This window comes from Alloacidobacterium dinghuense (assembly GCF_014274465.1).
Lineage (GTDB): Bacteria > Acidobacteriota > Terriglobia > Terriglobales > Acidobacteriaceae > Alloacidobacterium > Alloacidobacterium dinghuense.
The window spans coordinates 2,249,183-2,306,853 of sequence record NZ_CP060394.1 but is presented as its reverse complement, the minus strand read 5'-3'; the positions used below and the strand labels follow the sequence as shown (position 1 = coordinate 2,306,853).

Below are 57,671 nucleotides of genomic sequence, written 5' to 3'. Positions count from 1 at the left end.
TCAAATATTCCGCGAGAGGTGCGCGGGATCTACGCCTTGCTTCAAAAGCAACCTGAAGTGAACAAGTATGATGTGGTTTACATTGGAATGTCGAGAACCGGCATTCGCGGAAGGCTTGCAGCGCATGCGCGGAAGGCTTGCAGCGCATGCGCGGAGCTCCAAAAAGAAAGAGCTTTGGAGCCATTTTTCACTATATTCCGTATGGCCGAACATAACCGATGACGAGATTATTGAGCTGGAGGGATTGTTCAGAGCGATCTACCGACGAGATTCAAGAGCGAACAGCATTGCCGTGCAGAAGAGTTTCAAGCAATTGAGAAGAGTTCGTGATAACAAATTTGATTGGAAGCCTAAATAGATAGACACTCCTTTGAAATCAAGATTTGATGATTTCACTCCAAGGTCTCCGTTCTACTGGCTGAGCGGAGTCCTCGCCGTTGGCATCTTCCTCGTCGGCCTGTTCGCGATGCTCGCGCCCGCAACCGGATCGATCATGTTCGGCATGCCAGCAGCCACCGACGACGCGCTTCCATGGATACGCCTCGCTGGCGTTCGTGATATTGCCCTCGGTCTCGTACTCTTCGCCACGATTGCCCTGAAGGAAGGCCGCACTACCGGCCTGCTGATTCTGCTCATTATTGTGGTCCCCATCGCCGATGTAATGACTGTCTTTTTGCGAACAGGGGTCAGCTACCACATCCTCATCCACGGAGGAGCGATCGTCTACATGGCTGCCCTCGGAACATTGCTGCTGCGCCGCAGGTAATTGCTTAGCTACGTTCCGAGCTCCACCCCGTAACTGGCGCAGTCGTCGTGATCTCGTCGCTGCGCTTTTTCCAGCTTCCGCGAATGTAGTCGCGGTTCATGATGGCGATCACTTCCAGCGGAATCTCCTTGGGGCAAACCGCAGTGCATTCGCCGATATTTGTGCAGCCGCCAAAGTCCTCAGCGTTCATCTGCGCCACCATGTTTACGGCACGATGATCGCGCTCCGGTGCTCCCTGCGGCAGCACGCTCAGGTGCGAAATCTTGGCTCCGGTGAACAATGCCGCAGCCGCATTCGGACAAGCAGCGACACAAGCGCCGCAGCCAATGCACGCCGCAGCATCCATCGAGCGGTCGGCAATCTCCTTGCCGACGGGAATTACGTTTCCATCCGGAGCATTTCCGGTTGAGACCGAGATATATCCACCCGCAGCAATGATGCGATCGAAAGCTCGGCGGTCGACAACCAGGTCCTTGATCTGCGGAAACGCTCCCGCGCGCCACGGCTCGATGATCAACTCTTCGCCGTCTTTGAAATGCCGCATCGTAAGCTGGCAGACAGTCGTCGCACGTTGAGGACCATGTGCGACACCGTTGATCATGAAGCCGCATGACCCGCAGATGCCTTCGCGGCAGTCGTGCTCAAACGCAACCGGCTCCTCGCCGCGTTCAATCAGTGTTTCGTTGAGCACGTCGAGGCATTCGAGCATCGACATCTCCGAACTGACATTGTCCATCGGATAGCTGGCAAAAGCGCCCTTGTCCTTCGCGCTCTTCTGTCGCCAGATCTTCAGCGTTAATTTCATTACTTGTAGCTCCTCTGGCTGGGATGAACGTAGTTGAAGGTCAACGGTTCCTTGTGCAGCTCTTCAGGGGCACCCGACCCGCGATACTCCCATGCGGCGACGTAGGAGAAGTGCTCGTCGTCGCGCTGAGCCTCGCCGTCCGGCGTCTGGTACTCCTCGCGGAAGTGTCCGCCGCATGACTCGTTGCGGTCGAGCGCGTCGATGCACATCAACTCTCCCAGTTCGAAGAAGTCCGCTACGCGCCCGGCTTTTTCAAGGCTTTGATTCAGGTCATCGCCCGATCCGGGAACGTTGACGTTCTGCCAATATTCTTCGTGGAGGGCACGAATCTGACCGATGGCCTTCTCAAGACCCTGCGCGGTGCGCGACATGCCGCACTCGTCCCACATGATCTTGCCCAGCTCGCGATGGAAGGAATCCACCGTGCGCTTGCCCTTGATCGAAAGCAGCTTCTGGGTCACCTGCTGCACGTTGGCAACCGCGCTGCGCGACTCCTCGCTCGAAGCATCCACCTTGCCGAATTTGTTCGAGGCCAGATAATTGCCAATCGTGTAAGGAATAACGAAGTATCCGTCCGACAACCCCTGCATGAGTGCGCTCGCGCCGAGCCGGTTCGCGCCGTGATCGGAGAAGTTCGCCTCACCGAGAACGAACAGTCCGGGGATCGTGCTCTGCAGGTGATAATCCACCCAAAGGCCGCCCATGGTGTAGTGGATGGCGGGATAGATGCGCATCGGGACCTTGTATGGGTCCTCATCCGTGATGCGCTGGTACATGTCGAAGAGGTTGCCATAGCGCTCGCTGATGGTATGTTCGCCCAGCCGCTTGATCGCATCGGCAAAGTCGAGATACACGCCCAAACCGCTTTCCCCAACGCCGCGTCCCTCATCGCAAACAGCTTTCGCGTTGCGTGAAGCCACATCACGAGGAACCAAGTTGCCGAAGCTGGGATAGCGCCGCTCCAGGTAGTAATCGCGCTCGGCCTCTGGAATTTGATCCGGCTTCCGCTTGTCGCCCTTGTTCAGAGGCACCCAGATGCGGCCATCGTTGCGCAGCGATTCGGACATGAGCGTCAGTTTCGACTGATAGTCGCCAGAGACGGGAATGCATGTCGGATGGATCTGCGTGTAGCAGGGATTGGCGAAGAGCGCTCCGCGCTTGTGCGCGCGCCAGCTTGCGGTGACGTTCGATCCCTTGGCGTTGGTGGACAGGTAGTAGACATTCCCGTACCCGCCAGTGCCGAGAATCACCGCGTCGGCAATGTGTGTATCGATCTCACCCGTTACCAGATTGCGCGTCACAATGCCGCGAGCCTTGCCGTCGACAACGATGAGGTCTAACATCTCCGTGCGCGGAAACATCTTGACCGTTCCGGCATGCACCTGCCGCTCCAGCGCCTGATACGCGCCCAGCAGAAGCTGCTGGCCTGTCTGGCCGCGCGCGTAGAAGGTACGCGAAACCTGCGCGCCGCCGAATGAACGATTCGTCAGCGCGCCGCCGTACTCACGCGCAAAGGGAACACCCTGTGCCACGCACTGATCGATGATGTTGACGCTGACCTGCGCCAGCCGGTAGACATTCGCCTCACGCGCGCGGAAATCGCCACCTTTAACCGTGTCATAGAAGAGCCGGTAGACGCTGTCGCCGTCGTTCTGGTAGTTCTTTGCTGCGTTGATGCCGCCCTGCGCGGCAATCGAGTGCGCGCGGCGCGGCGAATCCTGAAAGCAGAAGCATTTGATGTGATATCCCAGCTCGCCGAGCGTAGCCGCAGCGGACGCACCTGCCAGCCCCGAGCCGACAACGATCACCGTGTGCTTGCGCTTGTTCGCCGGGTTCACCAGCTTCAGCTCGAATTTCGTTTTGTCCCATGCCTGCTCGATGGGACCGGAAGGTGTTCTCGAATCGAGTGTCATTTACTTTACGATCCCCAGCAAAACGCTAATCGGAATTGAAATGTAGCCCAGCGTGATGATGACGGCGATCGCCACCGCTGCGCTTTTCAGAACCGGAGTGTGCTTCGGGTGGTTATAGCCAAGCGACTGGAACATGCTCGAGATGCCATGGCTCAAGTGGAACCCCAGCAGGCAGACTGAGAAGATGTACCACACCGAAACCCACCACACCTGAAATCCGGCGACAACGTTGTGGTACACATCGCCTTCAATAAACTGCGATTCCGGATGAATGTATCCCGCTGTGAACTGCAGCAAGTGGAAGATGACAAAAGCCAGAACGATCGGCCCGGACCAGTACATCGTCCGCGAAGCGTAAGAAGATGCGATTGCTTCCTTGCGGGAATAGCCAACTGGACGCGCACGCTTCTTCAGCAACCACAGTTGCACCGTGGCCGTGATGTGCAGCAGAACCGAAACAATCAGCACGATGCGCACCGGCCACAACAGCTCGCCGATGCTGTGGAGAAAACGCCCGTAGGCATTCAGCTTTTCGCGGCCCTCAAAAATCTGCAGATTTCCTGCCAGATGCCCAATGATGAAACCGAACAGGATCGCGCCCGTCACCGCCATCACCGCCTTCTTGCCATTCGTCGAACCCCAGAAGGTGGCTGCCGGATTCCGCCTTAAACCAACCGCAGCTGTGCTCATATGCGCTGTCCAACCTTACGATTCTTTGCCATTGGTCTTCCTCATCAACTTTAAAAGCTCATCCGTGCGGCACGATCCATCCCATCCAACCGAAGTCGGCGAATCAAAAGGGGAAATGCTCAGCCTGGAACTGGTACCGCTGTAAGGGCTCCGTCGCAACTGACAGGAGACGCTGAAATACTGTTGAAGCTTGAGTGAAGTCACCTTCTATTATTGGTGTCCGAAACGGCGACCGTCAAGAAACCACGCCGCTTCCGCCATCGGGAGACCGAAAACTGCCCCGCATCTTTTCCAGCAAGGCTGCAAACGCCTTTCCGCGATGACTCAGCAATTGCTTGTGATCGATGTCAATCTCGGCCATCGTCTTTCCCAGCGCTGGAAGATAAAACAAGGGATCATACCCAAACCCGCTGCTCCCGCGAGGCTCCTGAAGAATCTCACCCTCGACTGAACCTTCGGCGGTTGTCAGAATCTCTCCGTCACGGGCCGCAGCAATCACGCAGCGATAGCGGCCAGACTTCGGTCCCGCGTCCTGAGCCAACCTCTGTGTCAGGTACAAATTGTTGCGCTCATCTGCATCAGCGATCTGCTCAGGAACAAACCGCGCATCCTCGGCAAAACGAGCCGATCGCACCCCAGGCTCACCGCACAATGCGTCTACTTCCAGCCCTGAGTCGTCAGCTATAACGATATGTCCCGGTGCAAAACCGCTATAGTAAGCTGCCTTGAGACGCGCATTTTCCTCGAACGTAAGCCCATCCTCAATCGGAGCTGGAATGTCCCGCAGCCCCGGCAACGGAACCACATTGAACTGAAAGACCTGAGCGGCCGCGGCAAAATCACGCAGTTTCCCAGGGTTGCTGGTGGCTATATACAGAATCAGAGGCATAAATTACAGACTAAGGTACAAACCGTGACCTGAAAAACTGCGCCTGCTTTTGACAACTTCTCCACGCGTGTCAACTCTGCAACCTGTTTTCGCTGTGATACGGTGTTTCCAATCCAGAAAAGGCGGTGGAACAACTAATGTTCTGGAACGATACGAAATACGCGCTGCGCCAGCTCATCAAGACCCCAGGATTCACCCTGACCGCGGTTTTCACGCTGGCCCTCGGCATCGGCGTGAACGCGGCCATGTTCTCCGTCATCGATCAGGTGTTCCTCCGCCCGCTGCCGTATCCCAACGCCGGCAGGCTGGTACGGATGGGTGGCCTTCCACAAAACGGCACGGATTTCAACACGGTTTCCGTCCCTGATCTTCGGGATTGGCAGGCGCGCGCGCATTCATTTCAGGGAATCGGATTTTTTGGAATGCAGCCCGTCACTTTCGAGGGAACGGATGGCGCGCATCTCATGACGCAGATCATGAGCAGCACGAACCTCTTTGATCTGGTGGGAGTCCGTCCCCAGATGGGACGAGGTTTTGTTCCCGGCGACTCCAAAGAGGGAACGAACCGTGTGCTGATCATCAGTCACGAGATCTGGAAGAAATATCTCCACAGCGATCCTGACATTATTGGTCGCACAGTGAAGGTTAACACCGACCCCTATGCCGTCATCGGCGTCCTTCCTGAGGGGATCGGATTCCCGGGCAACGTAGATGAAGCAATCTATGCGCCGGTAAACATGGACGACAAGGGATTGGAGGGACGCGACAGTTCCACCCTGATGCCATTCGGATTATTGCGCGCCGGTGTTTCCATTGAGCAGGCGCGCAACGAACTGAACTCGATTCATGAGCAACTGCTCAAGGAATATCCAAAAGAAGAATCGAAAGAGCGCATACGCGTCGTCGACTATCGCGAGTCGCTCACCGAAAGCGCAAGGCCCGCCCTCTTAGCGCTCAATGGCGCCATCATTGCTGTCTGGCTCATCGCTTGTGCCAACGTTGCCGGGCTGATGCTGACGCGCACCAACGGGCGCAGGCGCGAAATTGCCATTCGCGGGGCCCTCGGCGCGGGCAGGCAGCGGATCATGCGGCAGTTTCTTACAGAAAGCCTTCTGCTGGCATTGGGTGGGGCAGTCGTTGGATTGGGGGTCGCATCTGCTGCCCTGCGATTACTGAAGCACTATCTCGAGGGTGCGGTTTTCAACGGCGACCGCATTCATATTGATGCGGCTGTTTGCGTGTTTCTGCTTCTGGCATCCTGCGTCTCGGCATTGCTCTTCGGCCTGGTTCCGGCATGGATGGCTTCGAATGTACCCGCACAGGAAGGTCTGCGCGAAGGCGCCGTCGCTACAGGAACGAGCAAGCGGCAGGCACACCTTCGCGATAGCATCGTTGTAGCCGAAATTACTCTGACGCTTGCACTGCTGATCGCCGCCGGGCTCATGATGCGCACCCTCATCACGCTGCGTCAGACGGAAAAGGGATTCGTCACGGAACACGTGGTAACGGCAATGCTCTTCATGCCGACGCATGGAGCATGGTGGAACGTCCAGAACCCGGAGAAGGCCGCCAACCTGGTACAGGTCTTCTATCAGCCTGTGATTGACAGGTTGATGCACACGCCTGGAATCTCGGCTGTCGGATTTACCACCGTGCGTCCGTTGGAGCCGGGCTGGAACTTCATTGATGGAATCGTTGTGAACGGCAGGCCAAAGCCGAATAAAGGCGACGAGCCGAGCGCACATTTGAGCAGCGCCAACGACGGCTACTTCAAAGTATTCGGCGTACGGTTGTTGAAGGGAAGATTCTTTGACGCTCTGGACACTCCAGACTCACCCATTGTGGCCGTCGTCAACGACTCATTCGCGAAGCAGATTTTCCCCGGCGAAGATCCTCTAGGCAAGCAAATCGAAGTTGCTGATGCGCCTGGGCCACGGCATTGGGCAACCATTGTTGGTGTTGCCGGAGACGTCCATCAACAGACGCTGGGAGAGGCGCCAAATCCTGAGATGGATCTCAACCTGATGCAGATGAATCCCCACGATGAGATGTATCCGATCCTCTCGTCGTTCATGAATATCGCAGTCCGCACCAGTCTTCCCCCGACCGTGGCGGAAAAGACAATTCACAGCGCGATACAGGCGATAGGCCCCGACATTGCCATGCAGGGATTCAAGTCCATGGACGATATCGTCGATGACTCGATGGGCAGCCAGACCCTTGCTGCGCGCCTCCTCGGCATCTTTGGATTTGCCGCCCTCGTCATTGCCATTGCCGGAATCTACGGCCTGCTCTCTTACTCTGTGAGCCAGCGTACCCGCGAATTCGGCGTGCGTATCGCTCTCGGCTCGCCGCAGAACACCGTCCTCTGGCTCGTCCTGCGTCACGCCCTCATCCTGCTCGGCATCGGGGTAGCCGCCGGAATCGCTATCGCCGTCGCCGCCAGCGGAGTGATGCGCGCCTTCATCTACGGCTTCCACGGATACGACATCTTCACCGTCTTTGCCGTCGCCGCCATCCTCGCGCTCTGCGGCCTGGCCGCCAGCTACATCCCCGCGCGCCGTGCTGCTGCTGTTAACCCCATCGAGGCCCTGCGCACAGAATGATCATCCACAAACGATTTGTAACCGTATTGCTTACAGTTTCCGCCATCAGCCTTTCGCTGTCCGCGCAGACTTCCGGTACTCCGCTGACCGCCGCTGAAGCTATCAAGCGCATCATTGCAGCCACGGGCGCAACGCCGCCGCCGGACACGGTGGACACGATCAAGGGCGGCGATCCGAACACGGTTGTCACCGGGATCGCAACGACTTTCCTCGACACCTATCAGGTTCTTGAGAAGGCAGTCGCAGACAACAAGAATTTCATCATCACGCATGAGCCGACGTTCTATAACCACCCGGACGACATGACAGTGCTGGGCGACGATGCTGTGCAGGCGCAGAAGCGCGCCTACATCAAAGAGCATCATCTCGTCGTCTGGCGCTTTCATGACACCTGGCATCTTCGCCATCCCGATGGCATCCTTGAAGGTGTTATAGACGAGTTTGGCTGGAAGCCGAATCAGAGCACCTCAGATCCGAACCTCTTTACCATTCCGCAGACAACCGTGGCACAACTTGCAGGCAGCCTGCGCGCGAAAACAGGCCTGCATATTATGCGCGTCATCGGCGACCCCAAGATGCCGGTCACGCAGGTAGCCCTGATGCCCGGAGCAGCCGGTCTTACTCGTCAAGTGAAAATGCTCGAGCGCGACGATGTACAGGTGCTTGTTGCCGGAGAGGCCGCGGAATGGGAGACTGTCGAATATGCACGCGACGCGTCCGCACAGGGAAGACACAAGGCACTGATCCTGCTCGGCCACGAAATCTCAGAGGAAGCCGGAATGCGCTACTGCGCCGAATGGCTGAAAAGCGTGCTGCCCGGAGTTCCGATCGAATATATCCGCGCTGGTGAACCCTACTGGATGCCAGGACAATAAAATAAATAAACAACGCGATGTCATCCTGAGCGAAGCGAAGAATCTGCTTTTCTAGTCTTGATCGATCTGAATCAGCCTCTACCCAAAACACGCTGCGTCCGCACCTGCAACAGCAGCATCACTATCGCAGCCACCAAGGGCACAGCCAAGCCTGTCCGCAGCGAACCGCTCAGCGAAGCCACCTGGCCAGTCATCCACGGCAACACCGCCCCACCGAGCCCGCTGATCGCAAACACCCATCGCGATTCCGAAGGACCACTCGCAATCGCCAGCACTTTCGACAGACACAAGGGAAAAATAGGAGCCAGCATCAATCCCGCCAGCGCAGCGCTCGTTATACTCATTGCGGGCGTGTAGCTGAGCAGAAGCATCACGTTGCTTACCAGCACCACACAAAGCGTAATCATCAGCAGCCCGGACTCAGAAATCCTCTTCAGCACTGCCGGCGCAACCGACCTGCCCACAAGCAGCGCGATCCAGAAGAACGACGTCGCAATCGGCGCATACAAACCGCTCGCAAGCGGCAAACGATGCACGTAGGTCATCATCCAGCCGCTAATCGACGACTCAACTCCGACGTAAAGAAATGCAAAGATCGCGAGCGGAACGAGCAAAGAGAACTTTGTATGCCGATTGCTCACAACCGTGATCTCGTCGCGCAACTGCGACACGTAGCGATATTGGAGCGCAAGCGCGAACAGAGGCAGTACGGCAGCCAGAGCAAGCCCAAGATAGATCGAATTCGCCGATTCGAATCGCTCCCAGACTGTAGCCAGCATCGGACAGACAACCGCGCCTAGTCCCCAGAACGCATTTAGCAGCGACAACGACGCGCCACGATTTGTCGTGTACATGCGCCCGAAAATCATGCTGATCGCCGTCATCGCTGAGCCAAGGCCAAGCCCGTAGCAGAAGAGAATCAGCGGAGCAAGATGACCTCGGCAAAACGCAAAAGCAATCGAGCCGAGAATGAGCAACACGTATCCCCGAACAATGCTTTTGAACAAATCAGATTGCATCAGGAGCGCGCCGGTTGACGATCCGGCAAACTGCGCTGCAAACAGAAACCCGGAATGGCTGTCGCTCAGGCCCCAGATTCCACTCAGCGCCGGCAGGATACAGCCAAGCAGATTGGTACCAATCCCGGTTAGAACAAATCCCAGATAGAGCGCCGCTACGACCTGAGCAGATGGCTTGTTTTCACCGTTCAATGAATTGACCATTCCTGCTGTGGGAGCCCACCCTGGCATCGAACCAATCAATCCTATCGCATTCAGCAATTGGGCTTAAAACACAGCGTAAAACAAGTAAAACCTGACAAAAAATTCACGCCCCGCCATGGCTCCGCCGGATATACTTCACCGTCGGGCAGCGACCCGATACAGGAGTCTTCAAAATGGAAAATGCAGTCATGGGTCTGACCCCATATCTCACCGTCAGCGATGCCAAGGCAGCCATTGAGTTCTACAAAAAGGCTTTCGGCGCATCTGAAGTCGCCCGCCACGGCGCGCCAGGCAGCGACAAACTCATGCACGTCCATCTCAACATCAACGGCAGCGCCCTCTTTTTTGCCGATGATTTTCCCGAATTCCATGACGGCAAAAGCAGTACGCCGCAGGCACTGGGCGGCACGTCCGTAACCCTCCACCTTCAGGTCGAGGACGGCCAGGCGGCCTGGGACCGTGCTGTCGCCGCCGGTGGCACCGTCGTCATGCCATTCAAGGAGCAGTTCTGGGGTGACCTCTACGGCCAGTTCACCGATCCCTTCGGACACTTGTGGTCCATTGGGCAATCCGTGAAGAACCCGACCCCAACCGAACTTGAAGAAGGCGCTGAAGCTGCTTTCGAAAGAGGCAGGGAAAAAGCTGGCAAGGTTTAACGAAGCCTGATCACCACTGGTCTAATCTCCCACTCTCACTCGTTCCGGTGAAGGGAAGGCCCTTCACCGGAGCAAACCCGCCTGCTTGACAAATACCCGCCTGCGATTAATAAATTGTTGTGTCTGGAAGATGGTAACGATTCCAAACCAGTAAAAACAACCTGTCCGATGAATGCTGTCTATTGTTGAAACCGGAGTGAGCATGTCATTTTTCGCAAAGAGCCTTGTCGCCATCCTAGGGACGGCAATCGCAGTGGGCGCGGTCGCACAGACCATGAAGGCGCCTGACATTACCAAGCAGCCTACCTTGTACGTGGTGCCATATGCCCATCTCGATACGCAGTGGCGCTGGGATTTTCAGCAATCGATTAGCGAATACCTTCTAAAAACGATGCGCGTGAACTTCGATTACATCTCGAAGTACCCGCACTATGTTTTCAACTGGACAGGCGCAAATCGATATCGGCTGATGAAGGAGTATTTCCCTGACGATTACGCGAAGATGAAGCAATACATCGCCGCAGGGAACTGGTATCCGGCAGGTTCCTCGATGGAAGAAGGCGATGTGAATCTACCCAGCGCGGAGTCTATTTTTCGGCAGGTACTGTACGGCAACACTTACTTCCGGAAGGAATTCGGCAAGGCCAGCGCCGAGTACATGCTGCCCGACTGCTTCGGATTCCCGGCATCGTTGCCCACCATCCTGGCTCATGCCGGGGTGAAGGGCTTTTCAACACAGAAACTCAGCGCAGCCTGGCAGCCAGCGCCACAAGTGGGTGGACCGGATTCTCCGGAACAGACTCCGGAAGGCATTCCCTTCAATGTCGGCGTATGGGAGGGCCCCGATGGGGAGACTGTTCTGGCTGCTCTGAATCCCGGCGGCTACGGCAGCCGAATCCACTCCGATTTGAGCAAGACTCCACCGCCATCTCCAGCCCCAGATTCTTTCCGCGGTCCCGGGCAAGGTCCACCGGAGACGGATTGGGTGAAGCGCATCGACATCGATGGCAAAGCTACGGGCGTCTTCGCCGACTATCACTACATCGGAACGGGCGACATCGGTGGGGCAGTGGATGAAGAGTCAGTGAAGCTTCTCGAAGCGATGGTGACGCAAGGCGATGCTGTCCTTCCCTCGGCCGGAAATTCTTCACAGGGAACAGATGGCCATCCAGTTCGTCTGGGCGACGGTCCGGTACGCGTTGTCTCCTCTGCCGCAGACCAGATGTTCCTCGATATTAAGCCGGACATGCAATCGAAGATGCCGAGGTACAAAGGCGACCTCGAACTGATCAACCACTCAGCCGGATCGCTGACCTCGCAGGCTTACCACAAGCGTTGGAACCGCGAAAATGAGCTTCTCGCCGATGCTGCTGAAAAAGCTTCTGTAGCGGCTGCGTGGATGGGCGGACGTCCATATCCGCAACAGCGGCTGAACGATGCCTGGACGCTCGTGATGGGCGGACAATTCCACGATACCGGCGCCGGCACGGCTACGCCCCGCGCCTATGAGTTCGCACAGAATGACGATGTCATCGCGCTCAACCAGTTTGCGACTGTGCTCACGAGCGCAACTCAGTCGATAGCATCCGGGCTAAACACGCAAGTCAGCGGAATCCCGGTTGTCGTCTACAACCCGCTGAACATCGAGCGAGAAGACATCGTTGAAGCCGCAGTCACGTTTCCCGGCTCACAGCCAAAGGCCGTCCGCGTCACCGGCCCCGATGGTAAAGACGTCCCCGCGCAACTTGAGAATGGCAAAGTGCTCTTCGTAGCGAAGACACCATCTGTCGGCTACGCCATTTACAGCGTCGCGCCTACGGGAGCGCCCAGCGGTTCATCGGATCTGCACGTAACTGAATCCTCGCTCGAGAACGCCCGCTACAAGGTCATACTCAACAGCGACGGCGACGTATCCAGCATCTTCGACAAGACCCTCAACAAGGAACTCCTCTCCGCGCCCATTCGTCTCGCCATCTCCAACGACACGCCCAGACAATGGCCTGCATGGAACATGGATTTCGATCAGGAGCAGGCTGCTCCGCGCAGGTACGTTGCCGGTCCGGCAAAAGTCCGCGTTGTCGAGAACGGTCCCGCACGCATAGCCGTCGAAGTCTCACGCGAAACCGAAGGATCGAAGTTCGTGCAGACGATTCGCCTGTCCGATGGCGATGCAGGCAATCGAGTCGAGTTCAGCAATTCCATTGACTGGAAATCTCTGTCGGCAAATCTCAAAGCCGTCTTTCCGCTCTCTGCGAGCAATAAGATGGCGACCTACAACTGGGAAGTTGGAACCATCCAGCGTCCCAATGCCTACGATCGCCAGTTTGAAGTTGCGTCGCACCACTGGATCGACCTTACTGACGACAGCGGCTCCTATGGCGCCACGATTCTCACCGGCTTCAAAAACGGCTCCGACAAGCGGGATGATCGGACCATTCGTCTTACCCTGCTCCGTTCTCCCGGATATCTCCCGGGGAACGAAAGACGCGCTTATTCCGATGAGCTAAATCAGGACTGGGGCCATCACGAGATTCTCTTCGGCATCGCCGGCCACGCTGACGACTGGAGACAGGGGCAAACCGACTGGCAGGCTTATCGCCTGAGTTCGCCACTCATCGCCTTCGAAACCGAAAAGCACACAGGCAGGCTCGGCCATAGCTTCTCACTCGTTACTGTCAGCAACCCGCGCATCCGCGTCCTCGCGCTCAAGAAAGCTGAGACGAGCGACGAAGTCATCCTGCGCATGGTGGAACTCGACGGCAAGCCCGAGCAGAACGTCCGCGTTAAGTTTGCCGGTCCCGTCACGGCTGCGCGCGAAGTCAATGGTCAAGAACTCCCGCTCGGCTCCGCAAACGTAGTCGATGGAGCGCTTGAGACTTCCTTCAAGCCTTATCAGCCGGAATCCTTCGCTCTTAAGCTCGGGACCGCGCCGGCACAACTAAACTCCGTGAAATCGCAGCCGGTCACCCTCAAGTACGATCTCGCTGCAGCCAGCGAGGACGACACGAAATCCACCGGAGGCTTCGACGCAAAAGGCGACGCGCTGCCAGCCGAGATGCTGCCCGCAGACCTCGCCCTCAACGATGTGAATTTCAGGCTCGCTCCGGGCGGCGCCTCAAAGCCTGACGCAGCCATAGCGCACGGCCAGACAATCCATCTACCTGTTGGCAATTTCAATATGGTATACATCCTCGCCGCTTCCGATGACGGCGATCAGAAGGCCACTTTCCAGGTTGGAAAAAAGCCGGTCGAACTCACCGTTGAAAACTGGGGCGGATTCGTCGGACAATGGGACACGCGCCTCTGGAAGCCTGCCCCCGATACTGTTCCCGTCCGGCAGTTTGGCAGCAACAGTCCGGCCAAGGAAGTAGCACTGCGCAAGAACTGGGCCGTATCCGCCCATCATGCTACATGGGACCTGAGCGACCGTGGTTCGCCAAACTGGTCTCCGCGATATCCGGAAGACTATTTGGGACTGCAACCTGGCTACATCAAGCCCGCCAGCCTGGCGTGGTACGCATCGCATCACCATACACCGGACGGTCTGAATGAGCCTTACGAATATAGTTATCTCTTTGCATACGGGATACCGCTCCCGCCGCACACCAGCACGCTCACGCTTCCGGCAAACGACAAGATTCGTATCCTGGCCATTTCGGTCGCCAGCGAGAACCCATCCGTCAAGCCGGCGCAACCGCTGTATGACACGTTAGGACGCACTCAACCATGACGCATGCTACTGATCGCGTAACGTCTTCATCGGCTCCAGTTGCGACGCTCGCCATGCAGGAGCAAAGCTCGCCGCAGCAGAGACTGCCAGAAGTACAACACTGACAGCGATGAAGGTGACGGGATCGAGCGGTTTCACCCCGTAGAGCATGTGGCTAAGAAAACTTGTGAGCAGGGCAGAGGCCACGAGTCCGATGGCAAGCCCTGCCACAGCTAGCCGCAACCCCCGTTGCAGAATCATGCGCAGCACATCTGTGCGCTGGGCGCCGATCGCCATACGCAGTCCGATCTCGAACGTTCGCTGAGCCACCATGTAGGAGAGCACAGCGTAAAGCCCTATAGCAGCCAGCAACAGAGCTACGGCGGCGAAACCACTGAGCAATAGCGTCTGGAATCGCGGCTGCGATGCCGCCTGGTTCATCATGTCTGCATATGTGCGAATTCGGTAGACGGTCAGCTCGCGATCGATGTCTGTAACCACCGAAGTGACAGAATTGACGTAGCTCGCCGGATCGCCGCCGACACGTAGAGCAAAGCTGGCCGGCGCGAAGGGCGCTGATTCATAGGAAACGTATATTTCCGGCTGGTCTCTTTCCGTAAGTGCAGACTGTTTGACATTCCCGGTAATGCCGACGATTTCCCGGAAGATCTTTTTGTCTTCATCAAGCCCCGTCATGATGCCCTTGCCGATGGCGTCTTCATTCGGAAAGTATTTCTTCGCGAATGCCGCGTTAATCAGTGCAACCGGCTTTGCGCTGGCAGTATTGTCGGCATCCGTAAAATCGCGTCCGCGCAGCAGCCGGATTTGCATGGTGTGCAGGTAATTGCTCTCGACGATACTCATGCGAGCGTCAGGCTCACGGCCAGAAGGGACTATGTGGCCTTGTATCTGGAAGGAGAGGTCCATGCCGCCTCCACCAAATGGCAGCGGGAAGACAGCGGTGGCGGACTTGACGCCTGGCAGGGCTGCGAACTTCGGCAGAAGTTCACGGTAAAGCTGTGCGCGCTTCTCATCGGGGTAGCGCTTCTTGGAAACTCCAACACCAAAGGTAAGAGTATTTTGCGGATTGAAACCGGGGTCGGTATGGAGCACACGCGTGAAGCTGCGGATGAGTAGCCCGGCGGCGACAAGCAACACAAGGCCCATCGCTGTTTCTGCTACTACGAGGGCCGCATGCAGGAGATAACGTTGGCGACCTGCCGACGTGCCGCGTCCTCCATCACGGAGAGCGTGCGCGGGATCGATGCGTGAGAGCTTGCGTGCCGGCAGCACGCCGAAGATGAGTCCCGTAATGACCGAGGCAGCAAAGGCAAAGGCAAGCACGCCACCATCCATCGAGACGTGATCGAACCGCGGCAGATTGGCTGGAACCACGTAGACAGATAGCTTTAGCAGAGGGAAAGCGAGAGCGACTCCGGCGACACCGCCGAGAAGCGAGAGAATCAGCGATTCACCGAGAAGCTGGCGCACGATCTCGCTGCGGTTCGCTCCCAGCGCTGTGCGGACAGCGAGCTCTGACTGGCGTCCTTCACCGCGAGCGAGCAGCAGGCCGGCAATGTTGGCGCATGCAATAAGCAGCAGCGCGGCAACAGCGGCAAAGAGAACACGCAGGGCCGGGCGGATGTCGCCGACGATGTTGTCGATTTCCGGTTCAACCTTGGTGGCGACGGTCGTCGATTCCGAGTCGGGATAGCGTACAGACAGGCCCTTCTGAATGACGTTGAGTTCGGCCTGCGCAGAGCCAATCGAGACGCCTGGCTTGAGTCGTCCGATCATCTCAAGCTGGTTCCATCCGCGCTGCTCGGTTGAAGGCGGTGTCCCACTTGTTTCGGCGTCAAAAGACGGTGTAAGCCACACGGATGCCGTTGGAGTCTCCGGGAAAGCAAAGTCTTTCATCACGCCGATTACGGTGTACGCCTGGTCATCAAGCATGATGCGCTGGCCGACAATACTGGGATCGCTGTGGAAGCTTGAAACCCACAGATCATGGCTTAAAACAACCACATGGCTGCCGGGCCGTTCTTCATCGCGAGTGAAAGTTCGGCCTATCGTCGGATTGATCCCGAGGACGCGGAAGAAATCAGATGACACAATCGCTGCGCGAAGCTGGCTGGCGGTATTCGACCCGAAAGAATTCAGCGTGACTGAGCTGCTGTGATAACTCGCCAGCGAATCGAAGGATTTGTTCTGCGCGCGCCAGTCAAAGAAATCTGGATAAGAAATGTCATTTGCTATGGCTGCCGAAATATCCTTGGCGCCCGCCACTAACCAGAGCGGCGTAGGATGCACGAGACACTCTGGCTGCGGAAACGGAAGCGGACGCAGGAGCACCGCGTAAACCAGACTGAAGATCGCTGTGGTCGCTCCAATCCCGATAGCCAGTGTAAGCACAGCAGTGATCGTGAAGCCCAGATTTTTGCGAAGTTGCCGAAGCGCAAAACGAAACCTCATAGCGATTCCCCAATCAGGAAATAGTTTTTTTTACTGGTTGCGCAATGTCTGCATCGGATCAAGGCGAGAGGCACGCCATGCGGGAGCAAAGCTTGCCGCGGCCGCAACCGCCATCAACACAATGCTCACCGTGGCAAAGGTGAGCAGATCAAGCGGTGTTACCCCATAAAGCATGTGCGCCAGGAAACGGGTGAGCAGCATAGATGCTGCGAGGCCAATCCCCAGTCCAATGGCAGCAAGCCGCAGGCCGCGACGCAAAATCATCTTCAGCATGTCTGAGCGTTGCGCGCCGATGGCCATGCGAAGGCCGATCTCGAAGGTGCGCTGCACCACCACGTACGACAACAAACCATAGAGCCCCACAGCCGAGAGCAGCAGCGCGACTCCGGCGAAACATCCAAGGAGCCACGTCTGGAAGCGTGGCTGGGCGGCCGATTTCGAAACGTAGTCCTCGAGCATAGAGACTTGATACACCGGCACTTCCGAATCCATTTGGGATACAACTCTACGAACTGTATTTGCGAGTTGTGCCGGATCACTATTGGAGCGAATCACGAGATAAGGATTTGTGATTACGGCCTGCGCGTAAGGAAGGTAATACATAGGCGCGGCGTCAGTCTTAAGGCCCAGTTGTTTGGTGTTGCCGACCACTCCAACGACTTCGCGCATGGGATGTTCGAGGACTCCGTCGCCCAGTTCTGCACGGATGTGCTTGCCGATGGGATTCTCTCCCGGAAAATACTTCGCGGCCAAAGCCTGGTTGATGATGATGACCGGTGTGCTTTTGAATCCATCCTGCCCTGTGAATGTGCGCCCGGAGAGAATCGGGATACGCATCGTTTCAAAGTAGCCTGGCATTACAGCGCCAAATGCTTCACTCGGCTCGTCGCCTTTTGCTACTGGCCTGCCCTCGATAGCAAGCGAGACACTGGCATAGCTGTTTGAGAACGGCAAAGGCCATCCTGCTGATACACCTTTCACGCCAGGCTGTGCTGCGAGCTTTGCCAGCACCTGCTCATAGAATTGATAGTGCTGATCATGGTTGTAGCGGTGATCGAAAGAGACGCCGAGCCTGGTCGTCAGCACATGTTTTGAGTCGAATCCCGGATCAACATGCATTACCCGGATAAAGCTGCGGATCAGCAGACCTGACGCTACCAGCAAGACCAGCCCGATCGCAGTCTGCGCTATTACCAGTCCGCTCTGCAGCGTGTGTCGCGCGTGACCAGAGCTCACGTTGCGAGCGCCATCGCGCAAAGCGGAGGAGGGCTCGACCTGTGACATTCGCCACGCCGGCAACAGGCCAAAAAGTATGCCCGTCAGAATGGAGACAACCACAGCGAATGCAAGCACGGTTCCATTCACGGAGACTTGCTCAATGCGAGGAATTTCAACTGGCAGCAGACTCACTGTAGCCTTGAGCAGCCCACCTGCCAGCACAATGCCAGAGATACCGCCGCACAAAGAAAGAATTACGGACTCAGACAGCATCTGCCGAATGATTTCGCCGCGGCTGGCGCCAATAGCAGTACGCAATGCAAATTCAGCGCTGCGCTGCGAACCACGCGCCAGCAGAAGACCGGCGACATTCGCGCAGGCAATCAAAAGCACGAGGGCAACTGCGCCAAAGAGCACGCGCAGCGCGGGCCGAGTGTCCCCGGTTAGATGATCGAGTTCTGGTTTGACGAGCGCCGAGGTATACCACTTGTTGCTGTCGGGATACTGTTTCGCAAGATTGTTCGCTATGACCCCAAGATCTGCCTTGGCTTGCTGAAGCGTTACGCCAGGTTTCAAACGCCCAATGATTCCCAGAGAATCGTTTCCACGCTGAGCCGTGGCCGGGTCATTGCCGGTAGGGTCGTATGCATCGGTCGCAATCGATACCCACAATTGTGGCGCAGGGGTAGCGAAAGGGAATTGAAAGCCCTTCGGCATCACGCCGGCCACCGAGTAGTCATCATCGCCGAGGCGGATCGATCGGCCCACAATATCGTTTGCTGAGCCGAAGGCCGACTGCCAGAGCCCATAGCTGAGCATCACGGCGCGATTACCCGGTTTCTCTTCGTCCCAGCGGAAATCCCGGCCGAGCATGGGGGCCACACCGAGTACCTGGAAGAAGTTCGCCGAAACAACCTGCGATTCCAGATGCTGCGTTTCCCCATTGCTAAAGAAGGTGAAATTTCCGCCGCGATACGAGGCGATGCCGCTCAAGGTGTGATTCTGTGCGCGCCAGTCGAAGTAATCCGGATAGCTCAGCGACTCCGCTACAACCCCCGGCAAGGAATGATCCTGCTGATTCAACCAGACCAGTTGATCGGCCTGGGGAAACGGCAAAGGCCGAAGCAGCACAGCATATACCAGGCTGAAAATGGCGGTCGTGGCTCCAATGCCGATCGCCAGCGTGAGGGCTGCGGTCAACGTGAAGGCGGGATTTTTGCGCAGCTGGCGCAGGGCGTAACGGAAGTTCATTGCGGCTGGTCTCCGAACGATGACAAGGAGCATATTGAGTGCCAGTTAGCGTAGTGTCCTAAATAGCTGATGTCAAAGGAAATGCAGCGGCCCATGCGATCAGAGGTGTACGGGTGGCGTTCGATTTCGAAAAACGAAGTGCCCGAAAATGGACGCTGAAGTCTGCGGCATCGAGCCTATTTTTAGATATGTAACTGTTCGCCGCAAAGCAGGACAGGTCATGCAGCCGACAGACACTAGCAGTAGGATGTTTTCGCCGTCACGGTCGACTTCGGATAGGGCTTGTGCAGCAGCAAGCCCGGCTGCCGGTCAAGGGCAATCTGTTTTGGTGACGCTGAAGCCCCCGGGAAATTGGCAGGGCAACGGCTGACAAAAAGGCGCATACTAACGTCTAATGGACAGGATGAATTGCATCCGGGCTTCATCCCCGTGTCCTTGGGAGTGTGGTATGGCCATGATTATGACCCAGAAGATGGTTATTCCAGAGCTTTTGCTGGCAGCCGGTTTGGTGCTGGCTCCTGCGGTGTTTGCTCAGAGTCCGTCGCAAACCACCTCGAATGGAACCCAACCACAGGCCCAGGCCCCAAGCCAGCCGAGTGCGGCAACTCCATCGCCGACGGCACAGGCGCCTACTACTCCATCTTCTCCGCAGGACAAGCCCACTGCCGATACTAATGCAGGTGCACAAAGCCTGCCTGATGCGACCGTTGAAAAAGCCCCTGCTCCAAATATGGAACCGCAATCGGTCCACGTAAAGACGGGCAGCGTTGAGGATGTGAATGCTGTAGGTACCCGCAATATTGGCGGGCGGGGGCTGGGGAACTGGTACTCGACCGAAGGCGAAATCAAGATGGGCAAGGGATACGCTGACGAGATCGAGAAGAGCACAAAGCTGATCAACGATCCGGTAGTGACGGAATACGTCAACCGCATCGGACAGAACATCGTAAAGAACTCTGACTGCAAAGTCCCGTTCACGATCAAGGTCATCGATACCGACGAGATCAACGCCATGGCGCTGCCCGGCGGATTCTTCTATGTCAACTCAGGCCTGATCCTCGCAGCCGATGAGGAGGCCGAACTGGCGGGAGTTATGGCGCATGAAACAGCCCATGTTTGCGCCCACCATGCCGCGCGCGAAATGACCCGTATGAACTACGTGCAACTGGGCAGCATTCCGCTCATCATGATGACGGGCTACAGTTGGACCGGTTACGGCATTTACGAAGCCGTAAATATCGCCATCCCGATGACGTTCCTCATGTTCTCGCGCGAGTTTGAGGGACAGGCCGACTATCTGGGCGTGCAGTACATGTATCGCGCCGGCTACGATCCGCAGGCCTTCGTAACCTTCTTCGAAAAGATCCAGAACCTTGAGAAGCAGAAGCCGGGAGCTGTGGCGAAGGCGTTCTCGAACCATCCGCAAACACCGGATCGAATCCAGCACACGCAGGAAGAGATAGCCAAGATTCTGCCGGCAAGGGACGAATACCTTGTCACAACGTCAGAGTTCGACGATGTGAAGGCACGGCTGGCGCGTATTGAGAACAAACGCAAGCTGATCGATCCAAAGAACGGCAAGCCGACGTTGCGGCGCGCGAGTACCAGTGATCCGAATGCTCCCTCTGCCGATCCAAACGCGCCGCAAAATGGCGATGACCGTCCAACGCTTCACAGGCGCGAAGACAATAACTAGGCAGGACTTTCCATTTTTCACACGGCTTGCTCTGACTGAGTTGGTGGGGCACCATCCAAGAGACGGCGTAACTCTGCCCTAAGGATGTCGGGTGGTACGGGCTTGTAGAGAAAGCCGGTCAGAGGATCGCCCGTCACGTCCCGGGGATCGGCGTCGATGTGGCCACTCACCAGCAGAGCCTTAAGTTCGGGACGCAGCCGACGAAGGTTGGCAATCACCTCCTGTCCGCTCATCTTTGGCATGATCGCATCGCTGATGACCGCATCGATTGCAGGCAGCATTTCTTTGGCAATGTTCAAACCTTCCAGGCCATTTTCTGCCTGCACGACGCGGTATCCGCAGGATTCCAGAGTGTGCGCGAGCAAATAGCGGATGTTGCTATCGTCTTCGATCAGCAGAATCGTCTCACAACCGCCCTTGGGGCAGTCTGGCTTTCTGGACGCGGTATCGGATGGCTGAGTCTTCCGTGCGATCGGAATGGATAGAGTGAAAACTGACCCGACGCCCTCGGCAGACTCAACGGCAATGCTGCCCCCTGCCTCGCGAACAATGCCGTAGGCCGTGGCCAGCCCGAGTCCTGTGCCCTTTCCTTCCTCTTTCGTTGTGAAGAAAGGCTCAAAGAGTCGCTCTTTCACCTCAACCGGCATTCCGCAGCCGGTATCCTGTACGCTGACAAGTACGTTGCGGCGGTTCGTAGTTGTTCTTATGGTGAGCGTACCACCCTGAGCCATGGCATCTCGGGCGTTCACCACAAGATTGAGGAGCACCTGGCTGAAGCGATGCGGGTCGATCTCAATGCATGCATCCGGGGCGCTGGGAATCATCTCTAGAAAGACCGCATCGCTGACGAGGCGACGCAACATGGTCTCGTCATCTCGAAGCAGATCGTCGACAAGGGCGATGCGCGGCTGGCTCACCTGCTTCCGACTGAAGGCGAGCAGTTGCTGCGTGAGCCGCGCCGCCCGTTCACCTGCACGGTGAATTTCCGCGGACATTTGGCCCAGACGTCCAGTTCCGTCGAGCTCTTGTTCGATGATCCGCGCATATCCATTCATGATGGAGAGAATGTTGTTAAAGTCGTGCGCGATTCCGCCCGCCAGCCTGCCGATGGCCTCCATTTTCTGCGCATGACGAAACTGATCTTCCAGAGCCCGGCGTTCCGTAATGTCATGCAACAACACGATGAAGCCAGGGATCCGTCCATCTGTATCAATATCGGGTGTATAGGTGGCTTCGATCGTGCGCTTTCGACCGTGGACGACAATGGACTTCTCGAACCGAACAGGCACGCCTTGCAAAACCTGCGACCATGCGCGCCGCACATCTGCTTCATACTGTGTCCCATCTCCGCGCAGAACAAAGTACTCAAAGTCAAGCGAGAGAATCTCTTCACGCGAAATGTTGAACCATTCCTCGAAGGCACGGTTTGCGCGACGGCACTTACCTTGAGCATCGACGTAGAGCAGTGCGACCGGCAGCTGATCTGTGAGAGCGCGCAGCCCCGCTTCGCTCATACGCAGAGCATCTTCCGCTCCGCGCTGCTCGGTAATGTCATCTGTGGTGCCGATAGAAGCAATGGGCTTACCCTCTGCGTTGCGAACCGGCGCCGAGCGGCCATGGATCCATCGAATTTCGCCTGAAGGCAGGACGATCCGAAAAACGTGTTCGTACGATTCTCCAGTTGTGTTCGTCCTGAGCCATCCCTGGGCAAGCGACTCCATATCATCCGGATGCACCCGCTTCTGCCATCCGTGGCCGAGCATTTCCTCTTCCGTCATTTGCCACGTCTTCGCAAGCACCGGGTTTACGTAAACCACATAGCCATCGATGCGAGACTTATAAACCCCGGCAGGGCTCGACGCACAGAGACCGCGAAACATCTCCTCGCTTTGCGTGAGAGCCTCGGTGGTTCGCATCAGATCGGTGACGTTGTTGACAATGACCGCCCGGGCTGGCCGTGACGCATGCTCGGCAGGGAAGGATGATATCCGGACAAAATGCTCCGAGCCATCTTTGTGCAGGTGTCGCCATGGTCCGGAGGAGCTTTGTGAGCCGCTCTGTTTCGCGCTTAGCCGCACTAATTCGAAATCGGCCTCGGGGCGGATGTCGAGAATCGTCATGCTCAGGAATTCTTCGCGGGACCAGCCGTATTGATCGATGGCAGATTGATTGACATCGAGAAAACGCAGAGTCTCCGAGTCGTAAATCCACATCGGATTTGGGTTTTTCTCGAAAAGATCCAAGTACACCTCAACTAAACCACCGGCACGGGGAGCCATTCACCGTGGGATCAACGAGACTTTGTGCGATGGTTTAAACAGAATGTAGCATAGAGCGGGTGCAACTCAGCATATTTACAAACGACGTATTTTGTGTTTCACGGAGCACGAAAGAGATCTTCCGGATCACGCATAAGTGTTGCGTACTTCGGTCGTCGAGCTTCACTCAATTCCAAGCCTGTGCTGCATTTCTTCGAGCGTGTAGCCCTTCGTTTCCGGATAGACGAAAAGCACAACAAAGAACTGTAAAACCATCATTGCGGCAAAAAAGACAAAAGGTGCGCCGGCGGAATATTTCGCAAGCAGCGGAAATGTGCCGGAGATGATCGCGTTCATGATCCAGTGAGAAGAACTGCCGAGGCTCTGGCCTTTAGCGCGGACCCGGGTCGGAAACACCTCGCTGATGTAGACCCAGATGACTGATCCCTGTGAGATGGCAAAAAAGAAAATATAACCAACCAGCAGCCAAACAAGATCTGACTGGTGTTCCTGCTTGAAGAAGATAGTCGCTACGCCCAGCAAGCAGGCTGTCGTGCCAACCGAGCCGATGAGCAGCAACGTCTTACGGCCGAGCTTGTCGATAACGCTCATCGCAAGCAGTGTGGCGACGAGGTTCATGGCTCCAACGAGAACAGCCTGCTGATCGCCTGAAATCGCACTAAAGCCGCCTGCGCGGAAAATGTCATTCAGGTAATAGAGAATGGCGTTGATTCCCGCAAGCTGGTTGAACATGCCGATGGTGACCGCCAGGAAAATCGGCAACCGGTACTTGTGTTGGAAAAGGGGCTCCGATCTTTCGCTTCGTTCAAGATGAATCGAATCGATGATTTCGCGGAGCTCTGCGTCGGAGTCCGGAGATCCCATCATCTGCAACACCGCGCGCGCCTCGTCGATTCGGTTCTGTGTGACCAGCCAGCGTGAACTGCGCGGAATGCCGTAGAGCATGATGAGAAAGAGCGCAGCCGGTAATGCCGCAATTCCGAGTTGCCAGCGCCACTGCAGCAATCCCAGCCCCAGTCGCTCGATGAAATAGTTCGAAGCATAGGCAAGAAGAATGCCGAGGACAATATTGATCTGGAATGTGCCGACCAGCCGTCCGCGCCACTTTGCCGGAGCAAGCTCGGCGATATAAACCGGACCGAGTACCGAGGAGCCACCGATCCCCAGACCCCCGATAAAGCGAAAGAAAATAAGTGAGGTCCAACTCCAGGAAAAGGCGCAGCCTAGCGAAGATATGACATAGAGCACAGCCATGATCCGGAGCGTTTCGCGACTGCCCAGCTTTTGCCCGACCGCTCCGGCTGACATGGCGCCAATCACAGTTCCCCACAATGCGATCGACACTGTGAAGCCTAGCTCGCCGGGGGTGAGATGAAAGATGTCTGTAAGCTGGTGCGTAGTCCCGGCAATGACAGCGGTGTCGAAACCAAAAAGAAGGCCACCGAGAGCACCAACGATCGTGCTCTTAAAAAGGTAAAAGTTCAGTCGCATCGATGCGTCCAGGTAAGAAGATAAACAGCCGTTTTACCGAAGAGTCGTGTCAGGCGTGCCTGCAGTTTTTTGCTCCGAAATGGTGTAGGGAAGGATGCAAGATCCCAGCAGGCCTGAATCCGCGCCAAGTTCAGCGGCAATAATACGCGTACCCGCGCTGGTCTTGCCATTTAGAACTGCACTGCCTGGCTCTGTGAGCCGGTAAACATAGCTGCGGTGGCGCACTTCCTTAAACAGAGCCGGCGAAAACAGATTCCAGGCATTGGCCAGCCCTCCACCCACGACGTAGAGAGGAAGATTCAGTGTGTTTACAAGATCGCCCAGCCCAATACCCAGGGCACGTCCCACATCATCAAAGATCTGCTGAGCGTCACGCGATCCATTCTCGGCAAGATCGGCCAGGTCACGGGTAGTGAAATCAGGAGTCCGACGAGTCAATGCCGCAATCTCAGGAGCTTTGCCTGATCGCGCGGATTCGAGCGCAATGCGACGCACCGCCGTGGCAGAGGCGTACATTTCAAGACACCCGTTGCTGCCGCATCCGCATGCGGGACCATCAGGCCAGATATTCGTGTGGCCTGCCTCGCCCCCCATGCCGTGTGCGCCGTGCCAGATTTTCCCGCTAAGAATGATCCCGTTTCCGATGCCGGTTCCTAAAGTGAGCATGCAGAGCGAATCGATGCCAAGAGTACGGCCGCTCCCGAGAACGCACTCGGCCAGCGCGGCAACATTTGCATCGCTTTCTACCGTGACTGGCATGTCGAGGCAGTTCTCGATTTCCGCCCGCAATTCAAATCCATCCCAGCCCGGAAGATTGGGGGGATTGTGAAGCCGTCCAGCGGGCAATTCGAGGGGCCCCGGCGTGCCGATTCCAATTCCGATGAGTTCATAACGTCGGGAATGGTCATCCAGCAGCTTGCGGATGGCTTGGCACATGTCTTCCACAACGGCGTGCCTGCCTGCAGAGAGACGCGTAGGCAAGAGAATTGTTTCCAGCAATCCCGACGCCTGCGTGTACGCTGCGACGCGCAGATTCGTTCCGCCTAAATCCACCCCAACCGAAAAAGAACTCATACGTAGCCAAGTTTCAAATTCTGAACGCCACCGTTACGGCCAGGTGCAGTCTGGACAACCACAAAGATTCCCCGAACAAAGTCTTTAAGTGCGACCACATCACTCATAAGTGAAAAGCCCAATCGCAACCCTCTGCAATATACACGAAAAAAATGCCGGTGGAAACGATTCCATTTGGAGGTGGTAGCGTTTCCCCGTGAACGTTAGTACCACACGCAAATTGTCTGGAATAGCTCCTAATTCGATGTGGGATTACAGCCGCAGGAGTTTCTCAGCACCAATCGAGTCTCAAGCTTGACTTGATCCGGGCGTTTTTTGCCAAGCTGGTGCTTCTTCTTTTTTGTGGGAAATAGTTGTTCGAACAATATCTCTGCTGCAATGCGGCCCAGATCTTCAACCGGCTGTTGAATGACGCTGATCGACGGCCTGAGTGTGGATGCCAATTCGAAGTCGTCAAAACCGAGCAGAGCAACCGATTTTGGAATAGCGACGTGCAGTTTTTGCAGCGTCTCAAACGCATAGATGGTAGTGCTGTTCTTGAGGGTGAAGATTGCGTCCGGCGGCTGCGAAGCAGATAGGTGGCTCTCGATCGCGTATTCCGCAGACTTATAATCTTTCACTGACATGTCGATGATCGCCGGCAGGCCTGCTTCTTCAATCGCGTGCCGGTAGCCGCGGAGCCGCTCCCGCATCGTGTAGAGGGTGGTTTCGCCGCCCAGACAAAGAATGCGTTTGTACCCGTGCCCGATCAAATGCTCAATAGCGATTCGTGCTCCGTTGTAGTTATCCGCAACCACGCTGGGAACGTCGGTCTTCGCGATAGGTCGGTCAAACGAAACGACTGGAGTGGAAATTCTGCCGAGAAACTCTGCCAATGACTCGCTCTGATAGTTCGCCGGAGCAAGCAATAATCCATCCGTGCGATGACGCATGAGGACGTTGAGATTTTCCATCTCGACATGGGGATCGTTATTTGTAACGGTGACAATGAGCAGGGAATCGTTTGCCCGCGCAATTTCCTGTGCGGCTTCGGCACAGCTTGAAAAAAATGAATCAGCGATGCTGGGGATCACGAGCCCGATGGTTTTTGTGCGCTCGCCCTTGAGAATGCGGGCTGCCTGGTTCGGCATATAACCAAGCTGTTCAATCACCGAGTGTACACGGTTCAAGGTGCGAGGGCTGACACGATGTCCACCGTTAATGACCCGTGAAACCGTAGTCGTACCGACTCCGGCTTTGCGTGCAACGTCAGCGAGCGTGGGATGCGGACCAGTTTTACTCATTGAATCTGAGTGCAAGTCTATGGCTTCTTCAGGACTTGCACCAGTATTCAGGCAGTCTCGCGCGCTGTCAATGCTCCAACGCCTTCATTGGAAGTGCCATTCCGGGAAAAGATCTTCGTCTCGCCTTCCACCAGAGGCAGCACTTTCGGAGACACGCCAGTCCAGTTTGCCGCCGAAAGCAGTCGCGGTAAAGGCTCATCCATTGGTTCAGCCGAGAGACAAAAAGTGCCGTAATGCATTGGAATCATCGTTTCCGCCCGCAAGTCCGCGAAGATTTGGAGGGCGTCTTCGGGGCTAGTGTGCACGGAGCGAAAACTGTCCGGAGAGTAAGCGCCGATGGGAAGCAGGGCGATTCGGGGCGCAAGGCGCTCGCGGATCTCATGGAAGCCTTCAAAGTACCCGGTGTCACCGCTGTGGTACAGCGAATGTCCGCCATTCCGGATCACATAACCGCCGAAGCCGCGATGCGTATCCGTCATCTTGCGCGCTCCCCAGTGTTTTGCGGGCGTCAGCGTAATCTCCACATTGCCGATTTGTATCGATTGCCACCAGGAAAGCGCGGTGACACTTGAAAAACCGAGGTCTGCAACCAGATCGGTTACATTCCACGGCACAATCACCTGCGGCGCCTTTCCTGTGAGCCTGCGGGTATGGCGGACAATCCTGCGCAGGGACGGGAGATTGAGATGGTCCATGTGCGCATGTGAGAGCAGAACGGCATCGATTGGAGGGAGATGCTTGATGGCAACGCCCGGCTTCCGCAAACGATGCAAGACGATAAGCCAACTGGCGAAGACCGGGTCAACCAGAAGATTCAGCCTGCCAATCTGGACAAGGAAAGAAGAATGGCCAATGAAGGTCACTCCGACCTCTCCATTTTGCGTGAGGACTGGTTTCCGCTGTTCACCCTGCATCGGCTGAAATGCAGCGCGACCAATCAAGCCAAGAATAAAACCGAGGTTGGGCCGTCTTGCCACGGGGACTCCTGCACTAGAAAGGATGCCGAAGACCCGTGGTTAGATGCGGTAAATCGGTAGGAAACAACTTGTTGAGTTTTCGAGAAGAATTAGCTGTTACTTCTGCGCGTCGGCTGCGGCGACTGCAGCTTCGGCAGCCTGGAAACCAATCTTTGAGTGCGTTCCGTCGCAAAATGGTTTGTTCGTAGACCCGCCGCAGCGACACAGCGAGAACGCCGGCTTTCCCGTCAGATCCCACTCTTTTCCGTCCGCATCGACCAGCTTGCAGGGGCCCTCCACGCGGAATGGACCATTGGGACGTACTGTAATCTTGACTTCGTTTTCAGACATTCAATTCGACTCCTGAGAAAGATAAGGCTCACCTCAGAGTGTAGCAATCTTATGCGAATCGGAATTGCGGCCCTGTTCCGTGAAAGCGCTCCTCATGTAATCTGCGTAAAGGTATCGTTACCACTATTTACGATTTTTTTCCCGGTTGGTGGAGTGCAGGCATGAAGTTTTCGCGTCGGATGTTGCTGGTTCTTCTCCCTCTTGTGTTCTCAGGAGCGGCAGTTCTTGAAGCTCAGCAGCGTCATTCAATGGATCTGAATTCCGGATGGGAGTTCAGGCAACTTGCGCCGGATGCAACTGCGCCGACACAATGGTATCCGGCGAGAGTCCCCGGCGATGTGCATCTCGACCTCATCGAAAACAAACTTATCCCCGATCCGTTTTATCGCGACAACGAAGCGAAGCTCCAATGGATCGAGAACGCCGACTGGGAATACCGGACGACATTGCAGGTTTCGTCGGAGACGCTGAGCCATCAGCATGTCGAGCTGGTGTTTGAAGGTCTGGATTCTGCCGCCGACATTTACGTAAACGATCAACTCGCCCTGCATGCAGACAATGCCTTCCGCGAATGGCGACTCGATGTCAAAACGCAGCTGAAGCCCGGGGCGAACCAGCTGCGCATCGTATTCCCGTCGCCGATCAAGGCAGCTGCCAAGGTCGCCGAGAAAGACCCGTGGCGCTCTCGCACGGGCACAGATGCAAAAACCTACATCCGCAAACCGGCCTACGAATATGGCTGGGACTGGGGACCCCGCTTCGTCACCAGCGGCATTTGGCGGCCGGCACATCTCGAAACATGGGACGCGGCACGCATCGACAATGTATACATCCATCAGCTGGATATCAGCGCGAAGCAGGCGCGCCTCAATGTCGAGACTGACGTGATTGCCTCCCAGGATGCACAGGCAAAGTTGACGGTGAACTACGGTCGTGGTGGCAAAGAAAAGAATGCCAGTCAGAACATCTTCCTCCGCGCAGGAGTGAATCACCTGACTCTGCCCATCGAAATCGAAAATCCAGACCTCTGGTATCCGGCAGGCTATGGGGCGCAGCCCATCTATCCGTTCCATGTGCAGATCAATCAAGGCAAGGCCATAGCTGATGAAGCTAGCGCAAGAGCTGGCCTTCGTTCGCTGGTGCTGCGCCGTGATGTTGACCAGTGGGGGCGGTCGTTCGAATTCGTCGTGAATGGAATCCCGGTCTACGCCAAAGGTGCGGACGTGATTCCGTTTGACAGTTTCCCCAGCCGCGTCACGACCGCGCAATATCGTTCCGTCCTCGAATCGGCACGCGATGCCAACATGAACATGATCCGGCATTGGGGTGGTGGCTACTACGAGACGCAGGAGTTCTACGACATCTGCGACGAACTCGGCATCATGGTCTGGCAGGATTTCATGTTCGGCAACGACTGGCAGCCGGGAACATACGACTTCAAGCAGCAGGTGGAAAAGGAAGTTCGCTACCAGATTCAACGTTTGCGCAACCACCCCAGCATCGTCATCTGGTCGGGAAATAACGAGACAGAAGCGGCATTTCACTGGGCTGGACGTGACAAGCTTTCTGAAGAGGTACGCCTGCGCATGTGGGAAGACTACTTGACCGTCTTCAGCGGAATCATCGCGCGCAGCGTAGCCGAGCTCAATCCTGAGACGCCATACTGGCCCAGCTCACCCAGCTCCGATTACGAAGACACGACGCCCGAATATCAATCCGGCGACATGCACGAATGGAACGTCTGGCATGGGCGAGTCGACTTCGAGGAATACGAGACGCATTTTCCGCGCTTCATGACCGAGTACGGATTCCAGTCGTTTCCTGAAATGCGCACGATCGAAGCCTTCACCAGACCTGAAGATCGCACCAGCATCTTCACTCCAGTGATGCTGGCTCACCAGAAGAACAACGAAGGCAATTCGATTATCCATGATTACATGTTGCGCTACTACGGCGAGCCAAAGGACTTTGCGTCGTTCCTCTATGCAAGCCAGGTTCTGCAGGCTGAAGGCATCAAGATCGGAGCGGAGCATTTGCGCCGCATCCGTCCGCGCAACATGGGAGGCATTTACTGGCAACTCAATGACTGCTGGCCTGTAGCTTCATGGTCGAGTCTCGACTACTACGGTCGCTGGAAGGCGCTCCAATACTACGCGAAACGCTTTTACGCTCCGCTTCTTGTTTCTCCGCATGTTGAAGACGGGAAGCTCGCGGTTTATGTCATTTCGGACAAGACAGCGCCGGTGAATGCTCATCTGCGTTTGCGCATTATGGACCTGCAAGGCAAAGTCCTGCGCCAGGAGCAAGAGGATCTAACTATTTCCGCGGGCTCCAGCAAGAGCTATCTGCAAATTCCGCTGTCTGAATTTGTAAATGCCAATGGGACAGACGCAGCAGCCATCTTCGGCGCCGCTGATTTGGAAGTGGACGGCAAGCCGGTGTCCAGCAACATTGTCTACTTCGTTCCAACCAAGATGGTGCATCTCCCGGAGCCCAATATTGTCGCAGATCTAGCTCAGCAGGGAAATGCTTACCAGCTCAAACTCTCGTCACCGGCTTTGGCGCGCAGTGTTTATGTGTCATTTGGGGAATTGGACGCGAAGTTCTCTGACAACTATGTTGATTTGCTGCCAGGCGAGCCGATAGAAATCACGGTCACCAGCCCGGCGGCGCTGGATCAACTCAAGGCGAGCTTAAAGATCATGTCGCTGGCTGGCGCCTTTGCCCCGCCTTTGCAAACAGCCGAGCCTGCAAAGTGAGCACAGCGCCTTCATCGATGAAGATGTGAAGGTGGGTGCCGCACTTAAAACCTATGCAAGCGCGGGCTACTGTCCTGACATGACGATCGGAAGTGTTGGGGTCGTTACTCCCTGAGCATCTTCAACCGTGACTCCGAAGGCCTTCGCATCCACGCCTGTAGGCAATGGGGGAAGGACAACGCTGGCGGTCCCGTTCGCGTCCGGACGGAAGAGTCCGGCGGGGATTGGAGCCTGCCCATTCGCTGGAATGAGCCACAGCTCGTACGTCTTGTCTGCATGCACTGGGCGCAAATCGCTGGCAACAAAAATGAGAGCGCCCTTGTCCTTCTCATAGATCACGTGCGCTGTGGGCTGGGCGGCAGCCTTCACTTCCGTGAGCGTCACGCGCTTTGCAGTCCGTGAGGTAAGCACATCCAGAATCTGCTGTGAGCGTGATACCTGATTCGCAAGCTGTGCGTTCTGGTCGCGTTGGGAATCAAGCTGCTGCCTCAGATTATGCGAGGTATTTCCCATGTAGGCGGCAAAGAGCAGCGCGGCGGCTGCCGCAGCCCAACCGAGTCCGCTGAACCAGTTCCCCGAGCGAGTCGGCTCCTGCGGAGCTCTTATCGGCTTGATTGGTTCGGGCGGTTTTGCTGCACTTTCCGCTCGGAGCCGCTTCATAAATCGGTCGCGCGCGTCGGCTGGAACCGGTTCTTGCGGTACAGTCAGGCTGACCAGAGAAAGATCTCCGAGAATATCCGCGAGTTTCCCGCGGCAATCCCCGCACGTATTCAAATGCTGCTGCACAGTCGCCGTTTCAGCGGGCGCGAGTGAGCGCATCGCGTAGAGTGCGAGGTCTTCGTCCGAAATATGGTCGCCGTAAATCAAGCCTGCAAAGCCTTTCGTAGGGAAATTAAAGCAAGACGGATGCGCGTTTTGACTGTGCCGAGCGGGTTCCCGGTCTTTTCCGCGATCTCCGAGTGTGTCAAACCTTCAAAAAAGGCCATCTCTACTGATTTCTGCTGCTCTACTGGCAGCTCATGCATGATGGTGCGAAGTTTCGCCATCAGCGTGTTACGTTCCGCTTCGCTCGCCAGATCAACCGAGGCAGGAAGCATTACTTCGTCGACCGGATCCGAAGGATGGCGGCGACGAAGCGCATCAATAGCCCTGTTTCTTGCAACGACGGTCAGCCAGCCGCCGAGCGATCCCCGCCCGACGATGAAGGATGGTGCGCCGCGCCACACCTGCATGAGCACTTCTTGCATCACGTCTTCAGCTTCAGCAGGATCGTGCAACACTCGCAGGGCAACCGAGTAGACGATCCTTGCATAGCGGTCGAAGAGGGAGGCCATGGCGGTCTCATCCCGCTGCGAAATACGCTTCAGCAACTCGGAATCAGCCGGGCCTTGCGTGCCGCTATCTTTCATACGCGCTGGTTCGCGTTCCGGATTTGTTGAATCCTCAATCATGCAGTGTGCAAGCAGGTATTCTACAGAGGAAGTGATCCTGAATCGAGTGTGAAGTGCAGCATAACAGGTCAGGCATTGCTATGCCCTGAAAGTTCCAGAGCTGAAGCATGAAGATCCGTCTTGACAAACTATTGTTGGCTCGACAGCTTGTCCCGACACGAGAAAAAGCACAAGCTCTGGTGTTAGCCGGAAGGGTGCTGGTGAACGAGCAAAAGATCGATAAGCCCGGTAGTAGCGTGACTGAAGATGTTGCGATCCGGATTCTTGGCGATGATTTGCGCTACGTGAGTCGTGGCGGAGTGAAACTCGAAGCCGCATTGCGACACTGGAAGATCGATCTGTCCGAACGCTTTTGCCTCGACGTCGGAGCGTCCACCGGGGGATTCACCGACTGCATGCTGCAGCACGGCGCAGCGAAAGTGCTTGCCATCGATACAGGCTACGGGCAGATAGCGCAAAAGCTGCGCGATGATGTCCGCGTGACTTTGATGGAGAGGACGAATGCTCGCCACATAGAATCCGGCGATTTACCGCGAGGCATTACGTTTCTCGGCATGGACGTTTCTTTCATCTCGGCGACCCTTATCCTCCCTGCTGTTGTTCAGGCGCTTCTTAACGGATCCAGCGGAGCCCTGGAATGTGTCGTCCTGGTGAAGCCTCAGTTTGAAGCAGGCAGGGAGCATATCGGCAAAGGAGGCATCGTACGCGATCCAGCAGCGCATCAACTGGCGATCGATCGAGTACGTTGCTGCGTGGGAGATCTGGGTGGGGATGCCATCGAGCTTGCTGATTCTCCGATCCTCGGAGCCGAGGGCAACCGCGAATTTCTACTCCACGCCCGATTCGCCGAAAAGAAGATTTAGAGACGGTATACCGGCCTCTATCTGTCAGAATTTGTTTGTCCTGCGATTACACTGAAACTTGATGCGACGCATAGCCATTATTTCGAAACCGCAAAAAGAAGAGCTGATCACTCTTCTGCCCGAATTCATCCTCTGGTTGCGCACGCGCGGCTTTGAGCCAATCCTTGATCCCGTCAGCGGCAATTACGCCCAGGAGAAGAACGTCGTCGCACGAAATGAGATGCCGGCAGAAGATCCCGAGTTGGTGGTGGTGCTTGGAGGCGACGGCACGTTGCTGGCTGCAGCTCGTGTCTTTGCCAAGACAAACATACCCGTCATGAGCGTGAATCTTGGCTCGCTGGGCTTCCTTACCGAGGTACGGCTGGCCGATATCTACTCCACGCTGGAAGGGTGGTGTGACAACTGTTGCGCTATCGAAACGCGTGCCATGCTGCACAGCGAACTGTGGCGCGATGGCAAAGTCTTTGCAGAGCACGAGGCCTTGAATGACGTCGTGATCGCCAAAGGCGCCATCGCACGCATGGTCAATTTCACCATCAAGCTCGACAACCAGCTGGTGGCATCCTTTCGCGCGGACGGCGTGATCGTCGCTACCCCAACCGGCTCAACTGCGTATTCGCTGGCAGCAAACGGCCCGATCGTTGTGCCGAATGTAGACGCCTTGATCGTCTCCCCTGTATGTCCACATCTGCTGACGCTGCGCCCGATCGTTGTGCGTGGGGACTGCAATCTAAGCCTGAGCGTGGAAGGCATTCCAGATCAGACATATCTCACCGTCGATGGGCAGGAAGCGATCCCGCTCAAGGTGGGTGATGAACTCCGCTGCCGCCGGTCACAATACGCCGTGCGGATGGTGCGGTTGGGTTCCAATGGTTTCTTTGATGTTCTACGCTCAAAGCTGAAGTGGGGAGAGCGGTGACGGCGGCAGACTCTTTGAGAACCCAGAGCGTCTAACCGGCGAGGATGCCCTGTAGTATGGAGGCAAGCAGTGATGCGCAGCCTTTTTCAAAATGTGGAGCAGTCTCAGGAGAGGATCAGGCGGACAGCAGGATTCTCGATTGGGTTTCATGCGCTCCTGCTTGCGCTCATCATCGTGGGTTCCATTCACCTGCGCCGCACGGTCATTTTCAGACCGTTGACGCAGGGATCGTCGCAACAAATCGCTGTTGTGGCGGTCAGTCGCGGCGCACTCGCCGCCGTTTTGTCTGCTGAAAATCCCACACTACCTGAGAAGAGCCAGTCACCACGGATCATCCCAACGCACCATCCAACTCCCGCACTCGCCAAACGAACGCCAGCGTTGCCAGCCCCGGAGCCAGCCCATCCAGTGGAGGGCAAATCATCGGCGGGAATAAGCAATCCCGGCGTCACCGGACAGGGAAGCGATGCACAGAGCATGTATCCGGCTTATCCAACTGTTTCACCGTCGCCGCAAGTCAAAGACCGCAGCCTGCTGCCCCAAACTGACCAGAAGGTGGTAGTGGATGTGGACCTGGGGGCTGACGGAAAAGTCCAGCAGGCCACTTTAGTAAGTGGTCTGGGCAATGCTTTGGATCAGATCGTACTCGATACGGTGCGTGGTTGGCAGTTTCATCCTGCCATGCTGAACGGTCAGTCCGTCCCATCCAGGATGGAACTCGTCTTTCCCTTTAACAGGAATTACCCGGACGCGGAGTAGTTCTACTTTTTGAGTTCGTCCAGCAACACTTTGGCTTTGGTGGCCAATGTTTGCGCACCGTCCAGATCGTTTTCCGCGAGCGATTGTCGGGCTTTGGCCAGGAAGGTCTTGATCTGGGCAGATGTTGTCTGCTCATCATTGCTCAACGCGCGCTTGATGCCGTTCAGCCCATTCTCAGTTTCAGAGATCAAGTGTTCGATATTCTGACGCCCCGGGGTGTTCGAGTCTTCGCCGCTCGTTGAAAGCTGCCCAATTGGGGAAGCATCGGATGCCCCGGCGCTTGCAACCTGGGTCTGAGATGTCGATGCTTGTGCTGGCGTACCTTTGTCCGCAGTCGGAGCTGTCACGTCTGCAGGCGCCGCAGCCTTGGCGACCGTTGTCTTGCGATGATTCGTTTTGCGCGGATGAACCGGTTCCGGGTTTTCCGGTGGGGGGACCACAAGTGCGACATCGCGCAGAGGCGGCGGAGGAAGGCCCGGAAACTCCGGAACGTAAACCATCCTCGAAGTCGGAAGAACTGGTGCTTGCGCCTGGGCAGGGGGCGTTGTCTTTGCCTTCTTCGCGCATCCAGACAAAGAGATAACAAACATTATAAGAACCGCAGTTGTGCTTGCGGTTTTCATCCCCAAGGCTCCTTTGAAATGGGAGTACCAGTTGCGGCATCTGCTTCCAGATGTCCGCGCAATTTTACTTCTGAAGGGAAGGCGACTGGAATTTTTAAAGTAAATGTCGTTCCCTGGCCTACATGAGATTCTACGTCAACCTGGCCATTGTGGAGCTGAATAATTCGATACGTCATAGCCAGGCCAATTCCGCTACCTTCTTTCTTGGTGGTGAAATACAGGTTGAAAATCTTCGATCGAATATCGTCCGGAATACCTTCGCCTTCGTCAGAGACGCTTAAAAATACCCATCGAGGATCTTCTGTGAGGCGAACCCGCAGCGTTCCGCCATCGGCCATGGCCTGCGCCCCGTTCAAGACGACGTTGAGTAAAGCCTGCTGCATCAGGTCCGCATCAACTTTTACGATCACCGGGCGAGCCGGTGATTCATTGACTACACGTACGCCACGCGTTTCCAGTTCCACCGACGCCAGCATGAGCACCGCATTCACAATCCTGCGCAGGTCTTGATCATGCAGCTTGAGTTCCACCGGCCGTGAGAAGTCCACCAGGGTCTGCACCACCCGGTCAAGACGTTGAATCTCATTCTGGATCACGTCCAGGTGACGAAATGCTGGGGAATCCTGCGCATTCATCTTATTCCGAAGTAATTCCAGATGCACGACAATCGCATTAATCGGGTTTTTTACTTCGTGGCCAACGCCCGAAGTAAGCCGTCCGATGGCGGCCATGCGCCGTGATAGCTCCAACTCAGACTCGATTTCCTGCACCGATTCGATATCGTGCAGTGTGAGCAGTGCTCCCAGGCCCTGCCGCTGCTGAGGTGCGCGGTCATCGTAGATAAAATCGAGTGATACTTCAACGCGGCGGTCGGTCTCCGTCGTGATCTCTTCCTGAACGAGGGAAATGCCACGGTCAAAGGCCTCACGCACAATTCGCCCAAGAACCGTGGTCCGATCGAAGATGTCCGGTACCTTCGCACCCAGAATGCGGTCACGCTCGACGCCGAGAAATCGCTCGACCGAATTGCTGACCAGCACGGCGCGCGCGTCATGCGTAAAAAGCATCATGCCATCCTGCAGGTTGGACAGGATCTGATCGAGGTTCTCCTTCATGGCCGAGAAAACTTCTTCGACATTCCGCATGCGGCGGCCCAGGCGCTCGATCTTATGAGAAACCTGTACGACAGTGTCGCTGGAGTCACGAGAATCGCCCGTCTCCAACTCTCCTCCTGCAGGTTCGGCCTCGGGCAATTGCATCTGGGTGAGGGCATCGAGACGCAGGCTGATATCTTCAATCGGTTGAAAGGCGAGATTAGCGACGAAAACTGACGTGATGAGCGTAGCAAGGATCATTACAACAAGCAGCTCAGCCGTCTCTTCGAGCCAGGGGCGAAAATTTTCGCTTACGAAGGTGGTACGAACGCCGACGTGGACGGTTGCTACCGTCTGTCCCTGTGCTGGCCGCTCGAGGCTGACCGAAACGTTGTAGAGTATCGGCGGGCCAAAAACAACACTCCATATCTGCGGGATCGTGGCGCGCTGTAGCGAAGAATATTCAGGTCGAACTTGAACCGGCTTATCCTCTTGCGACTGATCAGTACTTAGATATGCAAGTCCGCTCCCGTCCGCAATTGCTACATCGTACACGGCGGGCGAATAGATGATGACCGAACTGAGCAGCGCCTTTAGAGCGGGATCGCTGCGAAGAGCCTTGGCAATGGCTGCGCGGAGCTGCACTGGGTCGTTCGCATTGATGACCAGATTGCGCGTGCCATTTTCAATTGCCTGACGAGTTGCAGATTGAACCTGGTGGGCGATGATGTCTGTCGATTTATACGACTGGTCGATGTGCAGTTGCAGGACTTGTCGGAAGTATACGCACGACAATACAACGACCACGACGAACACCCAGACGGTGATCGCCACCACGAGTTTGGTCTTAAGCCGCATTCACCATTCCACGAGAGGGAATCGCTATTCTTCCGCAGCGTCCGAACTGCTGCTCGCGCTTCCGTACTCCTTCAGCTTGTTGTGCAGAGTCTTGAGGCTGATTCCTAAAATGTCGGCTGCTTTAGTCTTATTATTGTTGGTGGATTCGAGCGTCTTGATAATCAACCGACGCTCAGCTTCATCGACAGTGGTGCCTACTTCCAGTTGTATGACATTGGCATCCTGATCGAACGACTGTCGGACCGGCTTGCTGCCAAACCCAGGTGGCAGATGCCGGGAGTCCATGTACCCTTCACCGCACAAAATCACTGCGCGCTCAACCGTATTGCGAAGCTCGCGCACATTACCGGGCCAGTCATACACCATCAGTCGCCCCAGCATCTCATCGCTGATTCCGACGACCTGCCGATCATGCTTCTGATTCATGTCTCGCAGCATGGAATCGACGATGGCCGGGACATCTTCCTTATGCTCACGCAATGGTGGCATGTGGATGTTAAAGACATTCAAGCGGTAATAAAGATCCCCGCGCAAATGACCGTCGGCAACTGCATCATCTGGATTCTTGTTTGTTGCCGCCAGAACCCGAACATCGACGGGCGATTCAATCTTACTCCCCAGCCTTCTCAGCTTTCTGTCTTCGAGGACTCGCAGCAGTTTGGCCTGCGTTCCCACCGGCATCTCACCGATTTCATCCAGCAGCAGCGTACCCTCTTCCGCCAGCTCAAAACATCCGGCACGGCGCTCGAGCGCACCCGTAAACGCGCCTCTCTCGTGTCCGAAAATCTCGCTCTCGATCAGAGTTTCCGGGATCGCAGCGCAGTTCACCGCAACAAATGGTTTGTTCTTGCGCGGGCTCAGATCATGCAGGGTACGCGCCACCAGTTCCTTGCCAGTGCCGCTCTCACCGGTAATCAACACAGAAACATTGCTGGTTGCCACGCGTTCGATAAGACCAAAAAGCTCCTGCATCCTTTTTGACGCGCCAACGAGCGGACCAAGAACGCCCGTGTCGCGCAGCTTGCGCCGCGTAACTTCCAGCTCTTGTTGCGTTTCGCGCTGACGGCTGGCGTTCGCCAGAATGCTGCGCAGCCGATTCGGATCGATCGGTTTCTGGATGAAGTCATAGGCGCCGATCTTCATCGCTTCGACGGCCTGTTCGATGCTGCCCTGAGCGGTAATGACGATGACAGTCTGGTCCTGCTGTTTCAGCTCCCCGAGCCGCTCCAGCAGTTCAAGCCCGTCCATGCGGGGCATCTTTAAATCGGTTAAGACGATACCAGGTTGCCATGCCTGCGCACGTTCCAGGCCTTCGAGCCCGTCGCGGGCCGTGTCGGTCCGGTATCCCCACCCTGAGACGAGTTCAGCCAGGCCCATCAGGGCATTTTCCTCGTCTTCAACGATCAAAACCTTTTCTTGGACTGGCATTCTTGCTGGCGTAAAACCTCGCTTGGGGGACTCCTTTGTTTGTAACACGACCGCGCAGAAGTTGATGCGCCATTACACGACTCCTTTGGGTCCCTCAAACCGTTGCGGAATGTTGTAAAATAACGAGAGCGAGTCCGACGTTCTTCTGCGCTGTTTACCCGCGAAGTCCGGCCGCCTGAGCTTTGTTGGCGCGCTTCCCAGATTCACGTTTGTGAAAGCCCCGAGACACAAGCAACGTTATTTAGAGGAGACAGAGTTTCCATGGCTAAGATCGCCAAGACAGCAGACCGCAAGAAGGTAATGGACACGTCCAAGAGCACCGATTGTCCCAAGTGCAGCAAGCCCACCCGCATCGTTAAGCGGGTCAAGGACCGCGAGCGCGGCATCCCGGGCGGCGTATACATCTCCTGCTCCGCCTGCGACTTCTACGAAAAGCTCTAAGCAGCTATCGAAAAAATCAAGCCCGGCCATTATGCCGGGCTTTTCGTTCACTAGGAATATACTGCCAAAAGAAGAGGGCCCGAAGGCCCTCTTTCTGCTATGCTACCTCGCGTTCGCGGTTAGAACTTCACCGCCAGCGAGAACTGTCCGAAGCGACGTTCGTCGTTTGCGCCGCCGTTGTTGCCGATTCCGCCTTTCGACGCAATGATCGTTCCGCCATTATGGTTGCCGATGTCGTTCAGACCTTCCTGGATGTACAGGTTATGGTGGTTGAAGACATCAAACCCTTCCGCACGGAACACCAGGTTAAAGCGCTCAGTAATCGGGAAGGTCTTCTGCACGGATGCATCCAGGTTCCAAGCGCCGGGCCCACGGAAGGCATTACGCGCCGTCATGGTTGCTGGCCACGGTCCCCAGTCCGAGAAGCCATTCGGATAATCGGCCGGATCAACTGGTGCAAACAAGGGGTTAGCCCACGAATTGGCAGCAGGCAAGGTGCCGACGGTATAGGTGTTTGCCCCGCCACCGTCTACTCCGTGCGGAATTGACTTGAACAAGCTTTGAGGAACAGTGCCGCCCGCCGGCGTGTACCGGCCAATATTGTAGCCGCTGAAGTTGTTCGTACTGTCGAAGTAGGTAAATGGCGTCCCGGAGCGGACGGTATAAATACCGGTTACCTGCCAGCCACCAAGCGTCTCACGCAGTAGAGCATTGCTGTGCGCGAGCATGGGGGCCTGATAGATAGGAGCGATCACCAACCGCTGACGAAGGTCCAGATCGCCATTGCCACGATCGAGCGCTGGATTGAACGGGTTCGTGTAGCCAAGGCTGAAGGCATTGTTCGTTTCGGAGAACGTCGTGCTCAGATCGTCCGTTGCATGTCCGAATGTATAGTTCGCCACCAGGCCCAGACCGGTGCGGTGGAAGTTTGTTGTCTGGAACTGAACGTTTAGAGCGTGATAGTAGGAATCCCCGCTCGAACCGCGGTTGTTGATGTTGGAGTACTGCGGATTGAGGCGGGTAGCCGCAAAATTGCCGGTTCCGGCCGGATCAAGCACGGTATCGCCCAGAAGGACGTTGCCGCCGCCGACACCGTTGATGTTCTTAATGTCATAAAGATGCAGGCCACGAGCACCCGCATACTGCAGACCAACCACCGTACCGGCAGCCAGTTGGTGTTCAACAGCGAGGCTGTAAAACTGCGTCTGAGCGGTGCGGATGTTCTGGTCGACATTGCGCAGGCTGGTCGGGGGAAGCGGAACGTTGCCTGAAGAGCCTGCCAGCGGACCAGCATTCGAATTAGTTACCACTGTATTGTTGACAATGACCACAGCGTAGTTCGGAGGGTTCTGGATCACATTGAACGTGACGTTGCCGAAGTTACGCTCGTAGCTGATGCCATAGCCGCCGCGAATCGACGTCCTGCCGTCACCGAACAAGTCATAAGCAAAGCCGATGCGCGGCGAGACGGTTCCGTACTGCGGGTTCCACAGGGAATGGATTGGGCTGTTCGGGGTTGTGTAGACCTGACCGGTGCTACGAATGTTAGACGGGGTCAGCGTTCCATAGTAGAAGTTGGAGTCCAGATTTTGATGGTTGTTGTGCTGGACGCCATAGTACTCATACCGCACACCGTAGTTGAAGGTGAACTTTGGGGTGATCCTGAAAGCATCCTGGGCGTACACAGCCCAGTCGTGGAAGCGATTGCTGCGGGCGAAGACAGGCGAAGTTGCCGGCAGGTTGATGGAGCAGCTCGATGTCTGTATCAAGTCTCCTGTGTATTGATTTCGTACGCATGGGAGAGCGCCATTGGGATTGACAGCTGCCTGGAATTCAAACAAATTGCCCGTAAAAAGGTTTTGCAAACCCACCGCGCGGTTGTTGCCGAGCTGCTCGTTTGCCTGGGCATAGGCGCCGTAGGCTTGGTTGCTCTGGATATAGAGAATCTGCCCACCGTACTGCATGGTGTGCTTGCCCTTCGTCCAGTTGAGATCCTGATTCCACTGAATGGTGTTTTGTGGGCCGCCGAAGGGAAGACCTCCGTTCGCCGGGTTGAAATTATAGAAGCCGGGCAACTGGATAAACGTGCTGGTTCCCGGTACTTGCGCGTTGACAGAGACGATCAATGTGGGTACGTTCTGCAGGGCGTTGTCATAGCTGAAGAACGTGTTGAACCGGCTGAAGCTCAGCTTGGTGTTTGTGAGCAGGCTTGGGTTGAAGACATGCGAACCACTTAAAAGATAAGCCTGATTCTCGAAGGTCTGACCTACATTGTATTGATTGTAGGGCGAGGCGAACTGGGAGCCGCTCTGGTCAACTTCGTTGTAATCAACGTAGCGGAAGAATATCTGCGTCTTGTCGCTGAGGTTGTAATCGAAGCGGCCAACGACGTTGTATGCGTTCTGGGGGAAACCACCGCCAGCATTGGTTGGAGCGCTGAAGGTCACCGTACCGAGCGCAGGTGTATTTCCGGGTAGCCCTGTAATTCCAACCTGGTCAGCAGTATAGGTCTGCGCAAAGTTAAAGGTTTTGCCGCCTCCGTAGGTGCTGAAGAAGGACTGGATATTCGGTGCAGCCAGCCCGAGGAACTGCGGCGTAGGCACAGCGGCGTTAAGCGTTGCAGCGCTGCGAACGCGAATCCACTCTGTACTGCCGAAGAAGAAAAGCTTGTCCTTGAGGATGGGACCGCCAACTGCAAACCCGAACTGGTTGCGGGTGTACTGGCCCTTGGGAGCGGGAAGAGGACCTGTACCGCCACCGGCAATGAATGCCGAGTTGATCTGATCATTGGTCTCGGTGTTGGAGGTGTAAGCAGCAATGCGGTTGAACTCCCAGACATTGCCGTGGAAGCTGTTCGATCCTGCCTTGGTGGCCACGTTTACCACGCCACCCGAAGCGCGGCCGTATTGCGGTTCAAAGTTGCTTGTCGTCACGCGGAATTCGTTAACGGCGTCAATGGGAACTACAATGCCGACCGAGTCGCCGAAGACCGAGACATTCTCTACGCCGTCCAGCAGGATTTCGGTTCCAGAAGAGCGCTGCCCATTGATGTTGTAGTTGACGCCGCGAGTCGTCGCATTCTGCGTATTTCCACCCATCTGCGAGTTACCGCTGTTCGAACTGTCTCCGTTTGAAATATTGCCGGAAAGAGCAACGAAATCGTACGGATTGCGAGTCAGACTCGGAAGCTGTGAGACCTGTTCTTGGCTCACAACCTGAGACAGTTCTTGGGTTTGCGTGTTTACCTGAGTGCCACCTTCTCCGATGACCTCAACCTGGGTGGTAGCCGAACTAACGCTCAGGGTTGCGTCGACGGTAGCATGTCCGCCAACCGTCACTTCCACTTTCGAGGAGTAGGGCTGAAAACCAGCCGCATTTACGGTTACTTCATAAGTACCGGTGCTCAGTCCTGTCACTGTGTAAGTTCCATTTGCTGATGAATCAACAGTACGCCTAACGTCGGTCTGCAGGCTGCGGAAGGTCACGGTAGCTCCTGCTACCACAGCGCCAGATGAGTCATTAACCGTACCACCGACTGTGCCGGTGTCGACCTGAGCTAAACCGGATCCAGCAGAGAGGAAAAGGATCGCAATGAGCCCCGCTAACTTCATCCGCAATGAATTCATAGTTCCCTCCCGGGCCCAAGAATTTTGGTGCCATGAAAGCCGCTGGGAAGGTTAGGGCACTTCTACAACCTTTTTTGTGACATCAAAAAGAGGCTGTAAATTTCTATTGTTTTCTGTTGTTTACTAAATAGGGAATAATCAACTGTGAATCGCCAAAAACTGCTCAAAACTTAAATATTCTGAACAAAAGATTCCATAATCAGTATTGATGAAAGCAGTAAGTAACGTATTAAGTATTACTTATATAGTAATACGTACAGAAGCTTATCAGTAACTAGTTAGATAGTATGGGGTCTACGTCGAGATTTGATTTGCTGAAATATGCTATCTACTGAGGCGAGGGGATCGGGGACTTGCGTAAGAAAAAGCGGCTCATGAAGAGCCGCTTTTTTTTCAATCGCACTTCCAGTCTAGAAAGCGAACTTCAGCCCATATTCGAGTTGTCTCGGTGAGCCCTCCGCGTAGACGCCGGAACCGGCACTGACGCGGAAGCCCTGCTCATTGATGTGGCCGGCCGTTCCGTTCGGGCTGCCGGGTGTTCCGTTGAGCGTTCCACCGATGACGTTTGCACCGTTCGCGCCTGTCCGGTTGTTATAGTTCACCGCATTCAGAATATTGAATGCGCCGATGCTGGGTGTAATGCTCATTCCCTCTTTCCAGACCTTGATCGGTCTCTTCAGGTTGACGTCCCAGGTACGCAAAATATCGTTGCTTACCTGGTTCCCGGGAGCTTGCTGGAGCGGCTCCATGACACCGTTCAGTTGGGTGAGTTGTTGGGAACTGAAGAGGCCTGCACCTACGAGAGCCTGCCCCTGAGGGGTCAGTTTGCCGGCGTAGGTGTGGTTGTAGATATAGATGAGGGAATTGATCGTCTTTCCGTCATATTGGCGGTTGAACGACCCCACATTCGATCCCGGAACGATGGGACCTTGTGAGCCGCCCGCAGGTGTTTGCAAGCCGCCGCCGGTGTAGTCATCGACAAAAATGTCTCCGGAGCCAACCAGCGGAAGATTCAGGTTTGTGGGCAACGAAGAATAGAGGTGAGCAATGGTGTTGAACTCTACTTTGCCAAAGGTCTGGAAGGTAGTCCCGATCGAGAATTGCTGATGCCGGTCAAGCGATGCCGGGCCGAAGTATTTTGTCGGGTGGTTATTGTCCCAGGCAAAGGCGCCAAAGTCCGAGTCGCCCAGTGAGGTTGTCCCGGTGGCCTTGTAATGGCTATAGGAATATGCCGTCTGCAGATTGAGATTGTTGATTCCTCTCGTAGCATGATGAATCTGTCCCTGCAACGAAAGTTGGAGCCCATCATAGACAGAACGGCCTGAAGGATAGAGCACCTCTACCTGGCCGAATGCCTCGTTCGCTCCATTGAAGGCGGCTGCCGTATTCACTTGACCGCCAGCTACAGCGGTACCGGAATCCAGACCATGTGCGGCGAAGTCCTGGATGGTTGCTCCTCCGCTGGTGTGCAGACCAGGACAGGCCAAGATCGCCTGGTCAATGCTTCCTACCCCGCACGCCGCCAGCGTAGCAGTGATGGCTGCCTGGGCATGCGCCATGTCGAGGTACCGGGCATCACCGACGTGATTCACATCTTGACCGATCAGTGTATGGATGCCGACGTTGCGGAGGAAGTCGGCGGTAAACACCAATCCGGGAAGCAGTTCATGCTGGACGCCAAGGTTCATCTGGTAGGAACTCGGCGTCTTATAGTTTTGAGAGAACAAAAGATTCCCACTGGAGATAGGCAACGCATTTGTGGTGCCTATATAGGAGCCATTCGCCTGTGGGCCAGCCTGCTTTACCAAGCTCTGATAGGTGGTTTGCAACTCGGCGAATTGTTGGTAGACATTGCCAATAGGTTGACCGCAGATACTCGCGATTGAAGTCCCAGTTGGAGTACCGTCAACCGTGGTAAGCGGTGTATTCGAACCCGGAATCGCGATACTTGCATTTGGGCATACAGCCGCAGTCCCGAAGAAAAGTCCTTGTGCAAGCTTCGGCGGACGATCGAACAGAGCATTGTTCCATACGTTGTTTTCGTAGTAGATGCCGGCTCCGGCCCGGATTACCGTCTTACCGGTGCCATAGGGATCCCAACTGACTCCTGCCTGTGGCCCAAAGTTCAAGTTCGGCTGGTTTGTTTTGTTCCCCAAACCAGGGACAAGCTGATTGAGATTGGCCGGTGGCTGCAAGTCGGCATCGCTGCGACCGGTGTCGCGAATGTAGCGAAGACCGTAGTTCACTGTGAGTTTGTGTGACATCTTCCAGGTATCGCCCACATATAACTGAATTCGGTTGTCGAACTGGCCACCCCCCGGAAAGCCAAACTGAGGCTTCTCGGTAAAGAACCCTTCGCCGTTGCCCAGGGTAATGTTATTGGAGCCACCTCCACCTGCTGGGTAGTTTGCCGGGTTGGCATCTCCACCTGGAAAAGGCCCCGTTGCGGCAGCAGCCAGAACGTCCGGGGTGCCAATAATGGCGACCTGCGGCGAAATACCAAAGAAGCTTGCATAGCCGCCGCCCAGAAGATGGAACCATCCTGCTCCGTAGCGAATGGTGTGGCTGCCCTTGACCCAGCTACCGTCGTATTTTAGTTGTGTGTTGCTCTGAACTGTAGCCTGCGGCGCGAGCAAATTAGCTCCCGATGAGAAGCCAAAGGTAGGGATAAACAAATTAATTCCTGGAGTGGGGTTGTAGATACCGCTGCCCACTGTAGCGTCGGTGATGTGGTTGACAAACTTGAAATAGCCCGTGCGGATGCTGTGGGCGAAATTACCGGTCACAAAATCCACGCCGCCTCCGTAACCGGGCGTGTTGTCGCGGTTCAGGAACGGAGAATAGTTCGAGCCGCCAAAGGCAGCTACGTCACTGTTGTTGTCATAGATGAAACGGCCAAAGGCATGAACCGCGTGCGGCGCATTATAGTCGAGGCGCCCAAGCAGTTCAGTCTCACGAAACTTTGCCGGATACCCGCCATTTACCGAAGCGAGCGGGCCGTTGAAGACGACCGGATTGAATACGTCCTGTTTGAAGTGTTCGCCGGCGCCAAAGAAGAAGAGCTTGTCGCGCAGGATTGGACCACCAACTGCGCCACCGACATTGTTACGCTGCAGATAGTCGGCATCGACACCCGGAATTGGAGTAAATCCGGTTGGCTCTGCGTTACCGGCGCGCTGATCGCGAAAGTTGTAGAAACCGTCGCCATGCACACTGTTGGAGCCTGACCGTGACACCACATTGACGGAACCGGATGAAGTAATGGACGTGGAAATGTCCAGGTTCGACTGCGCAACCTGGAATTCCTGGATCGCCTCATTTGAGATGTTCTGTGTTGTTGTGCCGACATTCTCGTCCGAGATGTCGATTCCGTCCACGGTAATCCGCGCTGTGCGGCCAAACCGTCCACCGAAGGAGATCGACGCAAAGCCGTTCTTAGTTGGATCGAAGCTCGTGCCATCCTGGATCTGTACTCCGGGCTGCAACTGAGCCAAGTCCAGGAAATTGCGGCCGTTCAAGGGCAACTGCTCAATCTGCTCCCGGTCCAGAACGCCCTGCACTGTGGTCTGAGACGTGTCCACCTGGAGTGTGCTCGCCGTCACTTCTATCTCTGTGGTAGCTGCGCCTACGCCTAGCTTTAAATCTCCATCTGCAGCATTGCCTACCTGAACCTCGATCAATTTCTCAGCGGGGGCAAAACCTGAAACTGCCACATGAATTTTGTAGCTTCCGGGAACCAGTGAACCAGCGGAATAGTAACCACTTCCATTGGTGGCGATCACCTTTGTGAGCCCGGTTGACGGTTGTGTAACTGTAACCTGGGCGTCTGGCACGGCGGACCCACTGGAATCAGTGATCGTACCTTGGATTGTGCCCGTCGCATTCGTTACCTGTGCATGCATCTGCACTGGAACCACGATTTGAGCTGTGAATGCAAACAGGAGGAAAGCTGCCAAGCCGGCGAGTCTTCTCCAAATGTAGCTCATCTTACCCCTCCCAATACTTTCGCTGCCTCATTTGAGGCACTTAAAGGACCGTTCTTGAGAGGGATGTAGATGTCACCCTAATGTCAGTATTCTTATAAGGTTAACAAATCGTTCGCCTGTTAACTGTAGGTACAATACCTAGAAGGTGATACATTTTTTGAAATCCAAATCCATAAAATGGAAAGACAGATCAAGGCTGGCAACCGCGTTATCTATTTATTAACTGGTTAACAAAAAGATGACACAGTTCATCGCAAGTAAACACCGCTTTGTCTCAATTGCCCGTTGCTATTTCATTGAGAATAGCTCTCGCGGCAAGAAGCGAATCTTCAGCCTGGGTGATAGGCCGTCCCACCACGAGATAGTCCGCTCCCGCAGCCAGAGCGGCAGAAGGAGTGGCAATGCGTTTCTGGTCGCCGATGGCAGATCCGGCCGGACGAATCCCCGGAGTCACTAAGATCGAATCAGTAAGCTCCCGACGCATCAGCGAAGCCTCTTCCGGACTGCAGACAAGACCGTGAATTCCCGATGCATGTGCAACTTTCGCCAGCCGAAGCGCCTGTTCTGCCGGTGGATCTGAAATCCCAGTCGCCGTCAACTGCGCTGCGTCCATGCTGGTAAGAACGGTAACGGCAAGCAGTCGCGGCGCATGCGAAAGCCCAGCCGCGGCATCCGCCGCCGCCACCAGCATCGCCGGTCCGCCGCAGGCATGAAGGGTGAGCATATCCGCTCCAAATCCGGCGACCGAACGCACGGCTCCTGCCACGGTATTCGGAATATCGTGCAGTTTCAGGTCAAGAAAGACCGAGAAGCCACGCCCTTTGAGCGCTGAAACGACCGCATTTCCGGCTGCAAGATACAGCTCGAGACCAACCTTGAACCAGCGGCAGCGTCCCTCCAGACGATCCACAAGCGCAAGCGCCTGGACGGCATTCGAAAAATCAAGGGCAACAATGAGTTTGTCGGCTGCTTCTGAGGCGGGATGTCCCTGCGCGTCTGAGCGCGCAGGGGCCTCCTGAGGTGCAAGTTCAGAGGGGGACATTTCGAAGACGATTTTACGGCTTCGTCATCGCGGGAGCCAGCGGAAAGTTCAACTGTGCCAGTTCCGCCTTCGAATTCACCAGGTCCAGGCGCACAGGCGCCGTCCCTCTGTTACTGAAACCAAGGAAGCGTGCAGCAGCATAGGAAAGGTCGATTACGCGGCTTTGCGGCATGGGACCGCGATCGTTCACGCGCACAACAACAGATTTGTGATTACGCAGATTCGTCACCCGGATCAGCGAGCCAAGCGGGAGGCTGCGATGGGCGCACGTAAGCTTGTTCATATCGTAGTCTTCGCCGCTGGCCGTCTGCTGTCCCTGGAGTTCTTCGCCATACCAGGAGGCGCGGCCTATCTGATACCACGGACGCTTTTTGCCCGCGTCGGCTTTAGCATCGCCATTTTTCCCGAAATCCTTGTCAGGAAATGTTGGCGGCTGCGAGTTATGGGTGGAGGCCGGTACATCTGCCTGCAGTCCGAAGAGTCCCAGCATGGCAGCGAGGACAAGTCCGGCATAAGTCGAGAGTTTAGGAATTCGTCTCTTGATATCCGTTGCGATAGCGTTCATAGTCCTCCATCTACAAATTGTAAGGAGCCAGAAATGCTAAGTCAAACGAAACTAAGTATTTATCTGCACTTTCTCCTTGCCAGAACGTAACATCTGTGGTAGCAAATTTCCCAGAACTGAGCGCGAAACAAGGCGGTCTCCCGCCCCGGTCTAAGATGAAAACACGATGAACGAGTATGCGCAAGCGGAAATCCATGAAAGAAATAAGGTTTCAGGGCAGCCCATTGCGCTAACCATCGCCGGGTTCGACCCCTCCAGCGGCGCCGGGATCACCGCTGACCTGAAGGTTTTCGCCGCGCACGACATCTACGGAATGGCCTGCATTACCGCGCTCACCGTGCAGTCGACGCTCGGCGTTCGCCGCGTCGAGCCAGTGGCTCCAGAGACAATCCGGGAGACCCTGGCCTGCCTCCGCGACGACGTCATGCCCGCTGGAGTAAAGATCGGAATGCAGGCAACAGCCGAGGCCGTCACAGAGACGGCTCGATTCCTCGCTGAATCAGGGATCGATCGGCGGCGAGTGGTACTCGATCCGGTCAACCGGTCCAGCTCGGGCGGGGAATTACTCAGTTCCGAAGGGCTGGCTCGTCTTCAATCCGAGCTTCTCGCCCACGTCGGCTGGATAACGCCCAACGTTGAGGAATTGGCTCAGCTGACCGCAGACGAACCGCTCTCCCGAGCCGAGATCCCGTTGGCGTCGGCTCGACTTCAGAATCTGGCCCGACAAGGCGGAAATCCCGACCTACATGTGGTTGTGACGGGAGGTCATTTAGACCGTCCGGATGATTTTCTGCTCACTCCCGACGGTAGGGAGAGTTGGCTCAAGGGTGAACGCGTGGAAACTCAGTCGACGCATGGAACCGGCTGTGCCTTCTCTTCGGCGATTCTCTGCCAACTCATGCGAGGTATCGAAGCGAAGCAAGCTGTAACAAATGCAAAGGCATACGTGACCGCCGCCCTGAGAGCCGCTTATCCTGTTGGCCAGGGCAAAGGGCCCATGCATCACTTGTACCGCTTGGGCTAGCCCCCGGTTTCTGCTCGTTGATGCAGATCTGCTGGGTAACCTGAACCAGAAAAATCTTCTGCTCGACCAAGGTAAATCGCCCGACTTTCTGAAAGCGCCGGTTAACGCTCGCTCAGCTCGATCTGAATGCGCGTGTCCTTTGGAAACGTCAGATCGCTGCCGCGGGCGATCCACCGCTTATAGACCGACTTCGCCAGCGCGTAATAAGCAAAACCCATCGAGACCTCTTTGTTTGCGGCGGCTATCGTGACAACACGCGCCATCAGACCAAAGCCGTTGCCGACCAGCCCATTCTTCACCACGTTGTCGGCGTCGCCTTCCCCTGCCTGAGAGGCAAGGATACCGAGCACCAGAGGCGCGACATATTTGTCAGGGCCGCTGCTCGCCTTGGCTCCGCCTTCGGAATCAATCTGGACATTCTGCTGGCGATTCGCCTCCGACGTGATCATGCGCCCATGGATCGGATGATCCGTTGCCGAACCGGTGTTCTCCTGGCGCGACTCCAGTTCAGGAGCCTGCTTCGGAGCTTCGGCAATCGAGGCCTTCGGCAGATCAACGCGGCGAAAAGTGAAGCGTAACTTGCCGTTTCGAGCCAGCCAGCGCGCCGGCTTTGCCTGCAATACGACTCCTTCCAGATGCGTACCCTCCGGCAGGATCACCTGCTTTTTCGTGGCGTCGAGCATGGGTTTCGTGAGCACAGCATTCACCACCTCGCCCTGCTTCGCCGTTGCGGAACTCAGATCCTCGGTCAGCCGGGCCTCGATGACTCCTACCAAGGACTTCTCGCTCAGCTGTAACAGGGGCAACGGCGCAGGAGCGGCCTTCTGTGGAACGATTAACGGCGCAGTCAGATCCGCGTCGTACTGCGTGCCCGGCCAGATGCGCTGGGGATGGTAGGGAAGCTGCGAGTAGAGAATGCGCAGCAGCCGATCGGATTTCCCCGGTTTCGTGATCTGGTCAAGCGTGTCCTGTTCTCGCTGTTTGACTGCGTCCTCCGCCTGCTGGGTCAGCGATGGCTTCTTTGCCGAAGACTTCATACGAACCACGGAGCCATCTCTCTGAATGACATGCGTGGAAATCGGCACAGTAGTGTCATCCGGCAGGGTGATCCGGTCAAAGCGCAGCTCAGGCGTTACCAGCGGCGTAAAGTCTCCATTAAGAAGCGCGTCGGCGCGTTGGCCACCGGTGATGGGGTGCTTTGCGACGACCGAGCCAAAGACGTGTGTGTTGACCGGCAATACCTCGTGATCCACGAGAAAGACAGGGGCGATAAGATGGCCTTCCACCTTGGTGCCAACGTTAACTGGATAGCGCTTGTCCACCTGGATGCGCAGCGGAACTCCGGCAGGGATTGTGGCTTCTTGTGCCTGAGCGCAGAAACTCACGCTGGCAACCCCGGCAAGCAGGAGAATCATGGAAGGGCGACATCGGGAGGGCATCTGTTCTTTGGACGTCATTAAGGAAAAATGTAAAGCGAAGAAACTTAAGGTAGCATGAGGGGGCATGGCCATCCTCTATCGAAAGGCCGAGGAGTCCGATTTCCCAGGAATGGTCCGCCTTCGCGCTCTGAAGCGAGGCAACAAGGACTATTGGTCATACCGGATCACCCGGTACTTCGACGGCGAATATAACCCACAGCAGGCTCTGCGTCCCCGCGTGGGCTTTGTAGCGGTCGAAGGAGAAGTTGTCATAGGCTTCATCACCGGGCACTTGACCAGCCGCTATTCCTGTGATGGCGAAGTGCAGTGGATTCATGTTGATCCCGACCGCCGCCGCAGCGGCATCGCATCCGAACTGCTGCGCATGCTTGCCCAATGGTTTGTCGAGCAAATGGCGCTCAAGGTTTGCGTCGATGTCGATCCTTCCAACACTGCTGGTCTGGCTTTCTACACGCGCCACGGCGCCGTTCAGCTGATTCCGCACTGGATGTATTGGAGCGACGTCCACACTGTCACCCACGAGCAGTCGGGTGCGGCGAAGACCGCATGGTAAGCGAAGGAGCATCCCGCATGGCTATCGACGTCCGAGGCATGACGCCGCTCATTCAAGTCTACGACATGCCCACATCGTTGGCGTTTTATTGCGACGTGCTTGGCTTTGAGGTTCACAATTCATCCGCACCTGTCCCGAACTGCGGCTGGGCATGGCTCAAGCTCGACGGTGTCGACCTGATGCTGAACACCGCATACGACGATGACGACCGTCCTCCTGCTCCCGACCCGAGACGCATCGGCGCACACGATCTGTGCCTCTACTTCGGCTGTCCCGACGTAGACGCCGCCTACGAGTACCTGCTTTCTCGAGGCGTCAAGGCGCGCCCTCCAAAGGTGGCACCCTACGGCATGAAACAACTCTATCTGAATGACCCTGACGGCTTCGGCATCTGCTTCCAGTGGCCAGCAGCATAGGTAGTTAGTTTTTCATTAGTAGAGGCACGAAAATAGGTGCCCTATCCTTCGCATAGCGAAGGTGCGAACCACAAATGCCGACGGAGGGACTTTTCAGCGACCCTAGCGACGTAAGAACCGGCGCAATGATCCCGGAAGAGCAATCCCCATCAACATTGCCAGCCCGAGATAGCAAGCTCCATACACGATCAGGACGCTGGGCCCAAGCACCAGTGGCTTCTTGATAGGGAAGACCAGCTTAAGGCCGTATCCAATCACGGCGGCAACAACTGCCGCAAGCCACAATCTCGCAATTCTGGAGGCCAGGAAAGCCACCGCCCCAATCCGCGCGTGCAGAGCGCGCCGCAGCAGCGTGAATTCCACCCATCCCGCAAGGCCTGCAGAAAGCGTAAGTCCGGACACGCCCCAACGAGCATCGATCCCCAACATGCGAGGCAATGGGAGCGCGAAAAAATATCCAAGGACGAGCGTCAGCGCCACGCGGATCAGGGCAAAATTGAGCGGCGTACGCGTATCCCGCAGAGCATAGAAGGCCGAAGAATATAGCCGTCCAGAAGTCGAGGCGAGCAAGCCAACTCCCGATCCAGCCAGCACAGTCCAAACAAACGTTACGGCATCTGTGCCAAAGTGTCCCGAGCGATAAATTGTCGCAACGACGACATCGCCGAGAATGATGAACGCAACCTCCGAGGGAATCACGAAGAATGCAATATTCTGCAGCCCCGCTGCCAGACGTTGCCGCAACGCGGCGCCAATCTCTTCCTGCGTGCCCAACTCGCTCGACATAGCCGGCAATTCCGCCGCGGAAATAGCCATGCCGAACAGGCTCACGGGAAGCGAATTCAAGGTTTGGGCATAGCCGAGCGCAGCAGCGCCGCCGGTAGGTAAAAAGCTGACCAGAATGGAATCGATATAAGCGCTGATCTGCACAACGCCGCGGCTGATAAAAACCGGAAAGAAGTTATGTACAACCGTGCGCACCTGTTCCGAGCGAAGGCGAAGATGCAACCGCATCGGCCACAGAAGGCGCAATACGGTCGGCAACTGAATGGCAAACTGCAAGCCGCTGCCAACAACCGAACTGATCGCAATCGTGACAGCAAGTTTTTCCTCCGCCTGGTGCCCGCCCTTCCACAGAAATGTGGCAATGATGGCAACGTTCCAGATCACCGGAGCCGCATACGAGAGAAAGAACTTGCGATGGCTATTCAGAATCCCCAGGCACCATGCTGAGAAAACCAGCAGCCCCGCACCCGGAAAAAGAATCTGGACCAGCAAAATTGTCAGATCGCGCTTAGCTCCATGAAAACCCGGCGCAATGACATAAATGAGCCACGGAGTGGCAAATATCCCTGCCGCGACCAGAACCGACGTGACGAGAAATAGCAGCGAGAAAATCGCTTCGCCCAATTCCGACGCTTCCTCATGCCGGTTCTCGGCCCTGAGGCGCGCATACACGGGAATAAACGAAGCCGAAAGCACTCCCTCGCCGAAAAGATTTTGCAGGAAATTAGGGATCTTGAACGCCTGACGAAATGCATCCGCCGCATCAGATGTGCCGAAGAAATGGGCAAAGGCTCGATCGCGAACCAGCCCGACAATCCGACTTAACAGGATGCCCGCAGCAACAGCCACAGCCGAAGCCCGGGCTGAGATTTTCTTGTGTGTAATTGTCTCGCTCAAAACACGATTATAAGATGGGCGGCAAAGCGTTAAGGCCCGTTCCGCAGAAGCCTCTCGTACTGGACCGCATAGAGTTTCTTGTCAGACAAAGCTGTGTTCAATGCTGGACGGCGTTTGAACAAAAGCGGACATGTACGCAGCAGAAACGTGGGTGCGTTTCTATATTCGTCAATGACTTACTCGCCCGAATCGCCGTCAAAACAGCGGCAACAAAATTGCCTCATAGGGGCGGAGTTGTGTCTTTCGGGAGGACAGGATGGCGTATTTTGAGCGGATGCGTGATGTGATTCATGGGCCTTTGCGTCAGGATCTGCTGCGTCAAAGGGCCGAGTCGGGCTGGCAGGTAGTTTCCATCGAATGGCGGCGCGAGTTGCCGGGAAGCGCTCCCGAGGGGACCGTCGACACCGAAGACGTGCCCTACGGCCTGCGCTTATCCGATGATTGCACGCGGCTGGAAATCGATCAGCAGGAGAACCAGGCGCTCATACAAATGATGGAGCTGCTCGTCCAGGACTTCCCATTCTCAAGCGTAGCCAGCGATCTCAACGAGAAGGGTTACCGCACTCGCGAAGGAAAGCGCTGGAGTCCGGTGACTGTCTTCAATATGCTTCCACGCCTCATCGATGTAGGCCCGCGCGTCTTCTCGACCGAGGAATGGGATCGCCGCCGCGAGCGATTCGCCGCAAAGGTCGGCTAGACTGCACCGGTGGTTGGTGTGTCAGCTTTGATGGCGCGAATAAGTCTATGTCGCGTCAATAAGTTCTTGTCGCGCCTGAAGCGCTGACACGCTCCGGCCTCCCACGGATTGGCCGCTATCGAAGCCTCGACTCGAAACCAGATAGATCCCCATCGCAATCCCAACCAGCGCGAGGAACAAAGCGATAAACACGGCAAGCTTGGATGGCCGGGACGGCACCATCTCGCCTCGATCGAGTCGCTGCGCCAATTGGATGTGCTTCCACGCCGCCAGCAGATTCACGATGACTCCCAGAGAGATGAGCGCGGTTCCAAACCAGATCGACTCTCCGTATGCCGGAGGGGATGGTACAAGCCGAGCCACCTGCACTTCACGCAGGAAAATTCCGAACCTCGCAACAACAAAGCCAAATCCCATCAGCGCAAGGCCGGTGCGAATCCATGCCAGAAACGTCCGCTCGGCAGCCAAAATCTCCCGCAGATCGGGCGTCGGCGTTGTTTTTACTTGATCGTTCATGTGTCTTCTGGAGCGGCAGGCGCGAGGAATCCAAAGCGCCCCTGTTGTGATGCCTATTCTCCATGAGATATGAGTGAACGTCTAGCAAGGTGTGACATTCACGACGCAGCCAGTCCGCGCTTGTTCAAAGAGTCCGCAGCTACAGATGCGGCCAGCGCCTCCCTTTGACCCCTGAGCCGCCAATGTTGATAGAAGCCATGAACCACATGGACCTGCAACTCTTCAGAGAAGCGCTCATCGGAAATGACCCGCGCAACAAACAGCGTATGGCTTCCGATCTTATGCACCTGATCGACCTGTATCTCCCTGACTCTCGGAGCGGAAACAGGAACCGGAATCCTGAACTCCTTCGACAGTTTCAGCGGGAAGGGGAGCTGATCCCAATCGATCGATTCTTTCGTGTGATGGGCCGCATATTGAAACGCAAGCGAGCACAGAGGCATCGGGACGGTGCTCAACGCGATCCGGCCCTCGCGTTCCACAAGATGCGCAGCCAGGCGTGAATCCTTCAACGCAAAGGCGAAGTAGCCATTCCCAAGCTCTCCCATAAGATTCATGGGAAAAATATTCCCGCCAGCTTCAGTAACGATACTTACCAGCCCCAGTGGATGTGGCCGTATAAATGTCACGATGGCAGCGCGCAGTTCGAGCGCGGTCATTTTCACGTCGAATGACTGCAGATTGCGCCAATTCGAATAGGCCTGCGATACAAAATGAGCCCATAGACGCGGCTTCGGCAGGCAATAGTTCGATGACCCCAGCACGTTGAACAGGATCAACTCCGAGCCATCGAGAGGAAGTATTGTTTTCGATGCCAGACGTATCTCGCCGAGTACGCGTCGTTCCTGAGTGCGCTCACAAAAGAGAAGTAACGCATGGAACCTGCTTCGACCCAGCCTCTGGCCTTCGTCAAGAGAAACCCCGATGGTCAGCGGAGCACAGCATGCCGTGGTAATTCGGCGGGTAACGTCGATTGGATCGCCCAACCCATGCAGCCAAACGGAGATCTCTTGCTGCGGCTCTCGAAGGGCGATGGTGAATTCCTGCGGAATCAGCGTATCGCCAAAGGCAATTCTTCGGATTGCGCTGCGTCCCCGTCGAACGATCGACATTCCCTACGCTCCCTAAATCTGCTGATGCAGCGCCTCTGAGCCCGCATATTTCCGGGTAGGCTTTGCAGGGCCACCCATCCGATAAAGGCACTCCACCTCGCGCACATCCGAGCATTTGTGCGTGTGCCAACCGGCTGGGTTTGTCTCCGCCAGGCGAAACCCGTACCGTCTTTGCGTGATCACGTTGGAAATCGTCTCTACAGCCCCGCGCGTTCCCATGTAAAGAAAATAGCTCCGTGTCATCCGGGCAACAGGGTTCAAATAATCGCCCATGAAATCAGAAGATATATCCGACATAGCGTGAGAGCTGAAAGCCACATCGACACTCGCGCTCGGCATGTTTTCGAATTCGAACAGCGGCATCAAAACAACATCGCTGCGATCGATTTCCTCTCTCGTAAACTCCCTCTCGCCGTACAGCAGGAATTGCAAATGAGGAAAAGTCTTCATCAGGTAATAAGAGGTCAGCGCGACGCTCTCAGGCACGTCGAAGTCGAGATAGCGCACTCCCTCCCGATCGCGCAGAAGGTAGTAAGCCATGTCTCCGAAGCCGCCGCCGATCTCAGCAACAACGCCTGCTTCCGGACTCAGACAGCTGCGGACCTTTTGTGCCGCGTAATGCTGGTAAACAGACCCCGTTCTCACCAGCGTTCCGTCAATCCAGACGCCGAACGGATTTCCGATTTCAGGACCAGCCAGATCTCTCAGGGAAAAACGACCGCCCGTCTGCATCGTCCAGTAGTCGATTCGATAGAGCGCGTCGCTCATGTAATAGTGGCGATGAATATCCCTGATCGGCCCACCGAAATACGCCTCAGTCATCCCGTAAGGCACGCCAATCAATCCCGCGCCACACGCATCGCGGAAGAAATTTCCGTACATTCTGGCGAGTGCGTCGATGTCGTAAGTGCGCAAAGCGTGGATCACGGCTCCCAGCCTTTCGCGGCGCACCTCCTGCCACCATTCGGTTGCACGGTATGCACCCGGCGCGAACTCCTCCTGCTGAACGGCCTTGTTGTAGGCTGTGCAGATCCTCTCCAGCAGATCCCCATCTCCACTCAAATCATCGGGTCGCGAAGCGAATCCCCTGGAGACATTCTCCAGATCGTAACGAGCATCACCTCTGAATTGCCGCCTGCCGCGGGCCCCGAATCTCCGCATTTCGAGGTATACAGACGCCACTCTACGGGCAATCGCAGCCGCCTGAAGCGGATGGCGCAGATGTTTGAACTTCGGCCTCATCGCAGAAATCGGGGAATCAGCGCATGTGAAGCATGCTTGATTTGAAGCCTAAGACTCGCCGATTCTTAACGTGTCACCAACTTGTCATTAAATTGTCATGAGTATCAGGCGAGTGTCGCGCAGTCATTCATGGCGAACGAGATACTCATTGTCCAAAAGCCTGCCCGTCTTCGTCTAAGATGACAGACGAATGAGTTGGAGACGACCGCACGTATCCCCCATCCTGCTGACAGCGCTTCTCTTTTCGCTTTCTTTCTTCCTGCGAACCGCCGACGCAGCTTCGGTGGAGACAGATCCTCTGAACCGCGACCCAAAAGTGCGGGAGGCATTTGATCGTTTCTACATTATGGACTACACCGGCTGCATCGCGCG

43 protein-coding genes (1 of these 43 cut by a window edge) are annotated in these 57,671 nt (G+C 56.0%); 16 read left to right on the top strand and 27 right to left on the bottom strand.

Annotated features, from left to right (window positions below; translation table 11 throughout):
• The first annotated feature begins 370 nt into the window (after positions 1–370).
• Positions 371–766, top strand: coding sequence for a DUF4267 domain-containing protein (locus tag H7849_RS09320; protein WP_186745939.1), 396 nt, complete (start codon positions 371–373; stop codon positions 764–766).
• Between the two features lie 4 nt (positions 767–770).
• Here the strand turns inward: H7849_RS09320 and H7849_RS09315 are convergent, their stop codons facing one another.
• The 4 genes from H7849_RS09315 to H7849_RS09300 all read right to left on the bottom strand — a co-directional run bounded on the left by H7849_RS09315 (position 771) and on the right by H7849_RS09300 (position 5,063).
• Positions 771–1,571, bottom strand: a complete 801-nt coding sequence (locus H7849_RS09315; protein WP_186745937.1) for a succinate dehydrogenase/fumarate reductase iron-sulfur subunit — start codon at positions 1,569–1,571, stop codon at positions 771–773.
• Positions 1,571–3,484 carry a fumarate reductase/succinate dehydrogenase flavoprotein subunit gene (locus tag H7849_RS09310; protein WP_186745935.1) on the bottom strand — a complete coding sequence of 638 codons (1,914 nt, stop codon included), beginning with the start codon at positions 3,482–3,484 and terminating at the stop codon, positions 1,571–1,573. Before H7849_RS09310 ends, H7849_RS09315 begins: the two co-directional genes overlap by 1 nt.
• Positions 3,485–4,174: a succinate dehydrogenase cytochrome b subunit gene (locus tag H7849_RS09305; protein WP_186745934.1), complete on the bottom strand. Its 690-nt coding sequence runs from the start codon at positions 4,172–4,174 to the stop codon at positions 3,485–3,487.
• A gap of 235 nt (positions 4,175–4,409) precedes the next feature.
• The gene (locus H7849_RS09300) at positions 4,410–5,063 is read right to left on the bottom strand and encodes a non-canonical purine NTP pyrophosphatase (protein WP_186745932.1); all 654 of its coding nucleotides are present in this window, start codon (positions 5,061–5,063) and stop codon (positions 4,410–4,412) included.
• A gap of 137 nt (positions 5,064–5,200) precedes the next feature.
• Between H7849_RS09300 and H7849_RS09295 the strand changes: the two genes are divergently transcribed.
• Both H7849_RS09295 and H7849_RS09290 read left to right on the top strand, forming a co-directional pair.
• Complete coding sequence (locus tag H7849_RS09295) at positions 5,201–7,669, top strand: ABC transporter permease (RefSeq protein WP_186745930.1); 2,469 nt, start codon at positions 5,201–5,203, stop codon at positions 7,667–7,669.
• On the top strand, positions 7,666–8,544 hold the full coding sequence (locus tag H7849_RS09290) for a Nif3-like dinuclear metal center hexameric protein (protein ID WP_186745928.1): 879 nt from the start codon (positions 7,666–7,668) through the stop codon (positions 8,542–8,544). The genes H7849_RS09295 and H7849_RS09290 overlap by 4 nt, the downstream gene beginning before the upstream one ends.
• Positions 8,545–8,615: 71 nt before the next feature.
• On the opposite strand, the gene H7849_RS09285 is transcribed toward H7849_RS09290, so the two are convergent.
• On the bottom strand, positions 8,616–9,794 hold the full coding sequence (locus H7849_RS09285) for an MFS transporter (protein WP_186745927.1): 1,179 nt from the start codon (positions 9,792–9,794) through the stop codon (positions 8,616–8,618).
• Between the two features lie 146 nt (positions 9,795–9,940).
• Here H7849_RS09285 and H7849_RS09280 point away from each other — a divergent pair, with 146 nt between their 5' ends.
• Together H7849_RS09280 and H7849_RS09275 are read left to right on the top strand one after the other, a co-directional pair.
• Positions 9,941–10,423 carry a VOC family protein gene (locus tag H7849_RS09280; RefSeq protein ID WP_186745925.1) on the top strand — a complete coding sequence of 161 codons (483 nt, stop codon included), beginning with the start codon at positions 9,941–9,943 and terminating at the stop codon, positions 10,421–10,423.
• A 202-nt stretch (positions 10,424–10,625) separates the two neighbouring features.
• Complete coding sequence (locus tag H7849_RS09275) at positions 10,626–14,153, top strand: alpha-mannosidase (RefSeq protein WP_251106710.1); 3,528 nt, start codon at positions 10,626–10,628, stop codon at positions 14,151–14,153.
• A 6-nt stretch (positions 14,154–14,159) separates the two neighbouring features.
• On the opposite strand, the gene H7849_RS09270 is transcribed toward H7849_RS09275, so the two are convergent.
• Positions 14,160–16,604: an ABC transporter permease gene (locus tag H7849_RS09270; protein ID WP_186745923.1), complete on the bottom strand. Its 2,445-nt coding sequence runs from the start codon at positions 16,602–16,604 to the stop codon at positions 14,160–14,162.
• Between the two features lie 30 nt (positions 16,605–16,634).
• Positions 16,635–19,073, bottom strand: coding sequence for an ABC transporter permease (locus H7849_RS09265; RefSeq protein WP_186745921.1), 2,439 nt, complete (start codon positions 19,071–19,073; stop codon positions 16,635–16,637).
• 448 nt (positions 19,074–19,521) lie between these two features.
• Between H7849_RS09265 and H7849_RS09260 the strand changes: the two genes are divergently transcribed.
• Positions 19,522–20,769: a M48 family metallopeptidase gene (locus tag H7849_RS09260; RefSeq protein WP_432756530.1), complete on the top strand. Its 1,248-nt coding sequence runs from the start codon at positions 19,522–19,524 to the stop codon at positions 20,767–20,769.
• Between the two features lie 17 nt (positions 20,770–20,786).
• Here the strand turns inward: H7849_RS09260 and H7849_RS09255 are convergent, their stop codons facing one another.
• The 6 genes from H7849_RS09255 to H7849_RS09230 form a co-directional block, all read right to left on the bottom strand.
• Entirely contained in the window at positions 20,787–23,012 is a 2,226-nt protein-coding gene (locus tag H7849_RS09255) for a hybrid sensor histidine kinase/response regulator (RefSeq protein ID WP_186745919.1), read from the bottom strand.
• Positions 23,013–23,210: 198 nt separating this feature from the next.
• Positions 23,211–24,539, bottom strand: coding sequence for a sugar porter family MFS transporter (locus H7849_RS09250; RefSeq protein WP_186745917.1), 1,329 nt, complete (start codon positions 24,537–24,539; stop codon positions 23,211–23,213).
• Between the two features lie 33 nt (positions 24,540–24,572).
• Positions 24,573–25,613, bottom strand: a complete 1,041-nt coding sequence (locus H7849_RS09245) for an ROK family protein (protein ID WP_186745915.1) — start codon at positions 25,611–25,613, stop codon at positions 24,573–24,575.
• Between the two features lie 236 nt (positions 25,614–25,849).
• The gene (locus tag H7849_RS09240; RefSeq protein ID WP_186745913.1) at positions 25,850–26,896 is read right to left on the bottom strand and encodes a LacI family DNA-binding transcriptional regulator; all 1,047 of its coding nucleotides are present in this window, start codon (positions 26,894–26,896) and stop codon (positions 25,850–25,852) included.
• Between the two features lie 47 nt (positions 26,897–26,943).
• Positions 26,944–27,873, bottom strand: coding sequence for an MBL fold metallo-hydrolase (locus H7849_RS09235; protein ID WP_251106709.1), 930 nt, complete (start codon positions 27,871–27,873; stop codon positions 26,944–26,946).
• Between the two features lie 96 nt (positions 27,874–27,969).
• A complete protein-coding gene (locus H7849_RS09230; RefSeq protein WP_186745911.1) occupies positions 27,970–28,203 on the bottom strand; it encodes a CDGSH iron-sulfur domain-containing protein in 234 nt (77 codons plus the stop codon).
• Positions 28,204–28,364: 161 nt separating this feature from the next.
• Here H7849_RS09230 and H7849_RS09225 point away from each other — a divergent pair, with 161 nt between their 5' ends.
• Positions 28,365–30,962, top strand: coding sequence for a beta-mannosidase (locus tag H7849_RS09225; RefSeq protein ID WP_186745909.1), 2,598 nt, complete (start codon positions 28,365–28,367; stop codon positions 30,960–30,962).
• 66 nt (positions 30,963–31,028) lie between these two features.
• Here the strand turns inward: H7849_RS09225 and H7849_RS09220 are convergent, their stop codons facing one another.
• Both H7849_RS09220 and H7849_RS09215 read right to left on the bottom strand, forming a co-directional pair.
• Entirely contained in the window at positions 31,029–31,829 is an 801-nt protein-coding gene (locus H7849_RS09220; protein WP_186745907.1) for an anti-sigma factor, read from the bottom strand.
• Positions 31,826–32,371: an RNA polymerase sigma factor gene (locus H7849_RS09215; RefSeq protein WP_186745905.1), complete on the bottom strand. Its 546-nt coding sequence runs from the start codon at positions 32,369–32,371 to the stop codon at positions 31,826–31,828. Before H7849_RS09215 ends, H7849_RS09220 begins: the two co-directional genes overlap by 4 nt.
• A 149-nt stretch (positions 32,372–32,520) precedes the next feature.
• Between H7849_RS09215 and H7849_RS09210 the strand changes: the two genes are divergently transcribed.
• The 3 genes from H7849_RS09210 to H7849_RS09200 all read left to right on the top strand — a co-directional run bounded on the left by H7849_RS09210 (position 32,521) and on the right by H7849_RS09200 (position 34,954).
• Positions 32,521–33,276: a TlyA family RNA methyltransferase gene (locus tag H7849_RS09210; RefSeq protein ID WP_186745903.1), complete on the top strand. Its 756-nt coding sequence runs from the start codon at positions 32,521–32,523 to the stop codon at positions 33,274–33,276.
• 61 nt (positions 33,277–33,337) lie between these two features.
• Positions 33,338–34,195, top strand: coding sequence for an NAD(+)/NADH kinase (locus tag H7849_RS09205; RefSeq protein WP_186745901.1), 858 nt, complete (start codon positions 33,338–33,340; stop codon positions 34,193–34,195).
• A 72-nt stretch (positions 34,196–34,267) separates the two neighbouring features.
• Positions 34,268–34,954: an energy transducer TonB gene (locus tag H7849_RS09200; RefSeq protein ID WP_186745900.1), complete on the top strand. Its 687-nt coding sequence runs from the start codon at positions 34,268–34,270 to the stop codon at positions 34,952–34,954.
• 2 nt (positions 34,955–34,956) lie between these two features.
• Here the strand turns inward: H7849_RS09200 and H7849_RS09195 are convergent, their stop codons facing one another.
• The 3 genes from H7849_RS09195 to H7849_RS09185 are packed head-to-tail and all read right to left on the bottom strand — an operon-like array spanning position 34,957 to position 38,957.
• Positions 34,957–35,577, bottom strand: a complete 621-nt coding sequence (locus H7849_RS09195; RefSeq protein ID WP_186745898.1) for a hypothetical protein — start codon at positions 35,575–35,577, stop codon at positions 34,957–34,959.
• Complete coding sequence (locus H7849_RS09190) at positions 35,574–37,529, bottom strand: sensor histidine kinase (protein ID WP_186745897.1); 1,956 nt, start codon at positions 37,527–37,529, stop codon at positions 35,574–35,576. The genes H7849_RS09195 and H7849_RS09190 overlap by 4 nt, the downstream gene beginning before the upstream one ends.
• 24 nt (positions 37,530–37,553) lie before the next feature.
• A complete protein-coding gene (locus H7849_RS09185) occupies positions 37,554–38,957 on the bottom strand; it encodes a sigma-54-dependent transcriptional regulator (protein WP_186745896.1) in 1,404 nt (467 codons plus the stop codon).
• A 261-nt stretch (positions 38,958–39,218) separates the two neighbouring features.
• On the opposite strand from H7849_RS09185, the gene H7849_RS09180 reads away from it, so the two are divergent.
• Positions 39,219–39,398 carry an Rcat domain-containing protein gene (locus H7849_RS09180; protein WP_158748086.1) on the top strand — a complete coding sequence of 60 codons (180 nt, stop codon included), beginning with the start codon at positions 39,219–39,221 and terminating at the stop codon, positions 39,396–39,398.
• A 119-nt stretch (positions 39,399–39,517) separates the two neighbouring features.
• Here the strand turns inward: H7849_RS09180 and H7849_RS09175 are convergent, their stop codons facing one another.
• The 4 genes from H7849_RS09175 to H7849_RS09160 form a co-directional block, all read right to left on the bottom strand.
• Positions 39,518–43,024 carry a TonB-dependent receptor gene (locus H7849_RS09175; protein WP_186745895.1) on the bottom strand — a complete coding sequence of 1,169 codons (3,507 nt, stop codon included), beginning with the start codon at positions 43,022–43,024 and terminating at the stop codon, positions 39,518–39,520.
• A 410-nt stretch (positions 43,025–43,434) separates the two neighbouring features.
• Positions 43,435–47,010 (bottom strand): TonB-dependent receptor, encoded by a 3,576-nt coding sequence (locus tag H7849_RS09170; RefSeq protein ID WP_186745894.1) that lies wholly within the window; start codon positions 47,008–47,010, stop codon positions 43,435–43,437.
• Between the two features lie 274 nt (positions 47,011–47,284).
• The gene (gene pyrF, locus H7849_RS09165) at positions 47,285–48,052 is read right to left on the bottom strand and encodes an orotidine-5'-phosphate decarboxylase (RefSeq protein ID WP_186745893.1); all 768 of its coding nucleotides are present in this window, start codon (positions 48,050–48,052) and stop codon (positions 47,285–47,287) included.
• 13 nt (positions 48,053–48,065) lie between these two features.
• Entirely contained in the window at positions 48,066–48,617 is a 552-nt protein-coding gene (locus H7849_RS09160) for a septal ring lytic transglycosylase RlpA family protein (protein WP_186745892.1), read from the bottom strand.
• A 166-nt stretch (positions 48,618–48,783) separates the two neighbouring features.
• On the opposite strand from H7849_RS09160, the gene thiD reads away from it, so the two are divergent.
• A complete protein-coding gene (gene thiD, locus H7849_RS09155) occupies positions 48,784–49,641 on the top strand; it encodes a bifunctional hydroxymethylpyrimidine kinase/phosphomethylpyrimidine kinase (RefSeq protein WP_186745891.1) in 858 nt (285 codons plus the stop codon).
• 101 nt (positions 49,642–49,742) lie between these two features.
• Here thiD and H7849_RS09150 read toward each other — a convergent pair whose 3' ends face one another.
• Positions 49,743–51,056 carry a hypothetical protein gene (locus H7849_RS09150; RefSeq protein ID WP_186745889.1) on the bottom strand — a complete coding sequence of 438 codons (1,314 nt, stop codon included), beginning with the start codon at positions 51,054–51,056 and terminating at the stop codon, positions 49,743–49,745.
• A gap of 88 nt (positions 51,057–51,144) precedes the next feature.
• Between H7849_RS09150 and H7849_RS09145 the strand changes: the two genes are divergently transcribed.
• A complete protein-coding gene (locus H7849_RS09145) occupies positions 51,145–51,633 on the top strand; it encodes a GNAT family N-acetyltransferase (RefSeq protein WP_186745888.1) in 489 nt (162 codons plus the stop codon).
• A gap of 17 nt (positions 51,634–51,650) precedes the next feature.
• Positions 51,651–52,049 carry a VOC family protein gene (locus tag H7849_RS09140; protein ID WP_186745886.1) on the top strand — a complete coding sequence of 133 codons (399 nt, stop codon included), beginning with the start codon at positions 51,651–51,653 and terminating at the stop codon, positions 52,047–52,049.
• A gap of 102 nt (positions 52,050–52,151) precedes the next feature.
• On the opposite strand, the gene murJ is transcribed toward H7849_RS09140, so the two are convergent.
• Entirely contained in the window at positions 52,152–53,732 is a 1,581-nt protein-coding gene (gene murJ / locus H7849_RS09135) for a murein biosynthesis integral membrane protein MurJ (RefSeq protein ID WP_222439785.1), read from the bottom strand.
• A gap of 256 nt (positions 53,733–53,988) precedes the next feature.
• Between murJ and H7849_RS09130 the strand changes: the two genes are divergently transcribed.
• Complete coding sequence (locus H7849_RS09130; protein WP_186745885.1) at positions 53,989–54,429, top strand: recombinase family protein; 441 nt, start codon at positions 53,989–53,991, stop codon at positions 54,427–54,429.
• Positions 54,430–54,474: 45 nt separating this feature from the next.
• Here the strand turns inward: H7849_RS09130 and H7849_RS09125 are convergent, their stop codons facing one another.
• From H7849_RS09125 to H7849_RS09115, 3 genes are all read right to left on the bottom strand, one after another.
• Entirely contained in the window at positions 54,475–54,945 is a 471-nt protein-coding gene (locus H7849_RS09125) for a YidH family protein (protein WP_186745883.1), read from the bottom strand.
• A gap of 98 nt (positions 54,946–55,043) precedes the next feature.
• Positions 55,044–56,057 carry a hypothetical protein gene (locus H7849_RS09120; protein ID WP_186745881.1) on the bottom strand — a complete coding sequence of 338 codons (1,014 nt, stop codon included), beginning with the start codon at positions 56,055–56,057 and terminating at the stop codon, positions 55,044–55,046.
• Positions 56,058–56,069: 12 nt separating this feature from the next.
• Complete coding sequence (locus H7849_RS09115) at positions 56,070–57,299, bottom strand: putative sugar O-methyltransferase (protein WP_186745879.1); 1,230 nt, start codon at positions 57,297–57,299, stop codon at positions 56,070–56,072.
• A 190-nt stretch (positions 57,300–57,489) separates the two neighbouring features.
• On the opposite strand from H7849_RS09115, the gene H7849_RS09110 reads away from it, so the two are divergent.
• On the top strand, positions 57,490–57,671 hold the beginning of the coding sequence (locus H7849_RS09110; protein WP_186745878.1) for a tetratricopeptide repeat protein. It continues 1,045 nt past the right edge of the window; 182 of the gene's 1,227 nt are visible here — the first part of the coding sequence; the start codon lies at positions 57,490–57,492; its stop codon lies off the right edge, out of view.

Bases quoted from the DNA above. Each gene is read 5' to 3' on its own strand.
- H7849_RS09315 (WP_186745937.1), bottom strand. From the start codon at position 1,571: ATGAAATTAACGCTGAAGATCTGGCGACAGAAGAGCGCGAAGGACAAG.
- H7849_RS09310 (WP_186745935.1), bottom strand. From the start codon at position 3,484: ATGACACTCGATTCGAGAACACCTTCCGGTCCCATCGAGCAGGCATGG.
- H7849_RS09305 (WP_186745934.1), bottom strand. From the start codon at position 4,174: ATGAGCACAGCTGCGGTTGGTTTAAGGCGGAATCCGGCAGCCACCTTC.
- H7849_RS09300 (WP_186745932.1), bottom strand. From the start codon at position 5,063: ATGCCTCTGATTCTGTATATAGCCACCAGCAACCCTGGGAAACTGCGT.
- H7849_RS09295 (WP_186745930.1), top strand. From the start codon at position 5,201: ATGTTCTGGAACGATACGAAATACGCGCTGCGCCAGCTCATCAAGACC.
- H7849_RS09290 (WP_186745928.1), top strand. From the start codon at position 7,666: ATGATCATCCACAAACGATTTGTAACCGTATTGCTTACAGTTTCCGCC.
- H7849_RS09285 (WP_186745927.1), bottom strand. From the start codon at position 9,794: ATGCCAGGGTGGGCTCCCACAGCAGGAATGGTCAATTCATTGAACGGT.
- H7849_RS09280 (WP_186745925.1), top strand. From the start codon at position 9,941: ATGGAAAATGCAGTCATGGGTCTGACCCCATATCTCACCGTCAGCGAT.
- H7849_RS09275 (WP_251106710.1), top strand. From the start codon at position 10,626: ATGTCATTTTTCGCAAAGAGCCTTGTCGCCATCCTAGGGACGGCAATC.
- H7849_RS09270 (WP_186745923.1), bottom strand. From the start codon at position 16,604: ATGAGGTTTCGTTTTGCGCTTCGGCAACTTCGCAAAAATCTGGGCTTC.
- H7849_RS09265 (WP_186745921.1), bottom strand. From the start codon at position 19,073: ATGAACTTCCGTTACGCCCTGCGCCAGCTGCGCAAAAATCCCGCCTTC.
- H7849_RS09260 (WP_432756530.1), top strand. From the start codon at position 19,522: ATGGCCATGATTATGACCCAGAAGATGGTTATTCCAGAGCTTTTGCTG.
- H7849_RS09250 (WP_186745917.1), bottom strand. From the start codon at position 24,539: ATGCGACTGAACTTTTACCTTTTTAAGAGCACGATCGTTGGTGCTCTC.
- H7849_RS09245 (WP_186745915.1), bottom strand. From the start codon at position 25,613: ATGAGTTCTTTTTCGGTTGGGGTGGATTTAGGCGGAACGAATCTGCGC.
- H7849_RS09240 (WP_186745913.1), bottom strand. From the start codon at position 26,896: ATGAGTAAAACTGGTCCGCATCCCACGCTCGCTGACGTTGCACGCAAA.
- H7849_RS09230 (WP_186745911.1), bottom strand. From the start codon at position 28,203: ATGTCTGAAAACGAAGTCAAGATTACAGTACGTCCCAATGGTCCATTC.
- H7849_RS09225 (WP_186745909.1), top strand. From the start codon at position 28,365: ATGAAGTTTTCGCGTCGGATGTTGCTGGTTCTTCTCCCTCTTGTGTTC.
- H7849_RS09215 (WP_186745905.1), bottom strand. From the start codon at position 32,371: ATGAAAGATAGCGGCACGCAAGGCCCGGCTGATTCCGAGTTGCTGAAG.
- H7849_RS09210 (WP_186745903.1), top strand. From the start codon at position 32,521: ATGAAGATCCGTCTTGACAAACTATTGTTGGCTCGACAGCTTGTCCCG.
- H7849_RS09205 (WP_186745901.1), top strand. From the start codon at position 33,338: ATGCGACGCATAGCCATTATTTCGAAACCGCAAAAAGAAGAGCTGATC.
- H7849_RS09200 (WP_186745900.1), top strand. From the start codon at position 34,268: ATGCGCAGCCTTTTTCAAAATGTGGAGCAGTCTCAGGAGAGGATCAGG.
- H7849_RS09195 (WP_186745898.1), bottom strand. From the start codon at position 35,577: ATGAAAACCGCAAGCACAACTGCGGTTCTTATAATGTTTGTTATCTCT.
- H7849_RS09190 (WP_186745897.1), bottom strand. From the start codon at position 37,529: ATGCGGCTTAAGACCAAACTCGTGGTGGCGATCACCGTCTGGGTGTTC.
- H7849_RS09185 (WP_186745896.1), bottom strand. From the start codon at position 38,957: ATGCCAGTCCAAGAAAAGGTTTTGATCGTTGAAGACGAGGAAAATGCC.
- H7849_RS09180 (WP_158748086.1), top strand. From the start codon at position 39,219: ATGGCTAAGATCGCCAAGACAGCAGACCGCAAGAAGGTAATGGACACG.
- H7849_RS09175 (WP_186745895.1), bottom strand. From the start codon at position 43,024: ATGAATTCATTGCGGATGAAGTTAGCGGGGCTCATTGCGATCCTTTTC.
- H7849_RS09170 (WP_186745894.1), bottom strand. From the start codon at position 47,010: ATGAGCTACATTTGGAGAAGACTCGCCGGCTTGGCAGCTTTCCTCCTG.
- pyrF (WP_186745893.1), bottom strand. From the start codon at position 48,052: ATGTCCCCCTCTGAACTTGCACCTCAGGAGGCCCCTGCGCGCTCAGAC.
- H7849_RS09160 (WP_186745892.1), bottom strand. From the start codon at position 48,617: ATGAACGCTATCGCAACGGATATCAAGAGACGAATTCCTAAACTCTCG.
- thiD (WP_186745891.1), top strand. From the start codon at position 48,784: ATGAACGAGTATGCGCAAGCGGAAATCCATGAAAGAAATAAGGTTTCA.
- H7849_RS09150 (WP_186745889.1), bottom strand. From the start codon at position 51,056: ATGATTCTCCTGCTTGCCGGGGTTGCCAGCGTGAGTTTCTGCGCTCAG.
- H7849_RS09145 (WP_186745888.1), top strand. From the start codon at position 51,145: ATGGCCATCCTCTATCGAAAGGCCGAGGAGTCCGATTTCCCAGGAATG.
- H7849_RS09140 (WP_186745886.1), top strand. From the start codon at position 51,651: ATGGCTATCGACGTCCGAGGCATGACGCCGCTCATTCAAGTCTACGAC.
- H7849_RS09130 (WP_186745885.1), top strand. From the start codon at position 53,989: ATGGCGTATTTTGAGCGGATGCGTGATGTGATTCATGGGCCTTTGCGT.
- H7849_RS09125 (WP_186745883.1), bottom strand. From the start codon at position 54,945: ATGAACGATCAAGTAAAAACAACGCCGACGCCCGATCTGCGGGAGATT.
- H7849_RS09120 (WP_186745881.1), bottom strand. From the start codon at position 56,057: ATGTCGATCGTTCGACGGGGACGCAGCGCAATCCGAAGAATTGCCTTT.
- H7849_RS09115 (WP_186745879.1), bottom strand. From the start codon at position 57,299: ATGAGGCCGAAGTTCAAACATCTGCGCCATCCGCTTCAGGCGGCTGCG.